This is a genomic window from Streptomyces sp. NPDC014734 (genome assembly GCF_043083325.1).
Classification (GTDB): domain Bacteria; phylum Actinomycetota; class Actinomycetes; order Streptomycetales; family Streptomycetaceae; genus Streptomyces.
On record NZ_JBIBYN010000032.1, the window covers coordinates 1 to 57,671 of the forward strand.

Below are 57,671 nucleotides of genomic sequence, written 5' to 3' on the forward strand. Positions count from 1 at the left end.
GCAACCCCCGCCTTTTATTGCGGGCCCCCCACCCCCCCCCCTCCCCCCCCCCCGCGGGCCCCCCCCCCCCCCGGGGGGGGCCCGTTGCGGGCGCCGCGGGCCGGGCGCCCCACGGGAGGCGGTGCCGCCAGCGGCACCGGACATCCCGGCACCCCTCGCGGCCGGTGGGCCCGGTTCCGGCCCACCGGCCGCCGGGCGTCCGGCCGGGATCATCCGGCGCGCAGCGCCGCCCGGGCGTCCATCAGCGCGAACCCCAGCAGATTCAGCCCGCGCCACGTCTCCGGCCTCTCGGCGCGCGGATCGTCGGCGGCCAGCCCGATGCCCCATATCCGGTCCATGGGACTCGCCTCGACGAGGACCCGCTCCCCGGTGTTCAGAAGGAACTCCCGCAGATCCGCGTGGTGGGAGAACTTGTGGACGCTGCCGGCCACCACGAGGGCGTACCGCTCGCGCCGCCACACCGCCTCGTCGAACCCCCGGACCAGTCGGCCCGCCTTCTTCGCCTGGGCCGGGCTCTTGGCCGCCAGGGCCTGCGCCTCCGCCTCCGGGTCGTCGAACAGCCGGGCCTTGGCGGCCATCATCCAGTGCTCCGCCGTCGCGTACCGCACGCCGTCGGCCTCGAACGGTGACGGCCACCACTGGCTGAGACAACTCGCTCCGACGCGGCCGTCCGGGCGCGGGCGGTGGCCCCAGAAACGCAGGTACTTCACCCGCTCACCCCGTCGGGTCCGCGCCAGGAGGTCGTCCATGTGTTCCATGGCATGCGAGTCTGGCATCCGCCACTGACACTCCGTACCGGTAATTCGGCGCCGACGCGACACATGGTCGAAGGATTCCGTTGCGTAACCAAAAGGCAACAACGGAATCACTTGTTGGGGTCCACTACCTCTGTCAGGATCGGCACTCAAATCGAGCAGAAGCTACGCCGCCGCCCCTGTGGGCGCGCGGCGGAGGAGAGCGTCATGGGCAACAGCATCCAGGTGCGGGACCGCTTCGCGGACGGTGCACAGTACATCGGCGGAAAGCTGCGGTCCGGTACATCGGGACGCCACCACGACGTGGTGAACCCGGCGACGGGCGAAACGGTCCACAGCTACGAACTGGCGAGCACCGCCGACGTCGACGCGGCCGTCGCCGCCGCCCGCGAGGCGTTCCCCGGCTGGTCCGGCGCGACGCCCGCCGAGCGGTCCGAGGCGATGCACCGCTTCGCCGCGGTCCTCGCCGAGCGGGCCGACGACTTCGCGTACGTCGAATCCCTCCAGTGCGGCAAGCCGATCAAGCTCTCCACCGAGTTCGACGTGCCCGGCACCGTCGACAACACCTCCTTCTTCGCGGGTGCCGCCCGTCACCTGGAGGGCAAGTCGGCCGCCGAGTACGACGGCGACCACACCTCGTACGTGCGCCGTGAGGCGATCGGCGTCATCGGCTCCATCGCACCCTGGAACTATCCGCTCCAGATGGCCGCCTGGAAGATCCTCCCGGCCGTCGCGGCCGGTAACACCATCGTGCTGAAGCCCGCCGAGATCACCCCGCTGACCTCGCTGATGTTCGCCCAGGCGGCCACCGAGGCGGGCATCCCGGACGGCGTGATCAACATCGTCACCGGCGTCGGCAAGGAGGCCGGCGAGCACCTCGTCGGACACCCGGACGTCGTCATGACCTCCTTCACCGGCTCCACCGCCGTCGGCAGGCGGGTCGCGGAGATCGCCACCTCCACCGTCAAGCGCCTCCACCTCGAACTCGGCGGCAAGGCCCCCTTCGTCGTCTTCGACGACGCCGACCTGGAGGCCGCGGTCCACGGCGCGGTCGCCGGGGCGCTCATCAACACCGGCCAGGACTGCACCGCCGCCACCCGCGCCTACGTCCAGCGCCCCCTGTACGACGCGTTCGTGCGGGGCGTCGCGGAGCTGATGGAGACCGTCCGGCTCGGCGACCCGTTCGACCCGTCGACCGACCTCGGCCCGCTGATCAGCCACGCCCAGCGGGACCGGGTCGCCGGATTCGTCGAGCGCGCCCGCGCGTACGCCACCGTCGTCACCGGCGGCGAGGCACCCGGCGGCGAACTCGCGGCGGGCGCCTACTACCGGCCGACCCTGATCGCCGATGCCGCCCAGGACAGCGAGATCGTCCAGTCGGAGATCTTCGGCCCGGTCCTCGTCGTGCTGCCCTTCGACACCGACGACGACGGCATCCGCCTCGCCAACGACACCCCGTACGGGCTCGCCGCCTCCGCCTGGACCCGCGACCTGTACCGGGCGAACCGCGCCACCCGCGAGATCAAGGCGGGCTGCGTCTGGGTCAACGACCACATCCCGATCATCAGCGAGATGCCGCACGGCGGATACAAGGCCAGCGGCTTCGGCAAGGACATGTCGTCGTACTCCTTCGAGGAGTACACGCAGGTCAAGCACGTGATGTACGACAACACCGCGGTCGCCCGCAAGGACTGGCACCGCACGATCTTCGGGGACCGATAGTCCGGCCGATCCCGGCCACACCCACCCGAAAGGGCAACGCGCATGGAGCAGTACCAGCCCGAGCGCCTCTCCGCGGCCCAACTGGCCGCGATGCGGCGCAGTCTGACCGGCGGCCGGGGCGCCCTTACCCGCCGATCGCTGTTGCGCGCCTCCGGACCGGCGGCGCTCGCGATCGGCGGCCTGGGCACGCTGAGCGCGTGCGGCATTCCGCCGGCGAAGCGGGAGGAGGGCGCGGCGGCGGCCTCCGACGACCGCTCCGCCGCGGAGAAGCAGGTGAACTTCTCCAACTGGACCGAGTACATGGACGTCACCGACGACGGCAAGCACCGGCCCACCCTGGAGGCGTTCACGAAACGCACCGGGATCAAGGTCAAGTACACCGAGGACATCAACGACAACGTCGAGTTCTTCGGGAAGATAAAACCGCAGCTCGCGGCGGGCCAGGACACCGGACGCGACCTCATCTGCGTCACCGACTGGCTGGCCGCCCGCATCGTCCGTCTCGGCTGGGCACAGCCGCTCGACGCGTCGAACCTCCCGCACGCCTACGCGAACCTGTCGGCCCAGTTCCGCACGCCGGACTGGGACCCCGGCCGCGTCCACTCCTACCCGTGGGCGGGCATCCCCGCCGTCATCGCCTACAACTCCAAGGCGACCGGCGGCCGCAAGGTGGACTCCGTCAGCCAACTGCTCGACGACCCCGGACTCAAGGGCCGGGTCAGCTTCCTCTCGGAGATGCGCGACTCCATCGGCCTGACCCTGCTCGACATGGGCAAGGACCCCGGAACGTTCACCGACGCCGACTACGACGCCGCGATCGGCCGTATCCAGAAGGGCGTCGACAGGAACCAGATCCGGCGCTTCACCGGCAACGACTACACGGCCGACCTGGACAAGGGCGACATCGCCGCCTGCGTCGCCTGGGCCGGGGACATCATCCAGCTCCAGGCCGGGAACCCGGACATCAAGTACTCCATACCGACCGCCGGTTACGTCATATCCAGCGACAACCTGCTCGTCCCGGTGAAGGCCCGGCACAAGACCAACGCCGAGAAGCTCATCGACCACTACTACGAACCGAAGACCGCGGCCCGGCTCGCCGCGTACATCAACTTCGTCTGCCCGGTCGACGGGGTCCGCGACGAACTCGCCAAGATCGACAAGGCCATGGCCGACAACGTGCTGATCCTCCCGGACGAGGAGATGGCGGCCAGGTCGCACGCCTTCCGCTCGCTGTCCGCGGAGGAGGAGACGGCGTACGAGGAGAAGTTCGCCAAGCTCATCGGCGCCTGAGCGCCGGTCGGGCGACCTTCGACCGGGCGGCCACGCCCCGCCACGCACGCCTCCCGCGTTGCCGTCGGCCGCCGACGCCCTCCTCCGCCCGGGGCCGGCGGGGTCACCTCCCGAACGTGCCCCGATGCCCCGCCCTTCCTGTTCCTGCCCGACCTCTCCTGACACCACTGGGACCGCGACCCATGACACAGCAGCAGACCGGCGGCGACGTCCGCCTCACCGGGATCAGCAAGACGTACGGCTCCTTCACCGCCGTCCAGCCGCTCGACCTGACCGTCCCGCAGGGTTCCTTCTTCGCGCTCCTCGGCGCGTCCGGCTGCGGCAAGACCACCACCCTGCGGATGATCGCCGGACTGGAGGAGGCCACCACCGGCACCGTCCTGCTCGGCGACCGGGACATCACCGACCTCCCCCCGTACAAACGGCCCGTCAACACCGTCTTCCAGAGCTACGCGCTCTTTCCGCACCTCGACATCGCCGAGAACGTCGCCTTCGGCCTGCGCCGCAGGGGCATCAAGTCGGTCAAGAAGCAGGTCGACGACATGCTGGACCTCGTCGAGCTCGGCGACTTCGCCAAGCGCAAGCCGCACCAGCTCTCCGGCGGCCAGCAGCAGCGCGTCGCCGTGGCCCGCGCACTGATCAACCACCCGCAGGTGCTGCTCCTCGACGAGCCGCTCGGCGCCCTGGACCTGAAACTGCGCCGCCAGATGCAGCTGGAGCTCAAGCGCATCCAGACCGAGGTCGGCATCACCTTCATCCACGTCACCCACGACCAGGAGGAGGCCATGACCATGGCCGACACCGTCGCGGTGATGAACGGGGGCCGGGTCGAGCAACTCGGCGCCCCCGCCGACCTGTACGAGAACCCGAGGACGACCTTCGTCGCCAACTTCCTCGGCACCTCCAACCTCATCGAGGGCGAGATCGTCTCCGCGGACGGGGAACTCGTCGTGGCGGCCGGTGGCGGAAAGCTGCGGCTGCCCCGCGAGCGATGTACCGCCCCGGCCACGAGCGGCGGCAGGCTGCTGCTCGGGGTGCGCCCGGAGAAGATGTCGCTGGTCCCCGCCGAGGAGGCGGACGCGATAGCCGACGGCCGGAACCGGGTCACCGGCCGGATCGTCGACTCCAGCTTCATCGGCGTCTCCACCCAGTACGTGGTGGAGAGCCCGGCGGGCAAGGCGCTCCAGGTGTACGAGCAGAACGTCGAGCGGCGGGCGGGGCTCACGGCCGGCGCCGAGGTCGTCCTGCACTGGAACCCGGCGCACACCTTCGGACTGGACGCCGATCAGGACATCGCGGCGGGCGTGGAGACGGTGGAGGACGCGGCGTGACCGCCACCCAGGCGCCACCCGTCGCGCCCGTCGCACAACCGGCGATCCGCAAGGCGTCGACCCGCAAGCGCCTCGTCCCCTACTGGCTGCTGCTCCCCGGCATCCTGTGGCTCGTCGTCTTCTTCGCGCTGCCGCTCGTCTACCAGGCGTCGACCTCGGTGCAGACCGGCTCGCTGGAGAAGGGCTTCGAGGTCACCTGGCACTTCCAGACGTACTGGGACGCGCTGAAGGACTACTATCCGCAGTTCGTCAGGTCCCTGCTCTACGCCGGAACCGCCACGATCCTGTGTCTGCTGCTCGGCTACCCGCTGGCCTACCTCATCGCCTTCAAGGCGGGCCGCTGGCGCAACATCGTGCTCGTGCTGGTCATCGCTCCGTTCTTCACCAGCTTCCTGATCCGCACCCTCGCCTGGAAGACGATCCTCGCGGACGGCGGCGCGGTCGTCGACGTGCTGAACACCCTGCACGTCCTGGACGTCACCGGCTGGCTCGGCTGGACCGAGTCGAACCGGGTGCTGGCCACCCCGATGGCCGTGGTCTGCGGCCTCACGTACAACTTCCTGCCGTTCATGATCCTTCCGCTCTACACCTCGCTGGAGCGGATCGACGGCAGGCTGCACGAGGCGGCCGGCGACCTGTACGCCACCCCCGCCACCACCTTCCGCAAGGTGACCTTCCCGCTCTCCATGCCGGGCGTCGTCTCCGGAACGCTGCTGACCTTCATCCCGGCCAGCGGTGACTACGTCAACGCGGAACTTCTGGGCTCCACCGACACCAAGATGGTCGGCAGCGTCATCCAGACCCAGTTCCTGCGCGTCCTCGACTACCCGACGGCGGCCGCGCTCTCCTTCATCCTCATGGCGGTCGTCCTCATCACGGTCACCGTCTACATCCGCCGCTCCGGGACGGAGGACCTGGTCTGATGCCCGTACTGCGCTGGATCCGACGCAATGTCGTCGTCATCGCGGGTCTGCTGACCCTCGCCTACCTGATCCTTCCGAACGTCGTCGTGATGGTGTTCTCGTTCAACAAGCCGAAGGGCCGCTTCAACTACGCCTGGCAGCACTTCTCCCTGGACGCCTGGAAGGACCCGTGCGGAGTCGCCGACATGTGCGGCTCGCTCTCGCTCTCCCTCCAGATCGCCGCCTGGGCCACGCTCGGCGCCACCGTCCTGGGCACGATGATCTCGTTCGCGCTGGTCCGCTACCGCTTCCGGGCGCGCGGCGCGATCAACTCGCTGATCTTCCTCCCGATGGCGATGCCCGAGGTCGTCATGGCCGCCTCGCTGCTCACCCTGTTCCTCAACATGGGCGCGCAGCTCGGCTTCTGGACGATCCTCATCGCGCACATCATGTTCTGCCTGAGCTTCGTCGTGACGGCGGTCAAGGCGCGGGTGATGTCGATGGACCCGCGGCTGGAGGAGGCGGCCCGCGACCTGTACGCGGGACCCGCGCAGACCTTCCTGCGGGTGACCCTGCCGATCGCCGCCCCCGGGATCGCGGCGGGGGCGCTGCTCGCCTTCGCGCTCTCGTTCGACGATTTCATCATCACCAATTTCAACGCGGGCTCGACCGTGACCTTCCCCATGTTCGTCTGGGGATCGGCACAGCGCGGCACGCCCGTGCAGATCAACGTCATCGGCACGGCCATGTTCATCATTGCCGTACTGGTGGTTGTCGCCGGCCAGCTGATCGCGAACCGGCGGAAGAACAGCGCGCGCTAGCGCGCGACCGCGTGCGAGGAACAGCGCGCGCGGGAAAGCTCTGAAGGAGTTGGAAGTCATGGCCCCAGTCGCCATGCGTATGGCCGCGTCCTCACTCGCGGACGTCAGTCCCGTACCGTTCTGGCTGGACGACCCCGGCAGGCCGGCGGCGCTGCCCCCGCTCACCGGCGACGAGCACTGCGACCTCGTCGTCGTCGGCGGCGGCTACAGCGGACTGTGGACCGCGCTGATCGCCAAGGAGCGCGACCCACGGCGGGACGTCGTCCTGATCGAGGGGCGCGAGGTGGGCTGGGCCGCCTCGGGCCGCAACGGCGGCTTCTGCGCCGCCTCCCTCACCCACGGCCTGCCCAACGGCCTGGAACGGTGGCCGGACGAGATCGAGAAGCTGGAGGAGATGGGCGCGCGGAACCTCGACGCCATCGAGAGCGCCGTCGCCCGCCACTCCATCGACTGCGAGTTCGAACGCACCGGTGAGATCGACATCGCCACCGAACCGCACCAACTGGAGGAACTCCACGAGTGGCACGCGGAGGCCGAGAGGCTCGGCTTCACCGGGCTGGAGTTCCTGGACCGGGACGCGCTGCGGGCCGAGGTCGACTCGCCCACCTTCCTGGGCGGGCTCTGGGACCGGGACGGGGTGGCCATGCTGCACCCGGCCAAGCTGGTGTGGGGCCTGAAGCGGGCCTGTCTCGACCTGGGCGTGCGGATCTACGAGAACACCCGGGGCGTCGACCTTGCCCAGGCCGCCGGCGGCATGGCGGTCCGCACGCCGCACGGCAGGGTCCTCGCCCGCCATGTGGCGCTCGGGACGAACGTCTTCCCGTCGCTGGTCAGGCGGGTGCGCCCGTACACCGTGCCGGTCTACGACTACGCGCTGATGACCGAACCGCTCAGCGAGGAGCAACTCGGCTCGATCGGGTGGCGGAACCGGCAGGGCCTGGGCGACAGCGCCAACCAGTTCCACTACTTCCGGCTGTCGGCCGACAACCGGATCCTGTGGGGCGGCTACGACGCCATCTACCCCTACGGGGGCAGGCTGAGCGCCGCGCTGGACCAGCGCCCCGAGACCTTCCACAAGCTCGCGGGCCAGTTCTTCGGGTGCTTCCCGCAACTGGAGGGGGTCCGGTTCAGTCACGCCTGGGGCGGGGCCATCGACACCTGCTCCCGGTTCTCCGCGTTCTTCGGCACCGCGCACCGCGGCCGGGTCGCCTACGCCGCCGGATACACCGGACTCGGCGTCGGGGCCACCCGGTTCGGCGCCGAGGTCATGCTCGATCTGCTGGCGGGCGAACGGAACGAGCGGACCGAACTGGAGATGGTCCGCCGCAAGCCGCTGCCGTTCCCGCCGGAGCCGTTCGCCTGGACCGGGATCGAACTCACCAAGAGGTCCCTGGCCAGGGCGGACGACAACGGCGGGCACCGCAACCTGTGGTTGCGGACCATGGACCGGCTGGGGCTCGGCTTCGACAGTTGAGGGGCCGTCCTGCCGACGTGACCCACCTCACTACCAATGAGTAACAAACTCGCGTAAGAGTGCGGCGCCAACCCTCTCTCCCCGTGTGGACGTACCGGCGAAACGGAGCCGGTGGACACGGAATGGAGGCTGGTCATGACCAGCGGCGCGGGGGCAAGGGCGGCGGTCGAGTGGCTCGCATCGGCGGCACCCGACCCGGACGCCTGCCGGTGGGAGTGGGAGCGCGGTCCCAGGGGGATCGCGCTCCTTCCCGCGGGCAGGCGCTGGGACGTACTGATTCTTCCGGGGGAGCTGGGGCATCCCACGCTCGATGTGCTCACCCGTCTCGTCGACCGGCCCGGCCCGGTCCTCTCCGATTTCGGTGACGCCCGGATGGGCTTCTTCGTGCCGCCGGGCACCGCCGGCCGCTGGGTCGGCACCGGTGTGCGGGGGGTCGGCCGGGGGGCCTGGATCGTCGTGCCGCATCCGGGGCGGCGGGCCGTCGTCGGCGGGGTGCGCTGGCTCATCCCGCCGGACGGCACGGGGACGCTCAACGACGCGGCGCTGCTGGAACTCGCCATGCACGAGGCGGCGGCCGTCAGGGCCGAGGGGGGCGGCGACTGACGGGGGCGGAGGGCGGATCCACGGCCGGGGAGGGGGTGCGGGGGCAGGGGGCGTTATGGGGACGAATCGAGCGGGCGGCGGTGCTCCGGCGTGGTCGGCGTGATGCCAGAGGTCTTGACAACCTGATTGGTCTGGACCATGTTGTGGCCGCCGCACTCAATTCCCCCCTGTACGGAGGCCGTTGTGGAACGCACGGGACCCCCTGCCCGATTTACCGGACTTCTGGCCGTTTTCTCGGCCGCCCTCCTCGCCGCGGGCGGCCTCGCCGCCACCGCCCCGTCGGCCGCCGCCGCCGACGCGGACCTCGCGCGCAACGGAGGCTTCGAGGCGGGACTGGACGGCTGGAGCTGTACCGGCGGCAGCGGAGCGGTCGTCAGCACACCCGTCCACAGCGGCACTTCGGCGCTCAGGGCGACCCCGTCCGGCGGCGACAACGCCACCTGCTCCCAGACCGTCACGGTCAAGCCGGACTCCACGTACACGCTGAGCGCCTGGGTGCAGGGGAGCTACGTCTACCTCGGCGCGACCGGCACCGGCACCACCGACGTGTCCACCTGGACGCAGTCGGCGGCCGACTGGAAGCAGCTCACCACCACGTTCAGGACCGGGCCGTCCACCACCTCGGTGTCCGTCCAGACCCACGGCTGGTACGGCACCCCCGCCTACTACGCCGACGACCTCACCCTGGTCGGCCCCGGCGGCGCCCCCGTCGAACTGCCCGCCGCCCCCACCGGGCTGAAGGCCGGCACGGCCACCGCCTCCTCGGTCGACCTCTCCTGGACCGGCTCCGCCGGCGCCACCGGCTACAACGTCTACCGGGGCGGCACCAAGGTCCTCTCCGCCACCGGAACCTCCGCCACCGTGAGCGGGCTGACCGCGTCGACCGCGTACAGCTTCCAGGTGGCCGCGACCAACTCCGCGGGCGAGTCCGCGAAGTCCGCCGCCGTCCAGGCGACCACCGCGGCGGGCGGCGGAGGCGGGGGCGGCGGCAAGCTGCCCGCCCACGCGCTCGTCGGCTATCTGCACGCCAGCTTCGCCAACGGCTCCGGCTACACCCGGATGGCGGACGTGCCCGACTCCTGGGACGTCATCGACCTGGCCTTCGGCGAGCCGACCTCGGTCACCTCGGGCGACATCCGCTTCTCGCTCTGCCCGGTCACCGAGTGCCCGAACGTCGAGTCCGTCGCCGAGTTCAAGGCCGCCATCAAGGCCAAGCAGGCAGCGGGCAAGAAGGTGCTGATCTCCATCGGCGGCCAGAACGGCCAGGTGCAGCTCACCACCGCCGCCGCCCGCGACACCTTCGTCTCCTCGGTCAGCAAGATCATCGACGAGTACGGTCTGGACGGCCTCGACATCGACTTCGAGGGCCACTCGCTCTCGCTGAACACCGGGGACACCGACTTCCGGAACCCGACCACCCCGGTCGTCGTCAACCTGATCTCCGCGGTGAAGACCCTCAAGGCCAAGTACGGCGAGAAGTTCGTCCTCACCATGGCCCCCGAGACCTTCTTCGTCCAGCTCGGCTACCAGTACTACGGTTCGGGCCCCTGGGGCGGACAGGACCCGCGCGCCGGCGCCTACCTGCCGGTCATCCACGCGCTGCGGGACGACCTGACCCTGCTGCACGTCCAGGACTACAACTCGGGCTCGATCATGGGCCTGGACAACCAGTACCACTCGATGGGCGGCGCGGACTTCCACATCGCCATGACCGACATGATGCTCACCGGGTTCCCGGTCGCCGGTGACCAGACCAAGGTCTTCCCCGCGCTCCGCCCCGACCAGGTCGCCATCGGGCTTCCCGCGTCCACCCAGGCGGGCAACGGCCACACCTCGCCCGCCGAGGTCACCAAGGCGCTCAACTGCCTCACGAAGAAGACCGACTGCGGCTCCTACGCCACCCACGGCACCTGGCCCGACCTGCGCGGCCTGATGACGTGGTCGATCAACTGGGACCGCTTCAACAACGGGGAGTTCTCGAAGAACTTCGACGCCTACTTCGGGCGCTGACAGGTCCGCGGACCCCCGGCGCGGCGGCCGGCCCCGTGCCGAGCCGCAGGGACAGGAGCAGCAGCCCGCACAGGAACCAGCTGCCCAGCACGTCCAGCGGCCAGTGGTAGCCGCGCAGCACCAGACCGATGCCCGTCCCCGCCGTCACCGAGACGGCGGCGACGGGCATCATCCATGTCCGCCGCGGATACCGCCAGGTCAGCAGAGCCGCGGCGCCGTACGCCACCGCGGCCGTCGCCGCGTGGCCCGAGGGGTAGTAGCCGGTGGCATCGGTCAGCGGACCCGGGCGGGCGATCACGTGCTTCAGCGGGACCACCAGCAGCGGCACCGCGGCCATGGCGAGGGCCGCGGACAGCGGCGCGCGTCGCTGTCCGCGCACCAGCGCCCACCCGATCGCGCAGCCCAGCACCGGCAGCGCGACCTGCGTGTTGCCGAGATCGGCGAGGAATTCGGTGAGCCGGACCGGACCGTGCCCGACGACGGCGCGCGCGACCCGCTCGTCCGCCCGGCGCAGCGGTCCGTCGGCCACCACCTGCCAGGTGGTCAGCGCGAGGAGCGCCAAGAGGGCGCAGAGGGCGGGAACGAGAAGGGCCGGCCGCCCGGGAACAGGGGGGGAGGTTCCGGGGCGGCCGGTCGGACCGGTTTGCCGCGCGCCCCGGGGGGTGTGGGGCGAGCGGCCATCCGATCGGTGAGGAGGTCCGGAACCGAAGGTCCCGGGGATGTGCGCGAAGGCACGGCCGACACGGTGCCGGGGAAGCACCGGACCGGCGTCGCCGGCAGTCCCCTGCGGGCGGGGTGTCTCTCTCATCTGCGAAAACCGTACGACAGTCACGGGGGGACCGACAGGCGGAAACGGATCCCGCCATCGGCCCCCCACACCTTCTTCACAGGGCGACACGTCGCCCCCCGGTATCCCGCCGAGGACGGCCCGCGCCCCCACCGGGCACGGGCGCGAACCGTGTCCGGTGGGGACGGCGCCCGGCCGGGATCAGAGCGTGGCGAAGCCCTGCTCGATGACGTCGAGCGCCTCGTTCAGCAGGTCCTCGCCGATCACCAGCGGCGGCAGGAAGCGCAGGACGTTGCCGTACGTGCCGCAGGTGAGGACGAGCACGCCCTCCGCGTGGCAGGCCTTGGCGAGCTTCGCGGCGGCCTCCGGGTCCGGGTCCTTGGAACCGGACTTCACCAGCTCGATCGCGATCATCGCGCCGCGGCCCCGGATGTCACCGATGACGTCACCGTTCGGCAGCTTCGCCCGCATCTCGGCGAGGCGCCCCTTCATGACCTCTTCGATGCGCTTCGCCTTCCCGTTCAGGTCCAGCTCGCGCATCGTCTCGATGGCACCGAGCGCACCCGCGCACGCCACCGGGTTCCCGCCGTACGTGCCGCCGAGGCCGCCGGAGTGGGCGGCGTCCATGATCTCGGCGCGGCCCGTCACGGCGGACAGCGGCAGACCGCCCGCGATGCCCTTGGCGGTGGTGATCAGGTCCGGGACGATGCCCTCGTCCTCGCAGGCGAACCACTGGCCGGTGCGGCAGAAGCCGGACTGGATCTCGTCGGCGACGAAGACGATGCCGTTCTCCTTGGCGAACTTGGCGATCGCCGGGAGGAAGCCCTTGGCCGGCTCGATGAAGCCGCCCTCGCCGAGCACCGGCTCGATGATGATCGCGGCGACGTTCTGGGCACCGATCTGCTTGGTGATCTGCTCGATCGCCTGGGCGGACGCCTCGGCCCCGGCGTTCTCGGCACCGGTCGGCCAGCGGTAGCCGTACGCCACCGGCACCCGGTGGACATCGGGGGCGAACGGGCCGAAGCCCTGCTTGTACGGCATGTTCTTCGCGGTCAGCGCCATCGTGAGGTTGGTGCGGCCGTGGTAGCCGTGGTCGAAGACGACGACCGCGGTGCGCTTGGTGTAGGAGCGGGCGATCTTCACCGCGTTCTCGACAGCCTCGGCGCCCGAGTTGAACAGCGCGGACTTCTTGGCGTGGTCGCCCGGCGTCAGCTCGGCCAGCTTCTCGCAGACCTCGACGTACCCCTCGTACGGCGTGACCATGAAACAGGTGTGGGTGAAGTCGGCGAGCTGCGCGGAGGCGCGGCGCACGACGGCCTCGGCGGAGGCGCCGACCGACGTGACGGCGATGCCGGAACCGAGGTCGATCAGACGGTTGCCGTCCACGTCCTCGATGATCCCGCCGTCGGCACGGGCGGCGAAGACCGGCAGGGTGGAGCCCACGCCCGCGGCCACCGTCGCGGTACGGCGGGCCTGAAGCTCCACCGACTTCGGGCCGGGAATGGCGGTGACGAGGCGACGCTCCTGCGGGAGAGAGGTCATGCGGGGCTCCTGTGGGGTGTTTCGGACGCTTCTCTTCCTGCAGGCTAGGGCCGGGTCCGGGGGTCCGGCATGTTCCGTTCGGGAGTGGTGAGCCGGCGGGGTTGTCCGCCGCGGACATAGCGAGGGGGCGCCGCACGGCGGGGAGCGCGGGTGCCCGGGGCTCCCGTACCCGGCCCCGATCCGGGGAGCCTTGCCGAACTCGCCCCGCGCGCGCACTAGATTGACCGGGGCAGCGGACGGATCCGGCCGGTCAGGGGGCAACGGTTCATGACGAGCGACGACGCGCACGGTGTGCGTGGTACGAGCGGTACGGAGCGGGAGGGCGGCGGCCGTCCCGAGGCACCCCGCCGCCCGGTGCCGCGCCCGGCGGGCCCGCCGCCCGCCGCCCCGCCGATGCCGGTCGGCTCCCCCCGGACCGCACCGCCGCCGGGGCCCGCCGCCCATCCCGGGACGGGGCCGTCGATCGCGGAGTGGCTGAACACGGTCCGGCCCGCGGCGGCCCCGGGCGTCTGGCGCTACGGACACGTGCCGCGCCCCGCCGAGAAGCCGCCGCGCCCCTCCCTCCTCGGACCGTTGATCGCCCTGGCGCTCTGGCTGCTGCTCTGGGTGCTGCTGTCGGACTTCCGCATCCCCTACGTCAAGGTGCCCCTGGTGGCGATCACGCCGGGGGACTGGTGGGTGTTCGAGACGCTTCGGGCGGGCTACGCCCCGGCCGCCGCCTACAGCATCGAGACGCTCTACTACCAGGCGCTGGTGCTGATCGCGGGACTGTGGGCCGCCCGCGTCGGGAACTGGGCCGGGCTCTTCCGGTACTGGGCGGGCCCCCGCCCCGACCGCGCCCGTCTGGTGCTCTCGGGCGTCGCCGCCCTGCTCGCCCTGTGGCTGGTGTGGAGCTACCGGGTGCCGTTGGTGGACGTCCTCGTGTATGCCATGGAGGACTGGCTGATGAGCGGGAACAGGGCCCTGACGACCCTGGCCGGCTACGTCTCGTACGCGCTTCCCGGCATCCTCGTCGTGTGGCCCATCGCCCGGGTGGGACGGTGGAGCACCGCCCTGCGGGGCCTGCGGGCACGGCGCGCCGCCGCGCGTCCGCAGGACGCGCCGGGCCCGCGGGCCACGACCGGGACGGACGCGGCCCACTGGCCGCGGCTGCGCGCCGCGGGCCTCACCGACGCGGCGCAGGTGCTCACCTCCGCCGTGGGCGCCGGGCGGATGAACGATGTCGACTGCGCCCGCGTGACCCACGCCTGGTCGCGGGCCCGCGACCGCCACGACGGCACGGCGTCCTTCGGCGAGACGGTGGTGCGCCGGGGGGCCGACGCCTTCCTGCACCCCTCGGGACACCGGGACCTCCCCCTGCGGACCGCCCGCCACGACCTGCTGGCCGGCCAGGTCCGCATCGGCGACTGCCCGGACGACGCGCGCAACCCGTATCCGCGCCGGGGCTCCGGGGTGGCCCTGGACCCCGCCGTCCTGGGCGCGTCCCTGCTGGCGGTCGGCCCGCCCGGCGCGGGCAAGACCGCCCGGCTGGTGCGTCCGGTCGTCGAGAGCCTGGCGCTCCAGGCGCTGACCGGCCGCACCGCGGTGCTCGCCGTGGGCGCCGCCGGGACGCCCCTGGGCCCCGACGACGCCTACGACGTCGTGGTGAAGGTCGGCGATCCGACATCCGTCCACGACCTCGACCTGTACGGGGGATCGACCGACCCCGACGAGGCCGCCGCCGTCCTCGCGGAAGGACTGGCCGGAGACGTTCCCGGCCTGGACGGCCGCCGGGCGGCCCTGGTCCTGGCGCAACTGCTCGGCCCCTACCGCGCCGTCCACGGACACTTCCCGGCGGTGCCGGTCCTGCGGGAACTGCTGGCCGGGGACGAGTCGGCCCTCGGCGGACTGCGGCGTGCGCTGGAGGCGGGCGGCCACGCGGCCATGCTCCGCGAGCTGGACGCCCGGACCCGGCAACCGGGTGGCGCGGGGGACCCCGCGCCGGTGCTGGCCGACCGGGTCGCCCTCCTCGACCGGCCCGCGTTCGCCGGGTTCTTCGCCACCGGCGAGGACGCCCGCCCCTTCTCCCCGCGCTCCCTCGGCCAGCACCCGCTCCGGGCCAGGATCGACCTGCCGGAGCGCGCCCACGCCGGCGCGTCCCGGGTGCTGGCCCGCCTCGTCCTCGCACAGTTCAACGCGGTCGCCGCGGCCCGCGCCGACCGGTCGGTCTTCGCCTGTCTGGTGCTGGACGACGCGACGCACACGGTCACCGCCGAGACCGTCCAGGGGCTCAGGCGGCTCAGGTCGGTGAACGCCGGCGCGGTACTGGCCCTGCGCACCATCGACGACGTCCCCGAGGCGCTGCACGCCGCCCTGCTGGGCGCGGTCGGCTGCGGCATGATCTTCTCCGGCGTCACCACCTGGGACGGCAAGCGGTTCTCCGAGACCTGGGGCAAGGAATGGGTCTCCGTCCGCGAGGTGGCCCAGCACGGGGTCTTCGCCGACCAGCCGTTCACCCGCGCCATGCACGCCCTGCGCAAGCTCGCCACCGGCAAGGCGGTCACCGTCGACGCCGTCACCGTGCGCCAGGTGGAACGCGAACGCTGGTCGGCCTCCGCGCTGGCCTACGAGCTGCCCGCCGGGCACGCGGTCCTCTCCCTGACCACGGTCGACGGCGAGCACGCGCCGCCGCTGCTGGTGCGACTGGGGGACTGAGCGGCGAGGGACCGGGAGGGGCGAGCGGTCGCGACGGACTCTGCCGTCCTGGCAGAATCGAGGGGAGCCGTTCATACGGGACGGCGAAAAACGACTTCCCGAGGTCCCTCGCTCCCCATGCCTCCCACTCTCGCCTCGCTCGTCCAGCATTCGGCGCTCAGACTCACCGTGCGCGCGGGGGCGGACCGGCTCGACACACCCGTCCGCTGGGCCCACGCCAGCGAGCTGACCGATCCGGTCCCGTACATGGAGGGCGGCGAGTTCCTGCTCGTCACCGCCACCAACCTGGACGCCGAGAACCCCGAGGCGATGCGGCGCTACGCGCGACGGCTGGCCGGGGCCGGAGTCGTCGGCCTGGGCTTCGCCGTCGGCGTCAACTACGACGAGGTGCCGCGGGCGCTGATCGACGCGGCCGAGGAGGTGGGGCTGCCGCTCCTCGAAGTGCCGCGCCGCACCCCGTTCATCGCCATCGCCAAGGCAGTCTCGTCGGCGATCGCCGCCGAGCAGTACCAGGCGGTGACGGCGGGGTTCGCGGCCCAGCGGGAGCTGACGAAGGCCGCGCTGGCGGGCGACGGACCCGGCGAACTGCTCGGCCGGCTCGCCGCGCACGTCGACGGCTGGGCGGCCCTGTACGACGCCTCCGGCGCGGTCGTCGCCGCCGCGCCCGAGTGGGCCGCCCGCCGGGCCGCCCGGCTCACCCCCGACGTGGAACGGCTGCGGGAACGCCCCGCCCCGGCGAGCGTCGTCGTCGGCGGCACCGACGACCGGGTCGAGCTCCAGTCCCTGGGCACCGGCCGCCGGGTCCGGGGCGCCCTCGCCGTCGGCACCGGCGCGGCACTCGGCACCGCCGAGCGGTACGCGGTGCACTCGGCGGTCGCCCTGCTGACCCTCACCACCGCCCGCTCCCGCTCCCTCCAGGGCGCCGAACAACGGCTGGGCGCGGCCGTGCTGCGGATGCTGCTCGCCGGACAGCCCGATCACGCCAGGGCCGTCGCCGGAGACCTGTACGGGGACCTGCTCGACGCCCCGTTCCGGCTGGTCATCGCCGAGGCCGACGCCCCCGCGACCACGGCGTCGCTGGGCGAGACGATGGAGGCCGCGGCCTTCCGGACCGGCGAGACCCTGCTGGCCGTCCCCGAGGGCGGACGGCTCGTCGCCCTCGCGGCGGACGGGGGAGCGGTGGTCGCCGCCTGCGCGGCGTACGCGGAGGCGCAGGAGGCCCGGGAGGCCCGGCCGCCGGGCGAACCGGCCGCGGCCCGGGAGGACCCGGTGGTCGTGGGCCTGTCCGCACCGGCAGGCCCGATCGCCGTGGCCGCCGCGTACAAGCAGGCCGACCAGGCGCTGTCGGTCGCGCGGCGCCGGGGCAGGGCCCTGGTGGAGCACGAGGAACTCGTCGCGGGCTCGGTGCTGCCCCTGCTCGCGGACGACGCGGTCCGCGCCTTCGCGGACGGCATGCTCCGGGCCCTGCGCGAGCACGACGCCAAGGGCCGGGGCGATCTGGTCGCCTCGCTGCGCGCCTGGCTCTCCCACCACGGCCAGTGGGACGCCGCCGCCGCCGAACTGGGCGTGCACCGCCACACCCTGCGCTACCGGATGCGCCGGGTGGAGGAGATCCTGGGCCGCTCGCTCGACGACCCGGACGCCAGGATGGAGCTGTGGCTGGCGCTGAAGGCCACGAGCACGCAGCCGGAGCCGGAGGCGTAACCGTCCGCCGGGCCGGGACCCGGCACGCCCCGCCGGGCCCGTCCCGGCCGACGGTTCGACGCCCCGGCCCGCGGGCATCGGTCCACGCGGTGGCACGGGCGTCCGCCCGCGGGCCGCGGTTCACGGGTCGGCGCCCGCGAGGCACACCCACGTGTCCGACAATCCGGCGCAACCCCGCGCCCCACTGCTCCACGCCGGACAAACGCCGGCACGTCCGCACGGCCCTACGGTGGGGGGCAGCACACCCCACGACTCCGAAGGGCCGGAACCTCCATGACTTCCACCCACGCCTTCTGGCTCGCCGGCCGCCCGGCCACCGGTGAGGACAGCTTCGACGTCACCAACCCGTATGACGGCCGTCTCGTCGGCACCGTCAGCGTGCCGACCGACGCGCAGATCGAGGAGGCCGTCGCGGCCGCGCACGCCGTGCGCGAGGAGTTCGCCGCGACCCCGGCCCACGTCCGGGCCGCCGCGCTCGACCACGTCGTACGACGGCTCGTGGAGCGGACCGAGGAGATCGCCCAGCTGATCTCCGCCGAGAACGGCAAGCCGATCAAGTGGGCGCGCGGCGAGGTCGGCCGCGCCGTCTCCGTGTTCCGGTTCGCCTCCGAGGAGGCCCGTCGCTTCAACGGCGGCGACGCCCAGCGCCTCGACACCGACGCCGGCGGCACCGGCCGCCTCGGCCTGACCCGTCGCTTCCCGCGCGGCACGGTCCTCGGCATCGCCCCGTTCAACTTCCCGCTGAACCTGAGCGCGCACAAGGTCGCCCCGGCCATCGCCGTCGGTGCCCCGATCATCCTGAAGCCCGCCCCGGCCACCCCGATCTCGTCGCTGATCCTGGGTGAGCTGCTGGCCGAGACCGACCTGCCGGCCGGATCGTGGTCCGTGCTGACCGTCCCCAACGACCGGATGCCCGCCCTGGTCCAGGACGAGCGCCTGCCGGTCATCTCCTTCACCGGTTCCGGCCCGGTCGGCTACTCGATCCTGGAGTCCGTGCCGCGCAAGCACTGCACCCTGGAGCTCGGCGGCAACGGCGCCGCGGTCGTCCTCGGCGACTACGCCTCCGAGGAGGACCTGGACTGGGCAGCGAACCGCATCGCGACCTTCTCCAACTACCAGGGCGGCCAGTCCTGCATCTCGGTGCAGCGGGTCATCGCGGACGCCTCGGTGTACGACCGGCTCGTCCCGAAGATCGTCGCGGCCGTCGAGGCCCAGGTCACCGGCGACCCGTCCGACGCCGCCACCGACGTCGGCCCGCTGGTCAGCGAGGACGCCGCCAAGCGCGTCGAGTCCTGGGTCGACGAGGCCGTGCGGGCCGGCGCCCGGCTGCTCACCGGCGGCGAGCGGGACGGTGCCACCTACGCGCCGACCGTGCTCACCGAGCTCCCGGACGGCGTCACCCTCTCCTGCGAGGAGGTCTTCGGCCCGGTGCTCTCGGTGCAGAAGACCGACGGCGAGGCCGAGGCGTTCGCCGCCGTCAACTCCTCCAAGTACGGACTCCAGGCCGGCGTGTTCACGCACGATCTGCAGACCGCCTTCCGCGCCCACCGCGCCCTGGAGGTCGGCGGCGTGATCATCGGCGACGTCCCGTCCTACCGCGCCGACCAGATGCCGTACGGCGGCGCCAAGCAGTCCGGCGTCGGCCGCGAGGGCGTCCGCTACGCCATGGACGACTACACCTACGAGCGCGTGCTGGTCCTCACCGGCCTCGCCCTGTAGCTCCGGGACCGGGACCGCGGGATCCGCGACCGGCGCCGAAGAGCGCCGGTCCCGGACCGGGACGGTCCACCGACGCCGCCCGCGATCCGCCTGGACAGCATCGGCGGGCGGAGGCGAGGACGGCGTGTGCTCACTGTGCGGGAGCACACGCCGTCCTCGTGCGTTCGCGCGCACTCCGTCGCGCACGGCCGGAGCACCCTGTCACCACGGGGCCGACCAGTGGAGTGGCGGCGCGGTGGCCCCGACCCGATCGCCGCCCGGGGATGGTGGCAGGTGCGCGGATCGGGTACATCAGGACATAGGGCACCGGTCGGCACGGTGCGGAGGGCATCCGTCTCGCCCCTCACCGCCCCGGCCGCGCCCGTCCACCCCGCACCGCGGCGAAATGAGTTCCTCATGTCCGCCCCATCCGCATCGAAGAACACCCCCACGGTCACCGAGCGCGAAGCGCGCCGCGTGGCCGAGGCAGCCCGCGAACAGGACTGGCACAAGCCCAGCTTCGCCAAGGAACTCTTCCTCGGGCGCTTCCGGCTCGACCTGATCCACCCGCACCCGATGCCCTCCGCGGACGACACGCGGCGCGGCGAGGCGTTCCTCGCCCGGCTGCGCGACTTCTGCGAGACCCGGGTCGACGGCGCCCTGATCGAACGCGAGGCGCGGATCCCCGACGAGGTGATCGAGGGGCTCAAGGAACTCGGCGCCCTCGGGATGAAGATCGACCCCGCGTACGGCGGTCTCGGCCTCACCCAGGTCCACTACAACAGGGCTCTCGCCCTGGTCGGCTCCGTCAGCCCCGCGACCGGCGCGCTGCTCTCCGCCCACCAGTCGATCGGGGTGCCGCAGCCGCTGAAGCTCTTCGGCAGCCAGGAGCAGAAGGAGACCTTCCTGCCCCGGCTGGCGAGCACCGACATCTCGGCGTTCCTGCTCACCGAACCGGACGTCGGCTCCGACCCGGCCCGGCTCGCCACCTCGGCGGTCCCGGACGGCGAGGACTACGTCCTGGACGGCGTGAAGCTGTGGACGACCAACGGCGTCGTCGCCGATCTGCTCGTGGTGATGGCCCGCGTCCCGGCGTCCGAGGGCCACCGGGGCGGCATCACCGCCTTCGTCGTCGAGGCGGACTCCCCGGGCATCACCGTCGAGCACCGCAACGCCTTCATGGGCCTGCGCGGCATCGAGAACGGCGTCACCCGCTTCCACCGCGTCCGGGTCCCGGCCGCGAACCGCATCGGCCCCGAGGGCACCGGGCTCAGGATCGCCCTCACCACGCTCAACACCGGACGGCTCTCGCTGCCCGCGATGTGCGTCGGCGCCGGGAAGTGGTGCCTGAAGATCGCCCGCGAATGGTCCGGGGTGCGCGAGCAGTGGGGCCGGCCGGTCGGCCGCCACGAGGCCGTCGGCGCCAAGATCTCCTTCATCGCCGCGACCACCTTCGCCCTGGAGGCGATGGTCGAACTCGCCTCCCAGATGGCGGACGAGCAGCGCAACGACATCCGGATCGAGGCCGCCCTCGCCAAGCTGTACGGCTCCGAGATGGGCTGTCTGATGGCCGACGAACTCGTCCAGATCCGCGGCGGCAGGGGCTACGAGACCGCCGCGTCCCTCGCCGCCCGCGGCGAACGGGCCGTCCCCGCCGAACAGCTCCTGCGCGACCTGCGGATCAACCGGATCTTCGAGGGCTCCACCGAGATCATGCACCTGCTGATCGCCCGGGAGGCCGTCGACGCCCATCTGAAGGTCGCCGGGGACATCATCGACCCCGACAAACCCCTGAACGCCAAGGCGCGGGCAGGCGCGAACGCGGCAGGCTTCTACGCCCGCTGGCTGCCCCGCCTCGTCGCCGGACCCGGACAACTGCCCGGCACCTACAAGGAGTTCGACCACCCCGGGCATCCCGATCTGTCCCCGCACCTGCGCCACGTGGAACGCTGCTCCCGCAAGCTCGCCCGCTCCACCTTCTACGCCATGTCGCGCTGGCAGGGCCGGATGGAGACCAAGCAGAACTTCCTCGGCAGGATCGTCGACATCGGCGCGGAACTCTTCGCGACGAGCGCCGCCTGCGTCCGCGCCGAACTGCTGCGCTCCTCCGGCGACCACGGCCGCGAGGCGTACCGGCTCGCCGACACCTTCTGCCGCCAGTCCCGCGTCCGGACCGAGGAACTCTTCACCCGCCTGTGGTCCAACACCGACGAGCAGGACCGGCGCATGGCCGACGGCGTCCTCTCCGGCGCGTACACCTGGCTGGAGGAGGGCGTCCTCGACCCGAGCGGCGACGGCCCGTGGATCGCCGACGCCACCCCGGGGCCGTCCGCCCGGGACAACGTCCGCCGCCCCGTCCGCTGACCGGCCCGCCCACCGGACCCGACGGTTCCGGACGGGCGGGGGGACGCCCTGTCCACACCCACAGCCGAAGCGGCAACAATGGGGGGCATGAGCGACAGCCCTGCCCCCCTCGCCGACCCGCACCTCGTCCACGACGCAGCGGAAGGCCGCCGGGATCTCGTCATCCTCGGCTCCACCGGTTCCGTCGGCACCCAGGCCATCGACCTGGTGCTGCGCCACCCCGACCGCTTCCGCGTCACCGGGCTCGCCGCCGCGGGCGGCCGGGTCGGCCTCCTCGCCGAGCAGGCGCGACAGTTGCGGGTGCGCACGGTCGCCGTCTCCTCGCAGGACGCCGTACCGGCGCTGCGGGAGGCCCTGCGCGCGCGGTACGGGGCGGGCGAACCGCTTCCCGAGATCCTCGCCGGACCCGAGGCCGCCACCCAGCTCGCCGCCTCCGACTGCCACACCGTGCTCAACGGCATCACCGGTTCCATCGGGCTCGCGCCCACGCTCGCCGCGCTCGGAGCCGGCCGCACGCTCGCCCTCGCCAACAAGGAGTCGCTGATCGTCGGCGGTCCGCTGGTGAAGGAGCTGGCCGAGCCCGGCCAGATCATCCCGGTCGACTCCGAGCACGCCGCCCTCTTCCAGGCGCTCGGCGCGGGCACCCGCGCCGACGTGCGCAAGCTCGTCGTCACGGCCTCCGGCGGCCCCTTCCGCGGGCGCACCCGGGACGAACTCGTCGGCGTCACCCGCGAGGAAGCCCTCGCCCACCCGACCTGGGCCATGGGTCCGGTCATCACGATCAACTCCGCCACCCTGGTCAACAAGGGGCTGGAGGTCATCGAGGCGCACCTCCTCTACGACATCCCGTTCGACCGCATCGAGGTCGTGGTCCACCCCCAGTCCTACGTCCACTCCATGGTGGAGTTCACCGACGGTTCCACGCTGGCCCAGGCCACGCCCCCGGACATGCGGGGCCCGATCGCCATCGGCATCGGCTGGCCCCGGCGGGTCCCGGACGCCGCGCCCGCCTTCGACTGGTCGAAGGCGTCGAGCTGGGAGTTCTTCCCGCTCGACGACGAGGCGTTCCCGTCCGTGGGACTGGCCCGGCACGTGGGCACGCTCGGCGCCACCGCCCCCGCCGTCTTCAACGCCGCGAACGAGGAATGCGTCGACGCGTTCTTGTCGGGACGGCTGCCGTTCACCGGCATCATGGATACGGTCACGGCGGTGGTGGCCGAACACGGCACCCCCGCCACGGGAACTTCGCTCACGGTCGCAGACGTCCTGGAAGCGGAGACCTGGGCACGCGCCCGGGCCCGTGAACTCTCGGCGAAAGCGACAGCGGAGGCGCGCGCATGAGCATTTCGACGGTCCTGCTGACGATTCTCGGCATCGCCGTCTTCGTCATCGGCCTGCTGTTCTCGATCGCCTGGCACGAGCTCGGCCACCTGTCGACGGCGAAGCTCTTCGGCATTCGCGTCCCCCAGTACATGGTCGGCTTCGGCCCGACGATCTGGTCGCGGAAGAAGGGCGACACCGAGTACGGCATCAAGGCCATCCCGGCCGGCGGTTACATCCGCATGATCGGGATGTTCCCGCCCGGTCCGGACGGGCGGCTGGAGGCGCGGTCCACGTCCCCGTGGCGCGGCATGATCGAGGACGCCAGGTCCGCCGCCTTCGAAGAACTCGAACCCGGTGACGAGAAGCGCCTCTTCTACACGCGCAAGCCGTGGAAGCGCGTCATCGTGATGTTCGCCGGACCGTTCATGAACCTGGTCCTCGCCGTCGCGATCTTCCTCGGCGTGGCGATGACCTTCGGATTCCAGACCCAGACCACCGAGGTCGCCGGCGTCCAGCAGTGCGTCATCCCGCAGAGCGAGAACCGCGACGCCTGCGAGAAGGCCGACGCCGTCTCGCCCGCGCAGGCCGCCGGGCTGAAGAAGGGCGACCGGATCGTCGCCTTCGACGGCCGGAAGGTCGACGACTGGGCCACGCTCTCCGAGCGGATCCGCGAGACCATCGGTCCGGCCACCCTCACCGTCGAGCGCGACGGTCGGGAGCAGACCCTGCACGCCGTGCTCCAGAAGAACACGGTGGCCGCGAAGGACTCCAAGGGCGAGGTGATCCCCGGCAAGTTCGTCCCGGCCGGCTACCTCGGATTCGCCGCCCGGACCGAGATCGTCCCGCTCTCCTTCGGCGACTCGGTCGTCCGCATGGGAGACATGATCGAGAACGGCGTCGACTCGATCATCGCCCTCCCGTCCAAGATCCCCGACCTGTGGAACGCCGCCTTCGGCGACGGCGAACGCGCCGCCGACTCCCCGGTCGGCGTCGTCGGGGCCGCCCGGATCGGCGGCGAGGTGATGACCCTGGACGTACCGGCGCAGAACCAGATCGCGATGATGCTGTTCCTGCTGGCCGGATTCAACCTCTCGCTGTTCCTCTTCAACATGCTGCCGCTGCTGCCGCTCGACGGCGGGCACATCGCCGGGGCGCTCTGGGAGGCGCTGCGCCGCAACGTGGCACGGGTCTTCCGGCGCCCCGACCCGGGCCCCTTCGACGTGGCCAAGCTGATGCCGGTCGCCTACGTCGTCGCGGGCGTCTTCATCTGCTTCACCCTGCTGGTGCTGGTCGCCGACATCGTGAATCCGGTCAAGATCACCTGAGCGCCGTCGGCGTCCCGGGCAGGTCCGGGGACCGGATCGAGAACCCTGGGTGACGGCCCGGACGCGCACGGTGTGTCCGGGTCGTTGTCGTGCGCGGCACTCCGCGCCGGGGTGTGCCCCGGCGTGCCGCGGGTGCCGTAACCTCGAAGGCCGGAGCCCGCCGATCTCGGGACCTCGATCCACACCTTGGGGATGCTCAGCGCATGACTGCGATTTCTCTCGGAATGCCGTCCGTTCCGACCAAGCTCGCCGACCGCAGGGTCAGCCGCCAGATCCAGGTCGGATCGGTCGCGGTCGGTGGTGACGCGCCGGTGTCGGTGCAGTCGATGACCACGACGCGCACGTCGGACGTGGGCGCGACCCTCCAGCAGATCGCGGAGCTGACGGCGTCCGGCTGCCAGATCGTGCGCGTGGCGTGCCCGACCCAGGACGACGCGGACGCCCTGGAGACGATCGCCCGGAAGTCGCAGATCCCGGTGATCGCCGACATCCACTTCCAGCCGAAGTACGTGTTCGCGGCGATCGACGCGGGCTGCGCCGCGGTACGCGTGAACCCCGGGAACATCAAGAAGTTCGACGACCAGGTCAAGGAGATCGCGCGGGCCGCGAAGGACGCCGGGACCCCCATCCGGATCGGCGTGAACGCGGGCTCGCTGGACGCGCGGCTGCTCAAGAAGTACGGAAAGGCGACCCCCGAGGCGCTGGTGGAGTCGGCGCTGTGGGAGGCGTCGCTCTTCGAGGAGCACGACTTCCGGGACATCAAGATCTCGGTGAAGCACAACGACCCGGTGGTGATGGTCAACGCGTACCGTCAGCTTGCCGCGCAGTGCGACTACCCGCTGCACCTCGGGGTGACCGAGGCGGGACCGGCGTTCCAGGGCACGATCAAGTCGGCGGTCGCCTTCGGCGCGCTGCTGAGCGAGGGCATCGGGGACACGATCCGGGTCTCGCTGTCCGCCCCGCCGGCCGAGGAGGTCAAGGTCGGGCTGCAGATCCTGGAATCCCTCAACCTGAAGCAGCGGCGGCTGGAGATCGTCTCGTGCCCGTCGTGCGGTCGCGCGCAGGTCGACGTGTACAAGCTCGCGGACCAGGTGAGCGCGGGTCTCGACGGCATGACCGTGCCCCTGCGCGTCGCGGTGATGGGCTGCGTCGTCAACGGACCCGGTGAGGCCCGCGAGGCGGACCTGGGCGTCGCCTCCGGCAACGGCAAGGGACAGATCTTCGTGAAGGGCGAGGTCATCAAGACCGTGCCCGAGTCGAAGATCGTCGAGACCTTGATCGAAGAGGCCCTGAAGATCGCCGAACAGATGGAGAAGGACGGCATCATCTCGGGCGAACCCGAGGTCTCCATCAGCTGAATCGGCTGACGCCCCGCCCACCCCCCCGCCCCGCCCGACGATTCCGTCCGGCGGGGCGCGGTCGTCGACGGCCACGTCACGTCCCGCGGCCCCCGTTCCCGGCACGGGCGGCGCCGCACAGCCTCTTTGGGTACAGTGCGGAAATCAGCAGACCGCATGGTGAGGCCCCCTCGTGTTGACGCAGACGACCACCCGGGTCCTCGAACCCAGCGACCTCGGCGCCGCTCTCGCCATTCTGGAGAGCGACCCCGTCGCGAACGCCTTCGTGACGTCCCGGGTCCGGATCGCAGGTCTCGATCCCTGGCGCCTGGGCGGCGAGATGTGGGGCTGGTACGCCGACGGACGGCTGCGCTCGCTGTGCTACTCCGGTGCCAACCTCGTACCCATCTGCGCGACCCCCGAGGCCGTCCGCGCCTTCGCCGACCGTGCCCGCCGGGCCGGCCGCCGCTGCTCCTCGATCGTCGGCCCCGCGGAGCCCACCGCCCTGCTGTGGCAACTCCTCGAACCCGGCTGGGGCCCCGCCCGCGAGGTACGGGCCCACCAGCCGCTCATGATCACCGAGGGCCCGTCCGCGGACGTGGTTCCCGACCCCCTGGTCCGCCGCATCCGCAAGGACGAGATGGACGTCCTGATGCCGGCCTGCGTGGCGATGTTCACCGAGGAGGTCGGCATCTCCCCGCTCGCGGGCGACGGCGGGCTCCTCTACCAGGCGCGCGTCGCCGAACTCATCGGCGCCGGACGCTCCTTCGCCCGCATCGACGACGGCAAGGTCGTCTTCAAGGCGGAGATCGGCGCGGCCACCCCGCAGGCCTGCCAGATCCAGGGGGTCTGGGTCGCCCCGGAACACCGCGGACGCGGTCTCTCCGAGACCGGCATGGCCGCGGTCCTGCGGTACGCGCTCGCCGACGTCGCCCCCGTCGTCAGCCTCTACGTGAACGACTTCAACACCCCGGCGCGCAGGGCGTACGCCAGGGTCGGCTTCCGCGAGACCGGCGCGTTCATGAGCGTGCTGTTCTGACCGGCGGGTCCGCGACGCGCACCGGCCCGACCGGCGCGCCCCGGCCGCGCGGACACCCGGCACGAGGGCGGCGCCCCGTGCCGGCAGGACCCGGCCGTGTCCGCATCGTTCCGTCGTCCGGCCGGAGGCCGCGGCGCGACGGCAGCCCGAAGGCAGCCACCGGTGCCACCCGGCCGTACCGCCCGCCCCACCCGGGCCAGTAGGGTCGGCCCATGGCAGCAGTTCCCGGGGACGGCCCCCGTACCCCCAGCGTCCGGATCGGGCCGATCGACCTCGCCGCGCGCGTGGACGAGGCGCTCGCCGTCCAGGCCATCGCCTTCGGTCTCGGCCCGGAGGAGGTCGAGGTACGCCGCCACATCGTCCTCAGACACCTCGACCACCCGCACGCCCGCGCCCTCGGCGCCACCACCCCCGACGACCGGCTCGTCGGCTTCGTCTACGGCCTGCCGAACGAGCGCGGCCAGTGGTGGTCCACCGTCGTCGAGCCCTACCTGCGGGCCACCGGCTCCGTGCACTGGCTGGACGACTCCTTCGTCGTCACCGAACTGCACGTCCTGCCGGACTTCCAGAACCGCGGCGTCGGCCGCGCACTGATCACCGCCCTCACGGACGCCGTCGACCAGCCGCGTTCCATCCTCTCCGCGATCGACACGGAGAGCCCGGCACGCGGCCTCTACCGCAGTCTCGGCTACCGCGACCTGGCCCGGCAGGTGCTCTTTCCCAGCGCTCCCAAGCCGTACGCGGTGATGGGCGCACCGCTCCCGCTGCTCCGCGGGCGGTAGCCCGGGAACCAATCGATTTCCGCCCACCGGCGCCGCCCGGCTAACCTCCTGCTCATCACCCTTTCCGAGCAGGAGTTCATCATGGCCCAGGTCCAGCGCATGTCCCGATTGATGATCAAGACACTGCGCGACGACCCGGCGGACGCCGAGACGCTCAACCACAAGCTGCTCGTCCGGGCCGGATACGTTCGTCGCACGGCCGCCGGGATCTGGACCTGGCTGCCGCTCGGCAAGAAGGTCCTGGAGAACATCACCCGCGTCGTGCGCGAGGAGATGGACGCCATCGGCGGCCAGGAGGTCCTGCTGCCGGCGTTGCTCCCCAAGGAGTCGTACGAGGCCAGCGGCCGCTACGACGAGTACGGCGACCTGCTCTTCAGGCTCCGGGACCGCAAGGGCGCCGAGTACCTCCTCGGCCCCACCCACGAGGAGATCTTCACCCAGGTCGTCAAGGATCAGATCACGTCCTACAAGGACCTGCCCGTGATCCTCTACCAGATCCAGACCAAGTACCGCGACGAGGCCCGTCCCCGCGCCGGCGTGCTGCGCGGCCGCGAGTTCCAGATGAAGGACTCGTACTCCTTCGACACCACGGACGAGGGACTGGCCGAGGCGTACGGGCTGCACCGCGCCGCCTACATCCGGATCTTCGAGCGGCTCGGCCTCGACTACCGCATCGTCTCCGCCGTCTCCGGCGCGATGGGCGGCTCGGCCTCCGAGGAGTTCCTGGCCCCCGCACCGGCCGGCGAGGACACCTTCGTCGACTGCCCCGCCTGCGACTACGCCGCCAACACCGAGGCGGTGACCTTCGAGGCCGCCCCGGTGGACGGCTCCGCGCACGGCCCCGTCGAGGAGCTGGACACCCCCGACACCCCGACCATCGAGACGCTCGCCGCCCACCTGGGCGTGCCCGCCTCCGCGACCCTGAAGAACCTGCTGGTCAAGGTCGACGGCGAGATCGTCGCGGTGGGCGTGCCCGGCGACCGCGAGGTCGACCTCGGCAAGCTCGGCGAGCACCTGACTCCCGCCGTCGTCGAACTGGTCACCGCCGAGGACTTCGAGGGCCGCCCCGACCTGGTCCGCGGCTACGTCGGCCCGCAGGGCCTGGACAAGGTCCGCTACATCGCCGACCCCCGCGTCGCCTCCGGCACGACCTGGATCACCGGGGCGAACAAGCCCGGCACCCACGCGAAGAACGTCGTCGCCGGCCGCGACTTCGAGGTCGACGACTACCTCGACGTCGTCGTCGTCCAGGAGGGCGACCCGTGCCCCAAGTGCGGCTCCGGCCTCAAGCTGGACCGCGCCATCGAGATCGGCCACATCTTCCAGCTGGGCCGCAAGTACGCCGACACCTTCCAGCTCGACGTCCTCGGCCAGCACGGCAAGCCGGTCCGGGTCACCATGGGCTCCTACGGCATCGGCGTCTCCCGCGCCGTCGCCGCGCTCGCCGAGCAGACCGCCGACGAGCAGGGGCTGTGCTGGCCCCGCGAGATCGCCCCGGCCGACGTCCACGTCGTCGCGGCGGGCAAGGCCCTCCAGACCGAGCTGGCCCTCGACGTCGCCGACCGGCTCGCCGCCGCCGGGGCGCGCGTCATGGTCGACGACCGCGCGGGCGTCTCGCCCGGTGTGAAGTTCACCGACGCCGAGCTCATCGGTGTCCCGAAGATCCTGGTCGCCGGCCGCCGCTCGGCCGAAGGCGTCCTGGAACTCAAGGACCGCCGCACCGGCGAGCGCGAGGAGCTCACCGTCGACGAGGCGATCGCCCGCCTCACCGCCCGGGACTGACGGCCGCCCGCGACGCACGAGGGGCCCCCGCCTGCGCGGGGGCCCCTCGCCCGTCCCCGGGGCCGTGTCGCCCACAAGGACCTCCCGGAACCTTGCGACGCACCGCACAGGACGCGACGCCCGCCGATCCACGCGGAATCGTCGGACACGGCCTACAGCCAGCCGGCGAACTCCAGCGTCAGTTCGCCCTCCTGGCGGCGGCCGACCGCCAGCGCCCGGGTGCCCGACTCCACGGCGCGGAACAGCGTCCAGCCGCGCAACCGGTCCCGGTCCACGTCCAGCGCGTCGGCCAGCTTCCTGACCCGTCGTCGCGCCGTCGCCGCGCCCCCGGGGGAGGCGATCAGGTCCTCGACGCGGTCGCGCACCAGGCGCGCGAGATCGTACGCCCGCTCACCGACCAGCGGCTCGGGGCCGACCGTCAGCCAGGGCGCCCGCTCGCCCGCGAGCACCTTGCTCTGCCGGAAGTTCCCGTGCAGCAGCAGGAGTTCGGGGGAGTGGGCGAGCAGTTCCTCGCGTGCCGCGAGCGCCGCGGAGACCAGCGGCTCCAGGCTCGGGTCGGCCGCGGCGCGGGCCCGCATCGGCCCGCCGGCCCGCCCGGTCCGTTCCGTGACCGTCTCGAAGCCGTGCCCGGCGGGCGGTTCGACCCAGAGCCGCCGCACCGTGCCCGCCGCCTCCAGCAGCGCCTTCGCCTCCGGCAGGGAGCGCAGCGACACCTCGGGGTGCAGCCGTTCCAGCAGCAGGGCGCCGGGGCCGTCGGCGAGCAGTCGTACCGCGCCCCAGCCGTTCCAGTGCGCCAGTGCCGCCCGCTCCAGTTCGGGCGCGGCCGAGGGCGGGGCGATCTTCAGCGCCGCGGGGGTGCCGTCCGGGCACGTCACCAGCACGACCAGACCGCTGCGGCCACCGGGAGCGACGACCCGGTCCGCGGTCAGTTCCCGCCCGGTCGAGGACAGCGCTTCCCCGGTCAGCGCGGGAAGCCGCGCGAGCCAGTCGGCGGCGGTGTCCCCGGACGACTCGCCGAGCGCTCGCACCAGACGCTGCGGCGGTTCGAAACCCATACGTGCCTTGTTCCCTTTCAGAGCCTCTTCAGTGCGCCGACGCGGTGCGTCGGGCCCGTGCCACGAGCCCGTGCGCCGACGTGGTGCGCCGGTTCCGTGTGCAGGTTCCGTGCGCCGGTTCCGTGCGCCGGCCGGGTCCCGCTCCCCGTGCCCGCCTAACCCTTCGTCCTCGTCGCGCCGGAGCCGCTCCCCGCCGTCGTGGCGGCAGTGCCGGCGGCCCGCTCGGCGAGACCGGGAAAGGCTACGCCGCTGCCGCGCCAGCGCACCGCGCGCACGGCGGCCTCGCGCAGCGCGTCCGCGGCCTGCCGCCGCAGCGGCCCGTCGGCGGCCCGGACGAGGTCGGAGTACACGTCCGCCACCCGGTCCTCCAGCAGGGCGGCCAGCCGCACCGCCGCGGCCGGGTCCGGCACGGCGAACGGCAGGGCATACGCGGCCTGCGACGCCACCGGTTCGCCGCCCAGGTCGCGCACGGTCCGCACCAGCGCGTCCCGGCGGGCCCGGTGGGCGTGGTACGCGGCAGTGGCCTCGGCCCGGCGTGCGGCCGCGACGTGTCCGCCGACCACCCCGTAGCCGTACACCGCCGCGTGCTCGGCGGCCAGAGCCGCCTGCGCGGCCTTCCGTGTCCCGGCGCTCATGACGTGGTCTCCTTGGCCAGTTCGGTCAGCAGATAGGCGTGGGCCGCGCCGGCCGCCGCGACCGACGCGAGCAGCCGGGCCAGTTCCGGCGGGGCCTCGGCCAGTGCCGCCGCGCGGTCGTCCGCGATGCGGCGCTCCTCCGCGGCCAGCGCCCTGACGGCGTCCCCGGCGTCCCCGGCGTTCCCGGTCGCCGCCGTGCGCCGCCGCGTGGACGCGGGAGTGCCACCGCCCGCCGGTGCCAGCGCCGCGACATGGGCACGGACCGCGTCCCGCAGCGGCGCGAGCCCGGTGGCGGTCGCCGGATGGTCCGCGATCACCTGCTCGTACCGGTCCAGCAGTTCCCCGCCGGCCCGCGCGGCGTTCGTCCGGAGCTTCTTCTCCGTCCGCAGGGCCGCGGTGATCTCGGCGGCGGTCGGCGCCCTGTCCCGGGCGGAGTCGTTCCGGTCCCCGGAGTCGCCGCAGCCGGCCAGCACCGCGCCCGCGGCGATCACCCCTGCCGCGGTGAACGCACCCCTGCGCGTCGTCCCCGTGCGCCGCACCTGTTCTCCTTCGAGGTTGGGCCTGTTGTGACTGGATCTGTCCTGAAGTGATCAATGCAGGCGAGCGTACCCGCGGTGGCGGTCCGGACGGACGGCAACACCCCTCGGGACCGGATACCCTTTGACCTGACACGCGAGATCCCACAACAGCACACGCGGCCGAGGAGTCACCCGGATGAGCACCACCCAGAGCGAAACGCTGCGCGGGCTGCTCGAACCGCTCGTCAGCGCCGAGCAACTGGACCTCGAAGAGATCGAGGTGACCCGGGCAGGCCGCCGCCGGGTGCTGCGGATCGTCGTGGATTCCGAGGAGGGCGTGGAGCTGGACGCCTGCGCCGAGCTGAGCCGCGCGATCTCCCAGAAGCTCGACGAGACCGACGCGATGGGCGAGGGCGAGTACGTCCTCGAAGTCAGCTCTCCCGGTGCCGACCGTCCGCTGACGGAGCACCGCCACTACGTACGCGCCACCGGCCGCCTCGCCCGGTTCCGGCTGCGCGAGGGCGGCGAGCTGGTGGCCCGCATCCTCGGCGTGGACGACGAGGGGATCGACCTGGAGGTGCCGGGGGTCAAGGGCCGCAAGGCCACCTCCCGCCGGATCGCCCTCGACGAGATCGCCGGGGCGCGCGTGGAGATCGAATTCAGCCGCAAGGACAAGAAGGAAGAGGAGGCGTAGCCGTGGACATCGATGTGAAGCTCTTGAAGGGCTTGGCGCAGGACAAGGAGATCCCCTTCGACGTGCTCGTCGAGGCGATCGAGTCGGCCCTCCTCATCGCCTACCACCGGACCGAGGGAAGCCACCGACGCGCGCGCGTCGAGATCGACGAGCGCGGCCATGTGACGGTGTGGGCGAAGGAGGACCCGGCCGACCTGGAGCCGGGCCAGGAGCCCAAGGAGTTCGACGACACCCCGTCGGGGTTCGGCCGGATCGCCGCGAGCACCGCCAAGCAGGTCATCCTGCAGCGTCTGCGCGACGCCGAGGACGACAGGACGTTCGGGGAGTACGCGGGCCACGAGGGCGATGTCGTGACCGGCGTCGTCCAGCAGGGCAAGGATCCGAAGAACGTCCTTGTCGACATCGGCAAGCTGGAGGCCATCCTGCCGGTGCAGGAGCAGGTGCCGGGCGAGGAGTACCCGCACGGCCTGCGGCTGCGCACCTACGTCGTCCGGGTCGCCAAGGGGGTCCGCGGTCCGTCGGTGACGCTGTCGCGCACCCACCCCAACCTGGTGAAGAAGCTCTTCGCGCTGGAGGTCCCGGAGATCGCCGACGGATCCGTCGAGATCTGCGCGATCGCCCGCGAGGCCGGTCACCGCACCAAGATCGCGGTCCGTTCCACCCGCTCCGGTCTCAACGCCAAGGGTGCCTGCATCGGCCCGATGGGCGGCCGGGTGCGCAACGTCATGGCCGAGCTGCACGGCGAGAAGATCGACATCGTTGACTGGTCGGACGACCCGGCCGAGATGGTCGCGAACGCCCTGTCGCCCGCGCGGGTGAGCAAGGTCGAGGTCGTCGATCTCGGCGCGCGCTCGGCCCGGGTCACCGTTCCGGACTACCAGTTGTCGCTGGCGATCGGCAAGGAGGGGCAGAACGCCCGGCTCGCCGCCCGGCTCACCGGCTGGCGCATCGACATCCGCCCGGACACCGAGACCGACGCCGAGCGCGACATCGCCGACCGGCAGCGGGCCGAGCGCGCTCGCGAGCGGTCGGAGCGCGGCTGAATCCTGGCGCCCGACCGGACCCCGGACCGGCGCTCGCCCCCGGAATCCGGGGAGCACGGAGCCGCCGAGAACCGGCGGTTGCGCGCGGGCGGCGGGAACACATCCCGGCGGCAGGCTGCTGAGATCACGACAACATGCGTTCGATTTTTGCCCCAAAGGGGTGAGGTCGGTGCGGGGAGGTAGACTTGAACGTGTCTGGCCGGACGCATGCCCGCGCGTGCCCTGAGCGAACCTGTGTGGGATGCCGGGAGCGGGCGGCCAAGCACGAGCTGCTGCGCATCGTCGTGGACGAGGACACCTGTGTTCCCGATCCGCGCGGTACGCTGCCCGGCCGGGGTGCGTACGTACACCCCGTCTCCGTCTGTCTGGACCTGGCGGTTCGCCGCCGGGCCTTCCCCCGGGCCTTCAAGGCCAAGGGGCCGTTCGACACCACCGCGGTGCGGGGGTTCGTCGAGCGGGCGACACCGTAAGAACCGTAAGAAATGAACGGCACGGAATCCCGTGCGGTCAGGTACCTCGCGAGTTGGAAGTAGGTCGAGATTGCGATGAGCACTCGATGAGTACGCGATGAGTACGCCCATGAAGTAGCGACGGTCCGGCGGTAACCCGGACCTAAAAGGAGCGAAGTGGCTAAGGTCCGGGTATACGAACTCGCCAAGGAGTTCGGCGTCGAGAGCAAGGTCGTCATGGCCAAGCTCCAAGAACTCGGTGAATTCGTCCGTTCGGCGTCCTCGACGATCGAGGCGCCGGTTGTACGCAAGTTGACTGACGCACTGCAGGGGCCCGGCGGCAACGCCGGCAAGGCCGCTGCCAAGCCTGGCGCGCCCCGCAAGGCGGCGCCCGTGAAGCCCGCGGCGCCCTCCCCGGCCGCCGCGGCACGTCCCGCTGCCCCGAAGCCCGGCGCCCCGGCCCCCAAGCCGGCCCCCGCCGCCCCGGCGAGCAGCGCCCCCGCGGCACCCTCTGCCGGGCCGCGCCCGGGCCCGAGGCCCGCGCCCAAGCCCGCCCCGGCCAAGCCGGTGCCGGCCGCCGAGTTCTCGGCCCCGGCCCAGCCGGCCGCGCCGCAGCAGCAGCAGGCTCCGCGTCCCGCGGGCGCCACCCCCGGTCCCCGTCCCGCCCGTCCGGCCCCGGCCGGCGGTCAGCGCGACGGCGGCCGTGAGGGCGGTCGCGACGGTGGCCGCGGCGAGCGCCCGGCCCGTCCGGGCGGTCAGGGCGCTCCGCGCCCCGGCGCGCGTCCGGCCGGTCCCCGTCCGGGCAACAACCCCTTCACGTCCGGCGGCTCGACGGGCATGGCCCGTCCGCAGGCGCCCCGTCCCGGTGGCGCCCCGCGTCCCGGCGGCGGCCAGGACCGTCCGGCCCCGCGTCCGCAGGGCGGACCCGGTGGCGCGCCGCGTCCCCAGGGCCAGGGCGGTCCCCGCCCGACCCCGGGCGGCATGCCGCGTCCGCAGGCGCCCCGTCCCGGTGGCGGCCCCGGCGGCAACCGTCCGAACCCGGGCATGATGCCGCAGCGTCCCGCCGCGGGCCCGCGTCCCGGTGGTGGCCCCGGCGGTGGCCGCGGTCCCGGCGGCGGTGGCGGTCGTCCCGGTGGTGGCGGCGGTGGCCGTCCCGGCTTCGCCGGTCGTCCGGCCGGTCCCGGTGGCGGTGGCGGCGGCTTCGCCGGTCGTCCCGGTGGTGGCGGCGGCGGTGGCGCCGGTCGTCCCGGTGGTGGCGGCGGCTTCGGCGGTCGTCCCGGCTTCGGTGGCCGTCCCGGAGGCCCCGGTGGCCGCGGTGGCACACAGGGTGCGTTCGGCCGTCCCGGCGGTCCGGCGCGTCGTGGTCGCAAGTCGAAGCGGCAGAGGCGCCAGGAGTACGAGGCCATGCAGGCCCCGTCGGTGGGCGGCGTCATGCTGCCCCGCGGCAACGGGCAGTCCGTCCGTCTGTCGCGCGGTGCCTCCCTCACCGACTTCGCGGAGAAGATCAACGCCAACCCGGCGTCGCTCGTCGCCGTGATGATGAACCTCGGCGAGATGGTCACGGCGACGCAGTCCGTCTCCGACGACACCCTCAGGCTGCTCGCGGACGAGATGAACTACGTCCTCGAGATCGTCAGCCCGGAGGAGGAGGACCGCGAGCTGCTCGAGTCCTTCGACATCGAGTTCGGCGAGGACGAGGGCGGCGAGGAGGCACTCGCCCCGCGTCCGCCGGTCGTGACCGTCATGGGTCACGTCGACCACGGAAAGACCCGACTGCTCGACGCGATCCGCAAGACGAACGTCGTCGCGGGCGAGGCCGGCGGCATCACGCAGCACATCGGTGCGTACCAGGTCTCCGCCGAGGTCAACGGCGAGGACCGTCGGATCACCTTCATCGACACCCCGGGTCACGAGGCGTTCACCGCCATGCGTGCCCGCGGTGCGAAGTCCACCGACATCGCGATCCTCGTGGTGGCGGCGAACGACGGTGTGATGCCCCAGACGATCGAGGCGCTGAACCACGCCAAGGCGGCCGACGTGCCGATCGTGGTCGCGGTCAACAAGATCGACGTCGAGGGCGCCGACCCGACCAAGGTGCGCGGCCAGCTCACCGAGTTCGGTCTGGTGGCCGAGGAGTACGGCGGCGACACGATGTTCGTCGACATCTCCGCCAGGCAGGGTCTGAACATCGACCAGCTTCTGGAGGCCGTGGTCCTGACCGCGGACGCCTCGCTCGACCTGCGGGCCAACCCGGAGCAGGACGCGCAGGGCATCGCGATCGAGTCCCACCTCGACCGCGGCCGCGGCGCCGTCGCCACCGTTCTCGTCCAGCGCGGTACCCTCCGCGTCGGCGACACGATGGTCGTCGGTGACGCCTACGGCCGTGTGCGCGCCATGCTCGACGACAAGGGCGAGAACGTCGAGGAAGCGGGTCCGTCGACCCCCGTCCTCGTGCTCGGTCTCACCAATGTCCCGGGTGCCGGTGACAACTTCCTGGTGGTCGACGAGGACCGTACGGCCCGCCAGATCGCCGAGAAGCGCGCCGCCCGCGAGCGCAACGCCAACTTCGCCCGCAAGGGTGTCCGGTTCTCCCTGGAGAACCTCGACGAGGCGCTCAAGGCCGGTCTGGTCCAGGAACTCAACCTCATCATCAAGGGCGACGCGTCCGGTTCGGTGGAGGCCCTGGAGTCCTCGCTGCTCCAGCTCGACGTCGGCGACGAGGTCGACATCCGGGTCCTGCACCGCGGTGTGGGTGCGGTCACCGAGTCGGACATCGACCTGGCGACCGGCTCCGACGCGATCGTGATCGGCTTCAACGTGCGCGCCGCCGGGCGTGCGCAGCAGATGGCCGAGCGCGAGGGCGTGGACGTCCGCTACTACTCGGTCATCTACCAGGCGATCGAGGAGATCGAGGCGGCCCTCAAGGGCATGCTCAAGCCGGAGTACGAAGAGGTCGAGCTCGGCACGGCGGAGATCCGCGAGATCTTCCGCTCGTCCAAGCTGGGCAACATCGCCGGTGTGCTCGTCCGGTCCGGCGAGGTCAAGCGCAACACCAAGGCGCGCCTGCTGCGCGATGGCAAGGTCATCGCGGAGAACCTCACCATCTCCGGTCTGCGCCGCTTCAAGGACGACGTCACCGAGATCCGCGAAGGCTTCGAGGGCGGTATCAACCTCGGAAACTTCAACGACATCAAGATCGACGACGTCATCGCGACGTACGAGATGCGCGAGAAGCCGCGAGGCTGATCCGCGGGGGTTTCCGGGGAGACGCTTCCCGGAACTCCGCGCACAGTCGGGGCCGGTCGACGGGTCGTATTTCCGTCGATCGGCCCCGGCCGTTCCGTGTACGGTTCTGGTGTCCCCGCCAAGTTCTGGCGGGGAACGAACCCGAACCGGCGGGACATCCGGACATTCATGTATGTGGGGACACTGTCCTTCGATCTGCTTCTCGGCGACGTACGGTCGTTGAAGGAGAAGCGCTCCATCGTCCGTCCGATCGTCGCCGAGCTCCAGCGCAAGTACGCGGTGAGCGCGGCGGAGGTGGGCGGTCAGGATCTCCATCGCAGGGCCGAGATCGGTCTTGCCGTGGTCTCCGGGGACACCGGACACCTCGCGGATGTTCTGGACCGGTGCGAGCGGCTGGTGGCCGCCCGGCCGGAAGTGGAGCTGTTGTCCGTACGGCGACGGCTGCACAGCGACGAAGACGACTGAGTAAGCGGAAGGGACGGCGAGGGGTGGTGGACGCCACCCCTCGGCAGCCTGTCCCGAAGGTGAAGAAGGAGACGGACCAGTGGCCGACAACGCGCGGGCGAAAAAGCTGGCGGACCTCATCCAGGAGGTGGTCGCCCAGAAACTGCAGCGCGGTATCAAGGACCCCCGTCTGGGCACGCACGTGACCATCACGGACACCCGGGTCACCGGTGACCTGCGGGAGGCCACGGTCTTCTACACGGTCTACGGCGACGACGAGGAGCGTGCCAGCGCGGCGGCCGGACTGGAGAGCGCCAAGGGCGTGCTGAGGTCGGCGGTCGGAGCGGCGGCGGGAACCAAGTTCACCCCCACGCTGACGTTCGTGGCCGACGCCCTCCCGGAGAACGCCAAGACCATCGAGGACCTCCTCGACCGGGCCCGGGCCTCGGACGAACGGGTGCGCGAGGCGTCCTCGGGTGCCACGTACGCCGGCGGTGCCGACCCGTACCGCAAGGCCGACGGCGAGAACGACGAGGACACCGCCTCCGAATGACATCGCAGAACAAGACGCCCGACCGGGGGAGCGCGAGGACCGCTGCCCCGGCCAGGGGCCGTGGCGTGCCGCCCGAGGACGGCCTTGTCGTCGTCGACAAGCCGGCCGGCTTCACCTCGCACGACGTCGTCGCCAAGATGCGCGGCATCGCCCGGACCCGCCGGGTCGGTCACGCCGGCACGCTGGACCCGATGGCGACGGGCGTGCTCGTGCTCGGTGTGGAGAGGGCCACCAAACTGCTGGGCCATCTCGCACTGACCGAGAAGGAGTACCTCGGCACCATCCGGCTCGGCCAGAACACCATCACGGACGACGCCGAGGGCGAGATCGTCTCGTCCGCCGACGCCTCCGGGGTGACCCGCGACGCCATCGACGCCGGGGTCGCGGCCCTGACCGGTCCGATCATGCAGGTGCCGTCCAAGGTCAGTGCCATCAAGATCGACGGCAAGCGGTCCTACGCGCGGGTGCGCGGCGGCGAGGAGTTCGAGATCCCGGCCCGGCCGGTGACGATCTCGTCCTTCCGCGTCTACGACGTGCGCGAGGAGACCGCCGAGGACGGGACGCCGGTGGTCGACCTTGTCGTCTCCGTGGTCTGCTCCTCCGGCACGTACATCCGGGCGATCGCCCGTGACCTGGGCGCCGGGCTCGGCGTCGGCGGGCACCTGACCGCGCTGCGGCGCACCCGCGTCGGCCCGTATGGTCTCGACGCGGCCCGGACACTCGACCAGCACCAGCAGGAACTCACCGTGATGCCGGTGGCCGAGGCCGCCGCCTCCGCGTTCCCCCGCTGGGACGTGGACGAGAAGCGGGCAAGGCTGCTGCTGAACGGGGTACGGCTGGACATGCCGGCCTTCCCGCCGGGACCGGTCGGGGTCTTCGGACCCGATGGACGGTTCCTGGTCCTCGTCGAGGAGCAGAAGGGTAAGGCCAGGAGCCTCGCCGTCTTCGCCTGAACCGGGCCGTCTCTCCGGTGTGCCACCGGACGGACGGGGCCGGGGCGTACCCGTGGGGCGGGCGGTCGCCGTCGCGCCCGCCCCACGATCCCCCCACGGTTGCTGTCCACCGAGCGCCGCGGATTCACCCCGATGAGCAGGCGCGCGGAGTGAAACGGGGGTGTGCCGGGGGCGCTTTTACTCCGATCGTGCGTGCGCCGATCTTCGCCGACCTACCGTCGGACCATGGGTAGCGAGGACCGGCCGGCGCTGGTACGCATCTGCGATCCGGTCGGTCGGCCGCGGGGTACCGGATTCGTCGCCGACGACCGCGGCACGGTGGTGACCAGTCACGAGGCCGTCGACGGCCTCACCCAGGTCGTCCTGCGCGGACCGGACGGCCGCGACTGCCGCGTCGGCGCCGCCGACGTCGTCGCACTGCCCGGACTGGACCTCGCCCTGCTGCGCACCGGAGGGCCGTCCGCGCTCGGCGCGGAGCCCGCCCCGATCGCCCTGCGGGACCGGATCGACGCCGGGACGTACGTCACGATCGCCGCCCACGGCTGGCGCGAGGCACGGGTGCTCGGCACGGCCCCGGTGACGTACACGGCGAACGGCCTGTGCCATCGGATCGACGGCGCGCTGGAACTGGCGCTGGGCACGGACGGCGCGGACGCGCTGCGGCTGCGCGGCACGGCCGTGGGCGGGCCCGTCGTCGACCCGGAGACCGGCGCGGTCGTCGCCGTGCTGGGCACCGCGCTGCGGGCCGGACGCCCCGGCGCCGGCTTCGCGGTGCCGCTCGGACGCGCGGGCGCGGACGGTCCGCTGGGCGCGCTGCTGCGGCGCAACGCCACGGGCGTGCCCGGATACGCCCGCGACCTGAATCTCGCGGGCGCCCTGCAACTGACGGCCACGTCGCTCGGTGCGGCGGGCGGGCCGGTCGGCTGCCCCGACCCGGTGGAACGCCCGGGCATCACCGCGGAACTCACCGCCTTCACGTTCCCCGCCTGCCCACCGTCCGCGACGCACGGACCCGCCGTCGTGCTGGGCCTCGTCGGAGCTCCGGGCTCCGGCCGGTCCACCGAACTCGCCGCCCTCGCCGCCCGCCGGGCCCGGGGCCGGGTTCCCGCCCCCACGGTCTGGCTGCGCGGCGCCGACCTGCTGGCCGACGACGACTCGGTCGCCGACGCGGTAGCCCGGACGCTGCGACGGGCCGGGCGGATCGTCGCGACCGACGGGCGGACGTGCCCGCCCCCGTCCGGGGGCGACGCGGCGGGCGACGCGACCCCCGAGCGGGTGGCCCGGCTGGCAGCGGAGAGCGGCAGCCCGCTGCTCGTCCTCCTGGACGGCCCCGAGGAGATGCCGCCCGCACTGGCCCACGGCCCGGCCCGGTGGACGGCGGGGACGGTCGACTGGCTGCGGGCGAACGGCGCCCGGCTCGTGGTCGCCTGCTCGCCGGAGCACTGGGAGACGGCAGGCGCGCTCTGTCCGCCCGGCGCGCTGCACCGGCCCGCCGGGCCGGCCGGGCGCACGCCGTACGCGGTCCGTCTCGGCGATCTCACCGCGGCCCAGGCCGAACGGGCCCGGGAGCGGTACACCATCCCGCCGGGCGCGCTCGCCCCCGGCCACGACCGGCACCCGCTCACCCTGCGCCTCTTCGCGGAGGTGCGCGAGGCCCTGCCCCCGGACGTCGCCGGGCGGCCGGACACGGAGGACGTCTTCGGTGCCCACCTGGACCTGATGTGCCTGCGCGTCGCGGTCCGCATCGCGGCCCACTCGGGCCCGCCGCCCGGCGGCACGGCGATCCGCCGCCTGGCCGCGCGGGTGGCCGGACAGGTCCACGAGGCGGCCCGGCGCTGTCTCGGCCCCGGGCAGGGGGAACTGGACCGGGCGGCGTTCGAGGACGTCTTCCCCTGGCGCACGGGCTGGGCGTCGGCGGTCCTGGCCGAGGGCCTGATCGTTCCGGCGGGCGCGGGCTACCGCTTCGCCCACGAGGAGCTGGGGGACTGGGTGCAGGGCGCCCACCTGGACCTGGACGCGGCACTGCACGCCCTGGTCCACCGCCGGCACGAGGAGCACGAGGTTCACCAGAAGGCGGCGGGGCGGGGGGAGGCACCGGGGAGGGACACCGGGGCGCCGCAACGGGCCCCGAGGGCGGGGGCCGCGGCGACCGGGCCCCGGGTGCCGCGGCCGCGACGGCCCCGGAACCACCACGACGGCCCGCCCGCCCCCGGGGCGCCGACGACGGTGATGCGGACCGGGACGCCGGCCGGGACGCGCGTCGGCCACGGCGGCACGCCGGGCGACCCGTCCGCGCCGGACACGGCGGCGGCCGGACCGGCACGAGGACCGCGCGCCCTGCCCGTACCGCGCCATCGGACCGGACCGGTGATCCAGGCCCTGTTGCTCCTGGGCCGCCGCCAGGGGCCCGATGCGCTGGCGCACCGGCTCGCCGACCTCATCGAGGCCCTGGACCGTCTGGCGCGCGGTCCGGCACCGGCCGCGGGGGACCGCGCCCGGCACGACGCCCGCTGGTGGGCGGCGCACCTGCTCTCCCGGACCCTGCTCCGGGTACCCGATGCCCGGCCCCATCTCGGGGTGCTGCGGCTGCTCACCGGCCTCGTGGTCCGGCACACCACCACGGACGGGCCGGGGACCCCGCGGACGTACGCCGAGTTCGGCCCGTGGTTCTGGCGGCGGCTCAAGCTGCCGGAAGCGGACCGGATCGACCTGCTGCGGCGTCTCGTCCCCGCCGACCCGCCGCGCCGGGCCGGTCCGCGGAACGAACGGCCCGGCGGCGATGCCGACGAGCGGTACCTCGACACCGTCGCCCGCTCTCTTGCCGACCGGCCCCGGACCGTACAGCCCCTGCTCTGCGCCTGGTTCTCCGACGAGCGCCCGCTGCCCGCCGGGGACGGCGCCGGGCCGCACCCCACCGTGGCCGACGCCGCCCGGGCGCTGCTCCACGCCCGCCGGGACCTCGCCGTCGACGACCTGACCGACACGCTCGTCTCGACCGCCCACCCCAGGGCCGGGGAACTGCTCGCCGCCCTCGCACAGGACGAGCCGTCCGCGCTGTGCCGGGCCGTCGACCGCTGGGCCCGGGACGAGGATCACCCCGGCCGTCGGGCCGCCGCGGCCTCGTACGCCCTGCTCACAGCCGCCCACGCCACCCGCGACGACGACCGCGGGCTGCTGCACGCGGCCGCCGACGCCCTGCTGGCACGCCCCGGTGACACGGCCCTGCACGGACCCGCGCTCACCCTTCTCGTCCGGGACCCGCGAACCAGGGACCGCAGCCTCCGGCAGGCGCTGCGGGCCTTCGTCGCGGGCGAGCCGCCGCTGCCCGTCGAGGTCCTCGCCGAGGCGTTGCCCACCCACCGGGAGCAGGTGCTCGCCGCACTGCGGGAGCGGCTCGTCCGGCCCGGCGGGGGAGCGGGGGAGGTGCTGCGCGCGCTCGCCGGGATCGACGATCCCACACCGGCCCTGCACGCCGCCGACCTGGTCCGGGCGTACGCCGGGACCCACCCCGGCGGCGCCGCGGACGTGGCCGCCTACGTCGACCGGAGGCTGGAGCACGGCCCCGCCGCCCGCGCCCTGCTGCTGCCCCTGGTGACCGCGCTGCTGCGGGGGCGTCCGGTGTCCCCGCCGGTGCGCGCGGCGCTCGCCGGGGTGCTCGCCGCGCCGGGCGGCCCGGCGTCGGGGCGACTGCGGGGCGAGTTGCTGGAGGTCCTGCTCGATTTCGAGCAGGGCGCCCACCGCGATCCCGCGGTGCTCGAAGCCCTGCTGCGGGCCGCCGCGGGCGGCGCCGCCGAGCGCTCCCCGGCCCGCACCCGTGCCCTGGTCCACCGCACCGGAACGCTGCTGGTCCGCACCCCCGAGGGCGCTGCCCGGTTCGACCGCCTGCTGGCCGCTCTGGCCCGTGACGTACCCGGTTTCGCCGCCCTGATCGCCGACTGGCTGGCCGGAGCGCCGCAGGAGTGGGCGGCCCTCGTGGGCCCCGGGGCGCGGGGCGCGGTGACGTCGGCCACGGCCCCGAAGCCGGTGCCGATGCGGGCCGCGGGGCGTGAGCATGGCAGTCTTAGACCTGCGTAACAGGCAATCTCACGTACACGGGTTCGGGCGAGGAGCGGTCACAGTGCAGTGCTGGCGTGGCTTGGAGGACATCCCCGAGGACTGGGGACGCAGCGTCGTCACCATCGGTTCCTACGACGGGGTGCACCGCGGGCACCAGCTGATCATCGGACGCGCCGTGGAGCGGGCGCGGGAGCTGGGCGTGCCGTCGGTCGTGGTGACCTTCGACCCGCACCCCAGCGAGGTCGTCCGCCCCGGCAGCCACCCCCCGCTGCTCGCCCCGCACCACCGGCGCGCCGAACTGATGGCCGATCTCGGTGTCGACGCGGTGCTCGTGCTCCCCTTCACCAACGAGTTCTCCAAGCTCGCACCCGCCGACTTCATCGTGAAGGTGCTCGTCGACAAGCTGCACGCGCGCCTGGTCATCGAGGGGCCGAACTTCCGCTTCGGCCACCGGGCGGCCGGGAACGTCCAACTGCTCACCGAGTTCGGCGCCACCTACGACTACGGCGTCGAGGTCATCGACCTCTCCGTGAGCGGTGAGGCGGGCGGCGGCGAGCCGTTCTCCTCCACCCTCACCCGGCGGCTGGTCGCCGAGGGCGACGTCGCGGGCGCCGCGGAGATCCTGGGCCGACCGCACCGCGTCGAGGGCATCGTGGTGCGAGGCGCCCAGCGCGGCCGTGAACTCGGCTTCCCCACCGCCAACGTGGAGACGCTGCCGCACACCGCGATCCCCGCCGACGGCGTCTACGCGGGCTGGCTCAACGCGAACGGCGAGTCGATGCCCGCCGCGATCTCGGTCGGTACCAACCCGCAGTTCGACGCCACGGAACGGACGGTGGAGGCGTACGCGATCGACCGCGTCGGCCTCGACCTGTACGGACTCCACGTCTCGGTGGACTTCCTCGCGTATGTGCGCGGGATGCTGAAGTTCGACTCGGTCGACGAACTGATGGTGGCGATGGCCGCCGACGTGAAGCGGTGCAGCGAGCTCGTCGCCGCGTACGAGCGCGGCTGACCGCCACCCCCACCGGCACGCCGGGGCGTGCGGCCGGGGGCCGGGACCGACCCGCGGGTCCCGGCTCCCGGCCGTCGCGCCTCAGAGCCCGTCGGGTGACCCCTGACCGGGCAGGCACGTCCTGGCGCGCACGCTCCCGGTGTTGCCGGGATGACCGAGCGGCTCCGCCACCGGGCCCTCCCGGCGCCCTGGAAGCGCACGCGCCATGCCCCGTCCGCTTCCGGTCGAAGGCCGCCCGACAGGCTCTCACCCCCGCGGTTTCACCGCGTTCGCCCAGTGGCACGCCACCTGGGTCCGCCCGCCGCCCGAGAGCACCGGAAGGTCCTCCGTGCGGCACGCCTCGGCGACGCCCGCCCGCTCCGCCTCGCCCGACGCCAGTACCTGGCAGCGGGCGTGGAACCGGCAGCCGGACGGGACCCTGGACGGGTCCGGCGGCTCGCCCGTCAGCACCACCGGATCGGTTCCGGCCTCCGGCAGCACCGACAGCAGCGCCCGGGTGTACGGGTGGCGGGGAGCCGTGAGGATCTGCTCCACCTCGCCCGTCTCCACGATCCGCCCGAGATACATCACCGCGACCCGGTCCGCGATGTTCCAGGCAAGCCCCAGATCGTGCGTGACCACCAGCGCGGACAGGCCCAGTTCGTCCCGCAGCCGCAGCAGCAGGGCAAGGATCTCGCCGCGCACCGAGGCGTCCAGCGAGGCCACCGGCTCGTCGGCCACGATGAGTTCCGGCTCCAGCACCAGGGCTCCCGCGATCACGACCCGCTGCCGCTGACCGCCGGACAGCTCGTGCGGGTAGCGCAGGAAGAACCGCTCGGGAGGCCGCAGCCCCGCCCGCGACAGGGCGTCGGCCACCGCCTCCCGCTCGTTCCCCGCGTACCCGTGGATGCGCAGCCCCTCGGCGACGGCGTCGTACACCGTGTGCCGGGGGTTGAGCGAACCGCTCGGGTCCTGGAGCACCAGTTGCACCCGCTTGCGGTACGCCTTCAGCGCCCGGCTCCCGTAGCCGAGCGGCCTGCCGTCGAAGGTCACCCGCCCGGACGTCGGCTCCACCAGGCCCAGCAGCGAGCGCGCCAGCGTCGACTTGCCGCAGCCGGACTCGCCGACCAGCGCGACGATCTCTCCGGGCCTGATGTCCAGATCGACGCCGTCCACGGCGTGCGCCGGGGCGGCCCCGCGCCGGCCCGGGAAGACGACCTTCAGGTCCTGGGCGCTGAGCAGCGCCGGGGTGGTGGTCATGGTGTGTTCCTCGCTTCCTCGGCGTCCGGCCGGTCCGCGGCCCTTGCCGGTGGTTCCACCAGCACGCACGCGGCCCGGCGCCCGGGCCCCGCCTCCCTCAGCTCTTGGTCCCGCGTCGCGCAGGAGTCCAGCGCCGAGGGGCAGCGCGGGTGGAAGGTGCAGCCGTCCGGCAGCGCCGACGGGTCCGGCGGGTCGCCGGGCAGTCCGCGGGGCGCGAACCGGGAGGCCGGGTCGCCGATGCGCGGGAAGGCGCCGGACAGCGCCCTCGCGTACGGGTGGTGCGCGGCGCGGTGGACCTCGGACGCCGGACCCTCCTCCACGACCCGGCCCGCGTACATCACCGCGAGCCGGTCGCAGGTGTCCGAGAGCACCGCGAGGTCATGGCTGATCATCATCAGACCGAGATCCTGCTCGGACACCAGTTCCTCGATCAGCCGGAGGATCTGGGCCTGGATCATCACGTCGAGGGCCGTGGTCGGCTCGTCCGCGACGATCAGCCCCGGGTCGCAGGCGAGCGCCATCGCGATCATCACGCGCTGCCGCTGGCCGCCGGACAACTCGTGCGGGTAGGAGTCCGCGCGGGCCGCCGGCAGACCCACCTGCTCCAGGAGCTCGCCGGCCCTGCGGGCCGCCGCGGCCCGGGTCGCCCTCCCGTGCAGCAGGATAGGTTCGGCGATCTGGTCCCCGATGCGGTGCACCGCGTTCAGGGAGTGCATGGCGCCCTGGAAGACGATCGACGCCCCCGCCCAGCGCACCGCCCTGACCCGGCCCCACTTCATGGCGAGGACGTCCTCGCCGTTCAGCAGGATCTCGCCGGTGACCTTCGTCCCGGCGGGCAGCAGCCGCAGCAGCGCGAGCGCCAGGGTCGACTTCCCGCAGCCCGACTCACCGGCGATGCCGAGCTTCTGGCCGGCCTCGACGGTGAGGTTCACCCCGCGGACGGCCCGTGCCCCGCCGGCGTACGTCACCGTGAGGTCCCGGATGTCGAGGAGCGGTGCCTCGCGGTTGCTCGTGGTACTCAACGGGCCACCCCCAGCTTGGGATTGAGGACGGCCTCGATGGCACGTCCGCACAGTGTGAACGCCAGGGCGACCAGCGCGATGGCGATGCCGGGCGGGGCCAGGTACCACCAGTTGCCCGAACTCACCGCGCCCGCCTCGCGGGCGTCCTGGAGCATGCCGCCCCAGGAGGTGACGGTCGGGTCGCTCAGGCCGAGGAAGGCGAGCGTGGCCTCGGTCAGAATGGCGCTGGAGATCACCAGCGTGGTCTGGGCGAGCACCAGCGGCATCACGTTCGGCAGGACGTGCCGCACCATGACGTGCCCGTGCCCGCCGCCCAGGGCCCGCGCCCGCTCGATGTACGGGCGGGACTCCACGGCCAGGGTCTGGGCGCGGACCAGGCGGGCCGTGGTCGGCCAGGTCGTGACGCCGATCGCGATGATGACCGTCCACATCGAACGGTCCAGCACGGTGGCGAGCGCGATGGCCAGGACCAGGGTCGGCATCACCAGGAACCAGTCGGTGATCCGCATCAGGACCGTCGAGTACCAGCCGTGGAAGTGCCCCGCGACGATGCCGACGACCGTACCGATGGCGACGCACAGGAAGGCCGCGAGCAGACCGACCGTCAACGAGATCCTGGCCCCCCACACCAGCAGGGCCAGCACACTGCGCCCGAACTGGTCGGTGCCGAGCGGGAACGCGCCGCTCGGCGCCTCCAACGGCCCGCCCGGGGCGTCGGTCACGCTCTGCGAGTCGGCACCGACGAGCTGGGGCGCGAACACGGCGACCAGCGCGATCAGAACGAGCGCGCCAAGCCCCCACAGGCCGCCCCGGTGTCCCCGGTACTCCCGCCAGAACCGGGCGGCGGACTGCCGCTTGCGGGCCCGGGCCAGCGCGCGCGGGTTCTCGTCCGCGCCCGCCTTCGTGGGCGTGGGCATGGATTCGGTCGTCATCGGCCCACCCGGGGATCGAGCAGCGGATACAGCACGTCGGCAAGGGTGTTCGCCAGGATCACCGCGGTGGCGAACACGAAGAACAGGGCCTGCACGAGAGGCAGGTCGGGCACGCTGAGCGCCTGGTAGAAGAGGCCGCCGAGGCCCGGCCAGGAGAACACCGTCTCGACGAGGATCTGCCCCGCGACCACATGCCCCAGGTTCACGAACATCAGCGTGAACGTCGGCAGCATCGCGTTGGGCACGGCGTGTCTGCGGCGCACCACGTCGTCGCGCAGCCCCTTCGCACGGGCCGTGGTCAGGTAGTCGCTGCCCATCTCGTCGAGCAGCGAGGAGCGCATCACCAGGAGTGTCTGCGCGTACCCGACCGCGACGAGTGTGATCACCGGCAGGACCAGGTGGTGCGCCACGTCGACGACGTACCCGAAGCCGCTCTCGCCGCCCGACTCCATGCCGCCGGTCGGGAACATCCCGGGGATCGGCCCGACACCCACCGCGAAGACGATGATCAGGAGCAGGCCCAGCCAGAACGACGGAACCGAGTACAGGGTCAGCGCGAACGCGGTGTTGAAGCGGTCGCTCACGGAGCCGTTGCGCCAGGCGGTACGGGTGCCCAGCCAGATGCCGAGCGCGGTGTAGAGGACGTAGGCGGTGCCGGTGAGCAGCAGTGTCGCAGGGAGGGCCTCGACGATCTTGTCGATGACGGGGGTGTGGAACTGGTAGGAGACGCCGAAGTCCCCGGTCAGCGCGTCGCCCACATAACTGGTGAACTGCTTCCAGAGCGGCTGGTCCAGCCCGAACTGGTGCCGGAGCGACTGGAGTTGTTCGGCGGAGACGCGGCGACCGCCGGTCATCTGCTTGACCGGGTCGTTGGGCAGGAGACGGAAGAGGAAGAAGCTGGTGACCAGTACGGCGAAGAGGGAGACGACAGCGCCCCCGATCTTGGCCGCGACGTACCGGAGATAGGCCTTGGTGTCGCGCGCCCGTGGACCGCGGGGACCTGCCGGGCCGGCCGGGGCCGGTCCGACGGTGTCCGCGTCCGTGTTCTGTACGAGCGCCGGAGTGCTGTCAGCTGTCATGGGGAACTCTCGTTACTCGTGCTGCGCGGGGACCGGCGGGCGGCCTCCGGGCCTGCCCGCCGGTCTTTCGTGACCGGTCCTCACGGCCTGGGGAACGGGAGGAGGCGGGCTCGCCGCTCCGCCCCTCCGCGCTCCCCGGGGCGTCACTCGCGGTCGTCCGCGGTGGTGCGGCGGCGCCTGGCGAGGAGCAGTCCGCCCCCGGCGAGCACGACGACCACCGCGACGATGCCGATGACGACACCGGTGGAGCCGGAGTCCGACCCGGAGCCGCCCGCCCCGTTCGCACCGTCGTCGCCCGCCGGAACGGCCGACCACCAACTCCAGTACCCGTCCTGGCCGTAGATGTTGCCCGCGGCCTCCGGCATGGTGGTGATGGACTTGATCTGGTCGGTGCGGTACGCCTCGACCGCGTTGGGGTACGCGATGACGCTCATGTACCCGGAGTCGTACAGCCACGACTGCATCTGCTTGACCAGGTCCGCGCGCTTGGCCGGGTCGTACTCGGCGAGCTGCTTGCGGTAGAGCTCGTCGTAGGTCTTGTCGCAGATGAAGTTGTCGGTGGTGGCGCTCTCCTTGGCCTTGACGGGCAGCGCCGCGCAGGTGTGGATGCCGAGGACGAAGTCGGGGTCCGGGTTGACGGACCAGCCGTCGAAGGCGAGGTCGTACTCACCGGCGTACCAGGGCACGGAGACGTCGTCGCGGCAGTCGACCTTGAGACCGATGCCGAGCTTGCCCCACCACTCCTTGAGGTACTTCCCGATCGCCTTGTCGTTCGGGTCCGTGGCGTGGCAGAGGATGCGCAGGTCGAGCGGTTTGCCGTCCTTGCCGACCCGCTTTCCGTCCTTGAGCGGGTATCCGGCCTCGTCGAGGAGGCTCGCGGCCCTTGCCGGGTCGTGGGCGAGGGCCTGCTCGGCGGAGGGCTGCCAGTGGTACTCGGGGAAGCGCGGCGGGATGTAGCCCTGGCCCTCGACCGCGTGGCCCTGGAAGACCTTGTCGATGAGGGCCTTGCGGTCGATGGACAGGAAGAGGGCCTGGCGGACCTTCTGGTCGAGCAGGGCCGGGTTGCCGTCGCCGAACTTCTTGCGGTCCTTGGTCTGGGCCCCGGGGTTGACGGCCAGCGCGAAGAAGCGGCGGCCGGGTCCCTCATTGACCTTGACGTTCTTCTCGCCCTTGAGGGAGGCGGCCTGGGCGGGCGTCAGCGCGGGGGAGCCGGCGACGAAGGAGACCTCGCCCTTGCGCAGCGCGGCGACCGCGGCGTCCTGGTCCTTGTACGTCTTGAAGACCACCTCGTCGAACTTCGGCTTCCCGCGCCAGTAGTCCTTGTTGGCCTTGAGCTTCACGTACTGGTCGACCTTGTAGTCGGTCAGGACGAACGGACCGTTGCCGACGATCGGGAACGTCGTGTCGTTGTTGAACTTGGAGAGGTCGCCGGCCTTCTCCCAGACGTGCTTCGGGACGATCGGCACGTCGAGCGCGGCCATGGTGGCCTGCGGCTCCTTCAGCTCGACGACCAGCTCGGTCGGGCTGAGGGCCGTCACCTTCCTGAAGTTGGTGACGAAGCCGCCGTTTGCCTGCGCGGCGCCCTCGTCGGTCATCATCGTGTTGAACGTCCAGGCCGCGTCCTCGGCGGTGACCGGCTGTCCGTCCGTCCACTTGGAGTCGGAGCGGATGGTGTACGTCCAGGTCAGCTTGTCCGGGGAGGGCTCCCACTTGGTGGCGAGCGCGGGGATCGGGTGGCTGTCCTTGACGTCGTAGTTCGTCAGGAAGTCGTACATGAGCCGGGAGACGCTGGTGCTGAGCAGCTTCTGCGCCAGGAACGGGCTCAGGGAGTCGACGCTCTGGGCGACGGCGACGGTCAGTGTGGACGTGCCGCTGTCGGCGGCCCGCGCCTGCTGCGGTGCGGCGCCGAGAGACGCCCCCGGGACGACGGAACCCGCGGTCAGCGCCAGGGCGGCGGCGCCGGAGGCGAGCAGAACACGCAGGCGTGGGCGTGACGGCGTGGAGCGTGGTGGAACTCTTTCGACCATGGTCAGGGACCTCGCGTCAGGACTCGCACGGAGAAGGCGGGTTGAGCTCTGGTTCGCCAGCTGGTGAAGCGAAGGTTTATCAGCGGTGGTCGAGCCGCGTCAACGGTCGTCGAAACGGCGTGTGGTCTGCGGGAATGCCGGAAGGACCCGCACCGCGGAGGCGGTACGGGTCCTCATTGGTTCAGACCTCTGATGCCCTACTGCTGAGGCGCTGACGGCGGTTGCTGCGGCCAGCCGCCCTGTTGCGCGCCGGGGCCGGGCTGCGGCGGATACGGCTGCTGCGGCTGACCGCCGTACGGCTGCTGGGGCTGCTGAGGGTACGGCGGTTGCGGCGACTGCTGCCCCGGCTGCTGCGGGTACGCCTGTTGCTGTCCCGGCTGCTCCGGGTAGGGCGCTTGCTGTCCCGGCTGCTGCGGTGCGTACTGCTGCTGTCCGGGCATCGGCGGGGCGTACTGGGGCGGCGGGGTGGAGCCGTTCGCGGTCCAGAGCCCCTGCTGCTGCTGGGCGCGGGCGAAGTCCTCGGCGACCATCGCGGAGAGGTTGAAGTACGCGTCGCGGGTCTTGGGGCGCATCATGTCGAGGTCGACCTCGGCCCCGGCGGCCAGGTGCTCGTCGAACGGGACGACGACGACACCCCGGCAGCGGGTCTCGAAGTGCTGCACGATGTCGTCGACCTTGATCATCTTGCCCGTCTCGCGGACACCGGAGATGACCGTGATGGAGCGCTGGACCAGCTCCGCGTACCCGTGCGCCGACAGCCAGTCGAGTGTGGTGGACGCGCTGGAGGCGCCGTCGACCGACGGCGTCGAGATGATGATCAGCTGGTCGGCGAGGTCCAGCACTCCGCGCATCGCGCTGTAGAGCAGGCCGGTGCCCGAGTCGGTGAGGATGATCGGGTACTGCTTGCCGAGCACGTCGATCGCGCGCCGGTAGTCCTCGTCGTTGAACGTCGTGGAGACCGCCGGGTCCACGTCGTTGGCGATGATCTCCAGTCCGGAGGGCGCCTGCGAGGTGAAGCGGCGGATGTCCATGTACGAGTTCAGGTACGGGATCGCCTGGACCAGGTCGCGGATCGTGGCCCCGGTCTCGCGGCGCACCCGGCGCCCGAGGGTGCCGGCGTCGGGGTTGGCGTCGATGGCGAGGATCTTGTCCTGCCGTTCGGTGGCCAGGGTCGAGCCGAGGGCCGTGGTCGTCGTGGTCTTGCCGACGCCGCCCTTGAGACTGATCACCGCGATGCGGTAGCAGGACAGCACCGGTGTACGGATCAGCCCCAGCTTGCGCTGCCGCTCGGCCTCCTCCTTCTTGCCGCCCAGCTTGAAGCGGGACGCGGCGGACGGGGTGCGGCTGCTCTTCGCCTTCTGCTTGCCCCGCACCAGCCGGTCGGAGGAGAGCTCCACCGCCGCCGTGTACCCGAGCGGGGCGCCTGGCACGGAACGCTCGCGCTGGTCGTGGGTGACCGGGGACGGCCAGGCGGCTCCGGTACGCGGGTCGACGGGCTGCCCCGGCCCCTGCGGCTGCCCCGGTTCCTGCGGCTGCGGCGGTTGCTGCGGGTGCTGCTGCGCGGGCGGCAGCGGGACGGCCTGCGCGGGCGGCGGCGTGCCCTGGACCTGCTGCTGGGGAATGTGGGGAGGCTGAGGTGCCCCCGGCACCTGAGGCGGGTGAGGCATCTGGGGCGCCTGCGGAGGAACGCCTCCCTGCTGCGCGGGCCACTGCGGTGCCCCGGGCGCTTGAGGGACCTGAGGCGGAAGCGGCATCCCGGGTGTCTGGGGCTCCTGGGCCGCCTGAGGAGGCTGCGGTTGCTGCGGGAATCCGTAGCCGCCCTGCGCCGGGTACGGGGCCGGTGCCTGCTGGGCCGGGGGAGCGGGTTGCTGCGGGAATCCGTAGCCGCCCTGCGGCGGAGGCGGGACCTGGCCCGCACCGGCCTGCGGGAATCCGTAGCCGCCGGGGCCCTGCGGCGTCTGCCCCGAAGCGGGCCACTGGGGTGCGGACTGCGGTGCGTGGGGCTGCGGTGTCGCGGGCTGGAAGGTGGGCGGCAGCGGCGGCAGACCACCCTGAGGAGGGGCGGGCGCCCAGGACATGGGCGCGGGCGCGGGTGCGTCCGGGGCCGCGCCCGCGGGCGGTGTGTCCTGGGGCTCCGTCGGCGCGACGGCGTCGGACGGTGCGGCGTCCGCCGTCCCCTCCGGGGCGCCGTCCGTGGCCGCGTCGCCGTCCGCCGGGACGGCTGCGGAAGTGTCCGCGGCGGCGTTCGCACCGGCGGCGTTCGCACCGGCGGCGTTCGCACCGGCGGACGTACCGGGGGCAGACGTGTCGGTGACGTCCGTGCCGGGGGCGACCGGTGCGTCGGCGGCCGACCCCGCCGAACCGGAGAGGGCGGGACGGGCGCCGGAACCGTCGCCGCCGGTGCCGGTCTCCTCGGTGGAACCCGCTTCGGCATCGGCGACGACTCCGGTGCCGGTGACCGCGGACGGCGAAACGGGGGCCGAGCCGTCCCCGTCCCCCTGCCGCGACGCCTCCTCGTGTTCGGCGATCTCCTGCTTCAACGCGGCAGGCGAGAACCGCATGGTCGCGCCGCTCTCCACATCGCCGCCCCCGAACGGCTCCGCCGCCCCGTCCGCAGTTCCCTCCGCCGTGTCCCGCGCGGCGGCGGGGGCGGGGGGACGGACCGGGTCGGCGGCCGTGACGGGAGCCGGGACGGGAGCCGGGTCCGGCGCCGATGGCGGCACGGGGGCCCAGTCGCGCTCGAAACCACTTCCGGCCGGCGGCGCGGGCAGGGAGAGCGGCGCCCCACTGGGCGGAGGAGGCGGCGCGAGATGTGTTCCGGCGCCGCCCGACGAGTCCCCCGGCGCGTTCTGCGTGTACCAGGCGGGCGGGGTGTAGTCGATGGTGAACTCACCCGTCATCTCGGCGGGCTCCGCGTCGGACGACTCGTCGACGGGCTTGTCCCAGCCCCCGCGGATCTCGTCCCGATCGCCGTTCACTTTGCCTCCTGGTGTGGTCGAGCACCCTTGTGCCTTGATGGGTGGGGGCGACCGTTTCCGTCCTGCCGAGCGCCCGGCTCTCCCCCTGGGGCGCGCATCGCCTGCCCGCAGGTTCTTCTGCCGCGCCCGGACCCACCCTAATCGTCATGGGGCTCCCTCCGGCAGGCCGTACGCCACCGCAAGAATTGTCCCGTGTGTTACGCGAGGCCACACAAGCGGACCGAGTGCGACACAGCACGAAGGGCGAACCGGTCAAAGATGTACATCTGCTGACGGAACGCTGAACTCTCCATGCGGAACGGGGAGATGGGCCGGGGCGTCAGTCCATCCGGCGCGCGCCACCGAGCAGACCGGTCTCGGCATCGGTCGCCTGAGTCATCACGAACTGCCGGTCGCGGTCCGAGCACCAGAGAGTCACCCCGTCCGCCAGGGTCGACAACGCCTGCGTCTCGGCGTCCGGAAGGTTCAGTATCCGGCCGATCTGCGCGGCTTCGTCGGGAGACACCCGTTGCACACCGACCAGGGACGACTTCTCCATCAACCTCGGTGCCACCGGGCTCAGGTAGGGCAGGAGAGTCAGCACCGACTGCCAGGGACCGGACACCACCCGCCCGCGCGGCGGGCGCATGCCGCAGTCGCGCACCACGACCACCGGTGAACCCGCCGACGGCCCCTGCGGCGGCACCCTTCCCACGTCGTGCAGGGTGACGCACGGCTGACCGCCCCCCGCGGCGTGCGCGAGCGCCGTCCACGCCTGGCCCCGCCCCGTCTCCACGACGATCCGGGCCCCGGTCGCCGCCGCCCGCAGCGCGAGCACCTGCGCCGTCCACAACCCGCCGATCAGTGTCACCTCGTACGGGGTCGGCCGGTTGACACCGAGCACGGCGGGACGACTCCTGGCGTCCACACCGATCACCACGCCGTCGTCCCCGACCGGCAGCGCGAGCGAGGCCAACTGGTCGAGCGGCACCGTCTGCCGTCCGCGACGCGGGCCGATCAGACCGAAACCGAGTCGGGCGCGAGCACCCGTGAATGCGGACATCAGCGCGTACCCCCGAGCGGCAGTGTGGCGAGAACCCCGGGCAGCTGCTCGCGGTCGAGGCGGACCAGCGAGGCCTTCACGCCCCGGGCGGCGCGCTCCAACTCATGGCGCGCGCCCAGCAGTTCCTCGTCGCTGCGCCCGGTGATCCGGATGTGTCCGGCGATGGAGGCCCCCTGTCGCTCGCCGTGTCCCAGGGTGAGGCTGAACGTGGTGGCGAGGGCCGGCATGGAGGTGAGCAGGGCGACGAACTGCGGCATCGCCGCTCCGCCGTTGCCTCCGAACTGGGGCCAGCGCGCCACCCAGTAGGTGGTGTGCCGGCGGTCGTCGCAACGCCAGGTGCGGGACGTCTCCTCGGTGCGTCGCGCCGGTGTCCCGTTCCGGCCCGCCTGCGCCATGGCCGACGCGCTGGCGCAGACCGAGGTCGCGATCGCGGACGTCAGCTCCTGCTCGGTCAGCACCGTCGCGCGGAAACCGGCCCCGGCCAGCCTGCTGGACAGCTGGTCCGCGGCCCGCACCACGCACTTCTGCGCACCGGCGAGGCCCCCGCCCCGCGCCCGCACCGCCTCCGGGCAGAGTTCCGGATCGAGTTTCAGCGCGATCCAGGTGATCCGTACGGCCGGTGAACCCGTCTGGGCCTGCAGCGGCGCGTAGTTGCGGGCGGCGACGGACTGCTGGGGCAGGTGCGGGGCGGGCGCCGGCTGGGTGTGCTGCACGATCTGCGCCGACTCCAGCCGGATGCCGTCGACTTCGAGCACGTCCCGGACGAGGGCCAGGGGCAGCGGCCGGGCGGACCGGTCGGGCCGGAGCGCGGAGTCGTCGGGTTCCACCCGCAGGACGGCGGTGACGAACGTGCCGTCACCGATCATGCCCACCGGCCGCCGGTCGCGGTCGCTGAACGCGTAGGTGCGCAGGGCGGGGTCGCACTCCACGACGGGTGCGATGCCCGGCTCCGTGCCCGGGGGCAGTTCGAAGGAGTTGGCCCTGCGCGCACGCGTGCGCAACGCGAGAACCGTGCTCAGCCACTCGGGGAGCGAGCGGCGGTGTCTGCGCACGACGGCCAGTGGCACCAGGAGCGCGGCTACCACACCGGCCGGGACGAGCAGCAGGGGCTCGATCACCCAGGCGGCGAGCAGCAGTGCCGCCGCGATCTCCAGCAGGACGAACTGTTGCAATCGGAATGAGCCGAACTGTCCGGTCGGGCCGCTCCGTCGGGCGGCGGCCGCTTCGTCGGACCCTCGTGAGGAGCGGCGGGAGGACGGTCGGCCCCCGGTCGGGGGGGCCGCGGCGGTGCGCGTGTTCCCGGCCGGACGCGTCGATGTAGCGGAAGCCGTCATTCCGGCATTCCCCCCGTTCATCAGTCCCCAACTCCACCCGTATTCCGCCTGTCCCGAACGGGCTCCGGCGGCTGGATCACCCTACCCGCCCCATCGCCGCCGACGGCCAGCAGGCATAGTAGGGGGCCGGTCCGGCACCGAGGTCCGGCGTCGCGGGCCCGGCACGGGCCCGGGGACGCGATCGCCCCGGTGTCGCGCGGGGAGACACGGGAGAAAAGCGACTCATGGCATCACGGCGGGATGAGCTCAACGCATACACCTTTGCGAAGAAACGCACGGTGGCGGCATTCCTCCAGCCCTCGGCCACCGGCTCCGACGAGGGCGCTCCGCGACCGCTGCGCGCGGTCCTGCCGAGTGTCGTCGTCGGCGCGCTGGTCGTCGCGGGCTTCGGCGCGTTCGGCATGTTCAAGCCCACCGCGCCCAAGGACTGGGACAAGCCCGGCACCAAGGTGATCGTCGGCAAGAAGTCGACGACCCGCTACGTGGTGCTCACCACCGGCAAGGGCAAGCAGAAGAAGACGCTGCTGCACCCGGTGCTGAACCTCGCCTCCGCCCGACTGCTCCTCAACCCGCAGGACTACGACGTCATCCAGGTCGCCGACGACGTCCTGGACGCGGGCAAGCCGCCGCGCGGGCCGATCCTCGGCATCCCGTACGCCCCCGAGCGACTGCCCGACGCGAAGGACGCGGGGACGGCCAAGCGTTGGGCCGTCTGCGTACAGCCCGGCGGCAAGGGCAACTCCGTGCAGAAGGCCACGTTCGTCTTCGGCGCGCGCGACGACAAGCTGACCGAGGGCAGGAGCAGGCTCTCCGGCGGTCAGGCGCTCTACGTCCAGGGCCAGGACCACACCCGCTACCTCGTCGACGCGCAGGGCACCAAGTACCGCATCGACGAGACGGCGGCCGACAACGGTCATCTGACCAACGCACTGGTCGGCAGCAGGCAGCCGCAGTCCGTCACCGACGACTGGCTGGCCACCCTTCACGACGGCAGCCCGATCGTCTTCCCGAGGATCCCGGGCGACGTCGGCGCCCCCGCGGGCGTCGAGGGCCAGTTGTCCGGCGACGAGAACAAGATCGGTATGGTCCTGCGGACCAAGACCGGCGAGGGCACCCGTTACTACGTCGTCCTCGACAAAAAGGTGCAGCCCGTCTCCGAGTTCACCGCCTGGCTGCTCATCAACTCGCCGCAGACGGCGGATCTCGACCTGGAGAGCGAGGCGCGCGCCGTCGGCCTGCAGAACTTCGTGCCCGACCCCGAGACCTTCGCCGGTCAGGCCGCGCACTGGCCGGCCCGCAAGGCCGTCCAGGTGAACGCGACCGACGGCGGCGCCGCCCGCGACACCATCTGCAACGTGCTGCGCAAGGTCGACGGATCCGGCCGCACCACGCTGAGCACCTGGGCGGGCACCTCGTACCCGGCCACCATCAGCGCCGGGGGCACCAGCACGTACGTCACGCCCGGCAGCGGCCTGCTCTACACCCAGGTCCGGGGCCGGCAGACCAGCCCCGACGGCTCGCTCTTCCTGGTCACCGACACCGGACTGCGCTACGCGGTCCAGGCGAACGGCGACAGCGACGCGCAGCGCTCCGACATCGGCACCGGCGACGAGCAGAAGCAGTCGGACGGGCGCCCCGAGCCCAGCCAGGCGCAGAGCCGGCTCGGCTACGAGAAGGTGGCTCCCGCCCTGGTGCCGATCGTCTGGTCGGAGTTCCTGTCCAAGGGGCCCCGGCTCGACACCAACAGCGCCCGCCAGCCCCAGGGTTCATGACGTCCCGGGGCGTCGTGCGCATCGAGGGAACCGGGGGAGAGGGAGAGATGTCGTACCGCAGGAAGGGCCTGTCGGCCGCGATCGTCGCCGCGGCGACCGCACTGACCGCGTGGACGGTGCCCCCGGTCGCGCACGCCGAGGGCACCGAGGGCCCCGGCAGCGGCGTGAAGACAGACGGCAGCGGCGAGTGCACCTTCCCGATGAAGCAGCAGTACGAGGGGCGGCCCTGGTCCCTGCAACGCGTCCTGCTGGACGAACTGTGGCAGGACACCAAGGGCAAGGGGGTGCGCGTCGCCG

Annotated in this window: 43 protein-coding genes (1 of these 43 running past the window's edge); 29 read left to right on the plus strand and 14 right to left on the minus strand. The window is 72.5% G+C overall.

The window, feature by feature from the left end; all coding sequences use genetic code 11:
- Window positions 1-209: 209 nt before the first annotated feature.
- Complete coding sequence (locus ACF1CT_RS33580; protein ID WP_391787801.1) at window positions 210-758, minus strand: NADAR family protein; 549 nt, start codon at window positions 756-758, stop codon at window positions 210-212.
- 204 nt (window positions 759-962) lie between these two features.
- On the opposite strand from ACF1CT_RS33580, the gene ACF1CT_RS33585 reads away from it, so the two are divergent.
- The 8 genes from ACF1CT_RS33585 to ACF1CT_RS33620 all read left to right on the plus strand — a co-directional run bounded on the left by ACF1CT_RS33585 (window position 963) and on the right by ACF1CT_RS33620 (window position 10,911).
- On the plus strand, window positions 963-2,477 hold the full coding sequence (locus ACF1CT_RS33585; RefSeq protein ID WP_391787802.1) for a gamma-aminobutyraldehyde dehydrogenase: 1,515 nt from the start codon (window positions 963-965) through the stop codon (window positions 2,475-2,477).
- Window positions 2,478-2,519: 42 nt separating this feature from the next.
- Window positions 2,520-3,770 carry a PotD/PotF family extracellular solute-binding protein gene (locus ACF1CT_RS33590; protein WP_391787803.1) on the plus strand — a complete coding sequence of 417 codons (1,251 nt, stop codon included), beginning with the start codon at window positions 2,520-2,522 and terminating at the stop codon, window positions 3,768-3,770.
- A gap of 182 nt (window positions 3,771-3,952) precedes the next feature.
- Entirely contained in the window at window positions 3,953-5,101 is a 1,149-nt protein-coding gene (locus ACF1CT_RS33595; protein ID WP_391787804.1) for an ABC transporter ATP-binding protein, read from the plus strand.
- Window positions 5,098-6,024: an ABC transporter permease gene (locus ACF1CT_RS33600; protein WP_391787805.1), complete on the plus strand. Its 927-nt coding sequence runs from the start codon at window positions 5,098-5,100 to the stop codon at window positions 6,022-6,024. The genes ACF1CT_RS33595 and ACF1CT_RS33600 overlap by 4 nt, the downstream gene beginning before the upstream one ends.
- Complete coding sequence (locus ACF1CT_RS33605; protein ID WP_391787806.1) at window positions 6,024-6,824, plus strand: ABC transporter permease; 801 nt, start codon at window positions 6,024-6,026, stop codon at window positions 6,822-6,824. The genes ACF1CT_RS33600 and ACF1CT_RS33605 overlap by 1 nt, the downstream gene beginning before the upstream one ends.
- 58 nt (window positions 6,825-6,882) lie before the next feature.
- The gene (locus ACF1CT_RS33610; RefSeq protein ID WP_391787807.1) at window positions 6,883-8,298 is read left to right on the plus strand and encodes an NAD(P)/FAD-dependent oxidoreductase; all 1,416 of its coding nucleotides are present in this window, start codon (window positions 6,883-6,885) and stop codon (window positions 8,296-8,298) included.
- 135 nt (window positions 8,299-8,433) lie between these two features.
- Window positions 8,434-8,901 carry a hypothetical protein gene (locus ACF1CT_RS33615; protein ID WP_391787808.1) on the plus strand — a complete coding sequence of 156 codons (468 nt, stop codon included), beginning with the start codon at window positions 8,434-8,436 and terminating at the stop codon, window positions 8,899-8,901.
- Between the two features lie 183 nt (window positions 8,902-9,084).
- Window positions 9,085-10,911: a chitinase gene (locus ACF1CT_RS33620; RefSeq protein ID WP_391787809.1), complete on the plus strand. Its 1,827-nt coding sequence runs from the start codon at window positions 9,085-9,087 to the stop codon at window positions 10,909-10,911.
- On the opposite strand, the gene ACF1CT_RS33625 is transcribed toward ACF1CT_RS33620, so the two are convergent.
- Both ACF1CT_RS33625 and gabT read right to left on the minus strand, forming a co-directional pair.
- On the minus strand, window positions 10,862-11,719 hold the full coding sequence (locus tag ACF1CT_RS33625) for a phosphatase PAP2 family protein (RefSeq protein ID WP_391787810.1): 858 nt from the start codon (window positions 11,717-11,719) through the stop codon (window positions 10,862-10,864). The two genes, ACF1CT_RS33620 and ACF1CT_RS33625, sit on opposite strands and share 50 nt — an antisense overlap.
- A gap of 180 nt (window positions 11,720-11,899) precedes the next feature.
- The gene (gene gabT, locus ACF1CT_RS33630; protein ID WP_391787811.1) at window positions 11,900-13,240 is read right to left on the minus strand and encodes a 4-aminobutyrate--2-oxoglutarate transaminase; all 1,341 of its coding nucleotides are present in this window, start codon (window positions 13,238-13,240) and stop codon (window positions 11,900-11,902) included.
- 267 nt (window positions 13,241-13,507) lie between these two features.
- On the opposite strand from gabT, the gene ACF1CT_RS33635 reads away from it, so the two are divergent.
- The 10 genes from ACF1CT_RS33635 to ACF1CT_RS33680 all read left to right on the plus strand — a co-directional run bounded on the left by ACF1CT_RS33635 (window position 13,508) and on the right by ACF1CT_RS33680 (window position 29,288).
- Window positions 13,508-15,934, plus strand: coding sequence for an ATP/GTP-binding protein (locus ACF1CT_RS33635; RefSeq protein WP_391787812.1), 2,427 nt, complete (start codon window positions 13,508-13,510; stop codon window positions 15,932-15,934).
- A gap of 117 nt (window positions 15,935-16,051) precedes the next feature.
- Window positions 16,052-17,638, plus strand: coding sequence for a PucR family transcriptional regulator (locus ACF1CT_RS33640; RefSeq protein WP_391787813.1), 1,587 nt, complete (start codon window positions 16,052-16,054; stop codon window positions 17,636-17,638).
- Between the two features lie 273 nt (window positions 17,639-17,911).
- The gene (locus tag ACF1CT_RS33645) at window positions 17,912-19,357 is read left to right on the plus strand and encodes an aldehyde dehydrogenase family protein (RefSeq protein WP_391787814.1); all 1,446 of its coding nucleotides are present in this window, start codon (window positions 17,912-17,914) and stop codon (window positions 19,355-19,357) included.
- Between the two features lie 396 nt (window positions 19,358-19,753).
- On the plus strand, window positions 19,754-21,700 hold the full coding sequence (locus ACF1CT_RS33650) for an acyl-CoA dehydrogenase family protein (protein ID WP_391787815.1): 1,947 nt from the start codon (window positions 19,754-19,756) through the stop codon (window positions 21,698-21,700).
- A gap of 87 nt (window positions 21,701-21,787) precedes the next feature.
- Window positions 21,788-23,041: a 1-deoxy-D-xylulose-5-phosphate reductoisomerase gene (gene dxr / locus ACF1CT_RS33655; protein WP_391787816.1), complete on the plus strand. Its 1,254-nt coding sequence runs from the start codon at window positions 21,788-21,790 to the stop codon at window positions 23,039-23,041.
- Complete coding sequence (locus ACF1CT_RS33660) at window positions 23,038-24,348, plus strand: M50 family metallopeptidase (protein WP_391787817.1); 1,311 nt, start codon at window positions 23,038-23,040, stop codon at window positions 24,346-24,348. The genes dxr and ACF1CT_RS33660 overlap by 4 nt, the downstream gene beginning before the upstream one ends.
- A gap of 203 nt (window positions 24,349-24,551) precedes the next feature.
- A complete protein-coding gene (gene ispG, locus ACF1CT_RS33665; protein WP_391787818.1) occupies window positions 24,552-25,706 on the plus strand; it encodes a flavodoxin-dependent (E)-4-hydroxy-3-methylbut-2-enyl-diphosphate synthase in 1,155 nt (384 codons plus the stop codon).
- Between the two features lie 172 nt (window positions 25,707-25,878).
- On the plus strand, window positions 25,879-26,724 hold the full coding sequence (locus tag ACF1CT_RS33670) for a GNAT family N-acetyltransferase (RefSeq protein ID WP_391787819.1): 846 nt from the start codon (window positions 25,879-25,881) through the stop codon (window positions 26,722-26,724).
- Window positions 26,725-26,936: 212 nt separating this feature from the next.
- Window positions 26,937-27,506, plus strand: a complete 570-nt coding sequence (locus tag ACF1CT_RS33675) for a GNAT family N-acetyltransferase (protein WP_391787820.1) — start codon at window positions 26,937-26,939, stop codon at window positions 27,504-27,506.
- A gap of 81 nt (window positions 27,507-27,587) precedes the next feature.
- The gene (locus tag ACF1CT_RS33680; protein WP_391787821.1) at window positions 27,588-29,288 is read left to right on the plus strand and encodes a proline--tRNA ligase; all 1,701 of its coding nucleotides are present in this window, start codon (window positions 27,588-27,590) and stop codon (window positions 29,286-29,288) included.
- A 152-nt stretch (window positions 29,289-29,440) separates the two neighbouring features.
- On the opposite strand, the gene ACF1CT_RS33685 is transcribed toward ACF1CT_RS33680, so the two are convergent.
- The 3 genes from ACF1CT_RS33685 to ACF1CT_RS33695 form a co-directional block, all read right to left on the minus strand.
- Window positions 29,441-30,343 (minus strand): aminoglycoside phosphotransferase family protein, encoded by a 903-nt coding sequence (locus ACF1CT_RS33685; RefSeq protein WP_391787822.1) that lies wholly within the window; start codon window positions 30,341-30,343, stop codon window positions 29,441-29,443.
- Between the two features lie 155 nt (window positions 30,344-30,498).
- The gene (locus ACF1CT_RS33690; RefSeq protein ID WP_391787823.1) at window positions 30,499-30,978 is read right to left on the minus strand and encodes a ferritin-like domain-containing protein; all 480 of its coding nucleotides are present in this window, start codon (window positions 30,976-30,978) and stop codon (window positions 30,499-30,501) included.
- A complete protein-coding gene (locus ACF1CT_RS33695) occupies window positions 30,975-31,517 on the minus strand; it encodes a hypothetical protein (RefSeq protein WP_391787824.1) in 543 nt (180 codons plus the stop codon). Before ACF1CT_RS33695 ends, ACF1CT_RS33690 begins: the two co-directional genes overlap by 4 nt.
- Window positions 31,518-31,692: 175 nt before the next feature.
- Here ACF1CT_RS33695 and rimP point away from each other — a divergent pair, with 175 nt between their 5' ends.
- From rimP to ACF1CT_RS33740, 9 genes are all read left to right on the plus strand, one after another.
- Window positions 31,693-32,190 (plus strand): ribosome maturation factor RimP, encoded by a 498-nt coding sequence (gene rimP, locus ACF1CT_RS33700; protein WP_391787825.1) that lies wholly within the window; start codon window positions 31,693-31,695, stop codon window positions 32,188-32,190.
- A 2-nt stretch (window positions 32,191-32,192) separates the two neighbouring features.
- A complete protein-coding gene (nusA, locus tag ACF1CT_RS33705) occupies window positions 32,193-33,233 on the plus strand; it encodes a transcription termination factor NusA (RefSeq protein ID WP_391787826.1) in 1,041 nt (346 codons plus the stop codon).
- A 191-nt stretch (window positions 33,234-33,424) separates the two neighbouring features.
- On the plus strand, window positions 33,425-33,703 hold the full coding sequence (locus tag ACF1CT_RS33710; RefSeq protein ID WP_391787861.1) for a YlxR family protein: 279 nt from the start codon (window positions 33,425-33,427) through the stop codon (window positions 33,701-33,703).
- A gap of 156 nt (window positions 33,704-33,859) precedes the next feature.
- Complete coding sequence (infB, locus tag ACF1CT_RS33715) at window positions 33,860-36,928, plus strand: translation initiation factor IF-2 (protein ID WP_391787827.1); 3,069 nt, start codon at window positions 33,860-33,862, stop codon at window positions 36,926-36,928.
- A gap of 168 nt (window positions 36,929-37,096) precedes the next feature.
- The gene (locus tag ACF1CT_RS33720; protein ID WP_391787828.1) at window positions 37,097-37,393 is read left to right on the plus strand and encodes a DUF503 domain-containing protein; all 297 of its coding nucleotides are present in this window, start codon (window positions 37,097-37,099) and stop codon (window positions 37,391-37,393) included.
- 79 nt (window positions 37,394-37,472) lie between these two features.
- Complete coding sequence (gene rbfA, locus ACF1CT_RS33725) at window positions 37,473-37,925, plus strand: 30S ribosome-binding factor RbfA (RefSeq protein WP_391787829.1); 453 nt, start codon at window positions 37,473-37,475, stop codon at window positions 37,923-37,925.
- Window positions 37,922-38,878, plus strand: a complete 957-nt coding sequence (truB, locus tag ACF1CT_RS33730) for a tRNA pseudouridine(55) synthase TruB (RefSeq protein WP_391787830.1) — start codon at window positions 37,922-37,924, stop codon at window positions 38,876-38,878. The genes rbfA and truB overlap by 4 nt, the downstream gene beginning before the upstream one ends.
- Before the next feature lie 225 nt (window positions 38,879-39,103).
- A complete protein-coding gene (locus tag ACF1CT_RS33735) occupies window positions 39,104-42,952 on the plus strand; it encodes a trypsin-like peptidase domain-containing protein (protein ID WP_391787831.1) in 3,849 nt (1,282 codons plus the stop codon).
- A gap of 43 nt (window positions 42,953-42,995) precedes the next feature.
- Window positions 42,996-43,949 (plus strand): bifunctional riboflavin kinase/FAD synthetase, encoded by a 954-nt coding sequence (locus ACF1CT_RS33740; protein WP_391787832.1) that lies wholly within the window; start codon window positions 42,996-42,998, stop codon window positions 43,947-43,949.
- Between the two features lie 246 nt (window positions 43,950-44,195).
- On the opposite strand, the gene ACF1CT_RS33745 is transcribed toward ACF1CT_RS33740, so the two are convergent.
- The 8 genes from ACF1CT_RS33745 to eccE form a co-directional block, all read right to left on the minus strand.
- Window positions 44,196-45,188, minus strand: a complete 993-nt coding sequence (locus tag ACF1CT_RS33745) for an oligopeptide/dipeptide ABC transporter ATP-binding protein (RefSeq protein ID WP_391787833.1) — start codon at window positions 45,186-45,188, stop codon at window positions 44,196-44,198.
- A complete protein-coding gene (locus ACF1CT_RS33750) occupies window positions 45,185-46,210 on the minus strand; it encodes an ABC transporter ATP-binding protein (RefSeq protein ID WP_391787834.1) in 1,026 nt (341 codons plus the stop codon). The genes ACF1CT_RS33745 and ACF1CT_RS33750 overlap by 4 nt, the downstream gene beginning before the upstream one ends.
- Window positions 46,207-47,142 (minus strand): ABC transporter permease, encoded by a 936-nt coding sequence (locus tag ACF1CT_RS33755; RefSeq protein ID WP_391787835.1) that lies wholly within the window; start codon window positions 47,140-47,142, stop codon window positions 46,207-46,209. The genes ACF1CT_RS33750 and ACF1CT_RS33755 overlap by 4 nt, the downstream gene beginning before the upstream one ends.
- The gene (locus tag ACF1CT_RS33760) at window positions 47,139-48,221 is read right to left on the minus strand and encodes an ABC transporter permease (RefSeq protein WP_391787836.1); all 1,083 of its coding nucleotides are present in this window, start codon (window positions 48,219-48,221) and stop codon (window positions 47,139-47,141) included. The genes ACF1CT_RS33755 and ACF1CT_RS33760 overlap by 4 nt, the downstream gene beginning before the upstream one ends.
- A 143-nt stretch (window positions 48,222-48,364) precedes the next feature.
- Complete coding sequence (locus ACF1CT_RS33765; RefSeq protein WP_391787837.1) at window positions 48,365-50,248, minus strand: ABC transporter substrate-binding protein; 1,884 nt, start codon at window positions 50,246-50,248, stop codon at window positions 48,365-48,367.
- A 197-nt stretch (window positions 50,249-50,445) separates the two neighbouring features.
- Window positions 50,446-53,226, minus strand: a complete 2,781-nt coding sequence (locus ACF1CT_RS33770) for an SCO5717 family growth-regulating ATPase (RefSeq protein ID WP_391787838.1) — start codon at window positions 53,224-53,226, stop codon at window positions 50,446-50,448.
- Window positions 53,227-53,545: 319 nt separating this feature from the next.
- Window positions 53,546-54,268 carry a hypothetical protein gene (locus tag ACF1CT_RS33775; protein WP_391787839.1) on the minus strand — a complete coding sequence of 241 codons (723 nt, stop codon included), beginning with the start codon at window positions 54,266-54,268 and terminating at the stop codon, window positions 53,546-53,548.
- Complete coding sequence (gene eccE / locus ACF1CT_RS33780; protein WP_391787840.1) at window positions 54,268-55,602, minus strand: type VII secretion protein EccE; 1,335 nt, start codon at window positions 55,600-55,602, stop codon at window positions 54,268-54,270. Before eccE ends, ACF1CT_RS33775 begins: the two co-directional genes overlap by 1 nt.
- Before the next feature lie 224 nt (window positions 55,603-55,826).
- Here eccE and eccB point away from each other — a divergent pair, with 224 nt between their 5' ends.
- Both eccB and mycP read left to right on the plus strand, forming a co-directional pair.
- Window positions 55,827-57,374, plus strand: a complete 1,548-nt coding sequence (gene eccB, locus ACF1CT_RS33785; protein WP_391787841.1) for a type VII secretion protein EccB — start codon at window positions 55,827-55,829, stop codon at window positions 57,372-57,374.
- A 47-nt stretch (window positions 57,375-57,421) separates the two neighbouring features.
- Window positions 57,422-57,671, plus strand: partial view of a type VII secretion-associated serine protease mycosin gene (mycP, locus tag ACF1CT_RS33790; RefSeq protein WP_391787842.1) — the start only. It continues 983 nt past the right edge of the window; only the first 250 of its 1,233 coding nucleotides appear in the window; the start codon lies at window positions 57,422-57,424; the stop codon falls past the right edge of the window.

What these genes read in the sequence shown, in the direction of transcription:
- ACF1CT_RS33755 (WP_391787835.1), bottom strand. Translation starts at nt 47,142, where the DNA reads ATGACGACCGAATCCATGCCCACGCCCACGAAGGCGGGCGCGGACGAG.
- ACF1CT_RS33635 (WP_391787812.1), top strand. Translation starts at nt 13,508, where the DNA reads ATGACGAGCGACGACGCGCACGGTGTGCGTGGTACGAGCGGTACGGAG.
- ACF1CT_RS33580 (WP_391787801.1), bottom strand. Translation starts at nt 758, where the DNA reads ATGGAACACATGGACGACCTCCTGGCGCGGACCCGACGGGGTGAGCGG.
- ACF1CT_RS33605 (WP_391787806.1), top strand. Translation starts at nt 6,024, where the DNA reads ATGCCCGTACTGCGCTGGATCCGACGCAATGTCGTCGTCATCGCGGGT.
- ACF1CT_RS33745 (WP_391787833.1), bottom strand. Translation starts at nt 45,188, where the DNA reads ATGACCACCACCCCGGCGCTGCTCAGCGCCCAGGACCTGAAGGTCGTC.
- ACF1CT_RS33720 (WP_391787828.1), top strand. Translation starts at nt 37,097, where the DNA reads ATGTATGTGGGGACACTGTCCTTCGATCTGCTTCTCGGCGACGTACGG.
- truB (WP_391787830.1), top strand. Translation starts at nt 37,922, where the DNA reads ATGACATCGCAGAACAAGACGCCCGACCGGGGGAGCGCGAGGACCGCT.
- ACF1CT_RS33590 (WP_391787803.1), top strand. Translation starts at nt 2,520, where the DNA reads ATGGAGCAGTACCAGCCCGAGCGCCTCTCCGCGGCCCAACTGGCCGCG.
- ACF1CT_RS33645 (WP_391787814.1), top strand. Translation starts at nt 17,912, where the DNA reads ATGACTTCCACCCACGCCTTCTGGCTCGCCGGCCGCCCGGCCACCGGT.
- gabT (WP_391787811.1), bottom strand. Translation starts at nt 13,240, where the DNA reads ATGACCTCTCTCCCGCAGGAGCGTCGCCTCGTCACCGCCATTCCCGGC.
- ACF1CT_RS33685 (WP_391787822.1), bottom strand. Translation starts at nt 30,343, where the DNA reads ATGGGTTTCGAACCGCCGCAGCGTCTGGTGCGAGCGCTCGGCGAGTCG.
- ACF1CT_RS33760 (WP_391787836.1), bottom strand. Translation starts at nt 48,221, where the DNA reads ATGACAGCTGACAGCACTCCGGCGCTCGTACAGAACACGGACGCGGAC.
- ACF1CT_RS33680 (WP_391787821.1), top strand. Translation starts at nt 27,588, where the DNA reads ATGGCCCAGGTCCAGCGCATGTCCCGATTGATGATCAAGACACTGCGC.
- ACF1CT_RS33585 (WP_391787802.1), top strand. Translation starts at nt 963, where the DNA reads ATGGGCAACAGCATCCAGGTGCGGGACCGCTTCGCGGACGGTGCACAG.
- rimP (WP_391787825.1), top strand. Translation starts at nt 31,693, where the DNA reads ATGAGCACCACCCAGAGCGAAACGCTGCGCGGGCTGCTCGAACCGCTC.
- ACF1CT_RS33595 (WP_391787804.1), top strand. Translation starts at nt 3,953, where the DNA reads ATGACACAGCAGCAGACCGGCGGCGACGTCCGCCTCACCGGGATCAGC.
- ACF1CT_RS33615 (WP_391787808.1), top strand. Translation starts at nt 8,434, where the DNA reads ATGACCAGCGGCGCGGGGGCAAGGGCGGCGGTCGAGTGGCTCGCATCG.
- ACF1CT_RS33775 (WP_391787839.1), bottom strand. Translation starts at nt 54,268, where the DNA reads ATGTCCGCATTCACGGGTGCTCGCGCCCGACTCGGTTTCGGTCTGATC.
- ACF1CT_RS33660 (WP_391787817.1), top strand. Translation starts at nt 23,038, where the DNA reads ATGAGCATTTCGACGGTCCTGCTGACGATTCTCGGCATCGCCGTCTTC.
- eccE (WP_391787840.1), bottom strand. Translation starts at nt 55,602, where the DNA reads ATGACGGCTTCCGCTACATCGACGCGTCCGGCCGGGAACACGCGCACC.
- ACF1CT_RS33640 (WP_391787813.1), top strand. Translation starts at nt 16,052, where the DNA reads ATGCCTCCCACTCTCGCCTCGCTCGTCCAGCATTCGGCGCTCAGACTC.
- ACF1CT_RS33625 (WP_391787810.1), bottom strand. Translation starts at nt 11,719, where the DNA reads ATGAGAGAGACACCCCGCCCGCAGGGGACTGCCGGCGACGCCGGTCCG.
- ACF1CT_RS33765 (WP_391787837.1), bottom strand. Translation starts at nt 50,248, where the DNA reads ATGGTCGAAAGAGTTCCACCACGCTCCACGCCGTCACGCCCACGCCTG.
- ACF1CT_RS33735 (WP_391787831.1), top strand. Translation starts at nt 39,104, where the DNA reads ATGGGTAGCGAGGACCGGCCGGCGCTGGTACGCATCTGCGATCCGGTC.
- ispG (WP_391787818.1), top strand. Translation starts at nt 24,552, where the DNA reads ATGACTGCGATTTCTCTCGGAATGCCGTCCGTTCCGACCAAGCTCGCC.
- ACF1CT_RS33690 (WP_391787823.1), bottom strand. Translation starts at nt 30,978, where the DNA reads ATGAGCGCCGGGACACGGAAGGCCGCGCAGGCGGCTCTGGCCGCCGAG.
- dxr (WP_391787816.1), top strand. Translation starts at nt 21,788, where the DNA reads ATGAGCGACAGCCCTGCCCCCCTCGCCGACCCGCACCTCGTCCACGAC.
- ACF1CT_RS33650 (WP_391787815.1), top strand. Translation starts at nt 19,754, where the DNA reads ATGTCCGCCCCATCCGCATCGAAGAACACCCCCACGGTCACCGAGCGC.
- ACF1CT_RS33675 (WP_391787820.1), top strand. Translation starts at nt 26,937, where the DNA reads ATGGCAGCAGTTCCCGGGGACGGCCCCCGTACCCCCAGCGTCCGGATC.
- eccB (WP_391787841.1), top strand. Translation starts at nt 55,827, where the DNA reads ATGGCATCACGGCGGGATGAGCTCAACGCATACACCTTTGCGAAGAAA.
- ACF1CT_RS33610 (WP_391787807.1), top strand. Translation starts at nt 6,883, where the DNA reads ATGGCCCCAGTCGCCATGCGTATGGCCGCGTCCTCACTCGCGGACGTC.